At 62.3% G+C, this 56,643-nt stretch carries 52 protein-coding genes (2 of these 52 running past the window's edge); 27 read left to right on the forward strand and 25 right to left on the reverse strand.

Features of this window, described 5'->3' with window-relative positions; genetic code table 11:
* Positions 1-536: the 3' portion of an AraC family transcriptional regulator gene (locus BLO50_RS08135; protein WP_090250820.1), read on the forward strand. 457 nt of this gene lie to the left of the window's left edge; the window shows 536 of its 993 coding nt (coding positions 458-993); its start codon lies beyond the left edge, outside the window; the stop codon is at positions 534-536.
* 21 nt (positions 537-557) lie between these two features.
* Here BLO50_RS08135 and BLO50_RS08140 read toward each other — a convergent pair whose 3' ends face one another.
* Genes BLO50_RS08140 through BLO50_RS08155 form a run of 4 tightly spaced genes read right to left on the reverse strand, consistent with a single transcriptional unit; the run spans position 558 to position 4,759 of the window.
* A complete protein-coding gene (locus BLO50_RS08140; protein ID WP_090250823.1) occupies positions 558-2,594 on the reverse strand; it encodes an LTA synthase family protein in 2,037 nt (678 codons plus the stop codon).
* Positions 2,591-3,202: a hypothetical protein gene (locus BLO50_RS08145; protein ID WP_090250825.1), complete on the reverse strand. Its 612-nt coding sequence runs from the start codon at positions 3,200-3,202 to the stop codon at positions 2,591-2,593. Before BLO50_RS08145 ends, BLO50_RS08140 begins: the two co-directional genes overlap by 4 nt.
* Positions 3,195-4,442: a sialidase family protein gene (locus BLO50_RS08150; RefSeq protein WP_167354448.1), complete on the reverse strand. Its 1,248-nt coding sequence runs from the start codon at positions 4,440-4,442 to the stop codon at positions 3,195-3,197. The genes BLO50_RS08145 and BLO50_RS08150 overlap by 8 nt, the downstream gene beginning before the upstream one ends.
* 23 nt (positions 4,443-4,465) lie before the next feature.
* A complete protein-coding gene (locus tag BLO50_RS08155) occupies positions 4,466-4,759 on the reverse strand; it encodes a PepSY domain-containing protein (RefSeq protein ID WP_090250831.1) in 294 nt (97 codons plus the stop codon).
* 235 nt (positions 4,760-4,994) lie between these two features.
* Here BLO50_RS08155 and BLO50_RS08160 point away from each other — a divergent pair, with 235 nt between their 5' ends.
* Together BLO50_RS08160 and BLO50_RS08165 are read left to right on the forward strand one after the other, a co-directional pair.
* Positions 4,995-6,035, forward strand: coding sequence for a histone deacetylase family protein (locus tag BLO50_RS08160; protein ID WP_090250834.1), 1,041 nt, complete (start codon positions 4,995-4,997; stop codon positions 6,033-6,035).
* Positions 6,036-6,073: 38 nt separating this feature from the next.
* Positions 6,074-7,198: a polyamine ABC transporter substrate-binding protein gene (locus tag BLO50_RS08165; RefSeq protein ID WP_090250835.1), complete on the forward strand. Its 1,125-nt coding sequence runs from the start codon at positions 6,074-6,076 to the stop codon at positions 7,196-7,198.
* Positions 7,199-7,307: 109 nt separating this feature from the next.
* On the opposite strand, the gene BLO50_RS08170 is transcribed toward BLO50_RS08165, so the two are convergent.
* From BLO50_RS08170 to BLO50_RS08180, 3 genes are all read right to left on the reverse strand, one after another.
* The gene (locus BLO50_RS08170) at positions 7,308-8,378 is read right to left on the reverse strand and encodes an HD domain-containing phosphohydrolase (RefSeq protein ID WP_090250838.1); all 1,071 of its coding nucleotides are present in this window, start codon (positions 8,376-8,378) and stop codon (positions 7,308-7,310) included.
* Positions 8,368-11,244: an ATP-binding protein gene (locus tag BLO50_RS08175; protein WP_090250839.1), complete on the reverse strand. Its 2,877-nt coding sequence runs from the start codon at positions 11,242-11,244 to the stop codon at positions 8,368-8,370. Before BLO50_RS08175 ends, BLO50_RS08170 begins: the two co-directional genes overlap by 11 nt.
* Positions 11,245-11,336: 92 nt before the next feature.
* Positions 11,337-12,260: a LysR substrate-binding domain-containing protein gene (locus BLO50_RS08180; protein WP_090250842.1), complete on the reverse strand. Its 924-nt coding sequence runs from the start codon at positions 12,258-12,260 to the stop codon at positions 11,337-11,339.
* A 169-nt stretch (positions 12,261-12,429) separates the two neighbouring features.
* Between BLO50_RS08180 and aspA the strand changes: the two genes are divergently transcribed.
* The gene (gene aspA, locus BLO50_RS08185) at positions 12,430-13,854 is read left to right on the forward strand and encodes an aspartate ammonia-lyase (protein WP_090251350.1); all 1,425 of its coding nucleotides are present in this window, start codon (positions 12,430-12,432) and stop codon (positions 13,852-13,854) included.
* Between the two features lie 106 nt (positions 13,855-13,960).
* Here aspA and BLO50_RS08190 read toward each other — a convergent pair whose 3' ends face one another.
* Together BLO50_RS08190 and pdxR are read right to left on the reverse strand one after the other, a co-directional pair.
* Complete coding sequence (locus tag BLO50_RS08190) at positions 13,961-15,121, reverse strand: hypothetical protein (RefSeq protein WP_090250844.1); 1,161 nt, start codon at positions 15,119-15,121, stop codon at positions 13,961-13,963.
* 66 nt (positions 15,122-15,187) lie between these two features.
* Positions 15,188-16,678: a MocR-like pyridoxine biosynthesis transcription factor PdxR gene (gene pdxR / locus BLO50_RS08195; RefSeq protein ID WP_186343787.1), complete on the reverse strand. Its 1,491-nt coding sequence runs from the start codon at positions 16,676-16,678 to the stop codon at positions 15,188-15,190.
* A gap of 249 nt (positions 16,679-16,927) precedes the next feature.
* Here pdxR and BLO50_RS08200 point away from each other — a divergent pair, with 249 nt between their 5' ends.
* The 3 genes from BLO50_RS08200 to BLO50_RS08210 are packed head-to-tail and all read left to right on the forward strand — an operon-like array spanning position 16,928 to position 18,710.
* Positions 16,928-17,578, forward strand: coding sequence for an FMN-binding negative transcriptional regulator (locus BLO50_RS08200; protein WP_090250847.1), 651 nt, complete (start codon positions 16,928-16,930; stop codon positions 17,576-17,578).
* Positions 17,575-18,018, forward strand: a complete 444-nt coding sequence (locus tag BLO50_RS08205) for a GNAT family N-acetyltransferase (protein WP_090250849.1) — start codon at positions 17,575-17,577, stop codon at positions 18,016-18,018. Before BLO50_RS08200 ends, BLO50_RS08205 begins: the two co-directional genes overlap by 4 nt.
* A 14-nt stretch (positions 18,019-18,032) precedes the next feature.
* Complete coding sequence (locus BLO50_RS08210) at positions 18,033-18,710, forward strand: GNAT family N-acetyltransferase (RefSeq protein ID WP_090250852.1); 678 nt, start codon at positions 18,033-18,035, stop codon at positions 18,708-18,710.
* A 12-nt stretch (positions 18,711-18,722) separates the two neighbouring features.
* Here the strand turns inward: BLO50_RS08210 and BLO50_RS08215 are convergent, their stop codons facing one another.
* Entirely contained in the window at positions 18,723-19,541 is an 819-nt protein-coding gene (locus BLO50_RS08215) for a helix-turn-helix domain-containing protein (RefSeq protein WP_090250855.1), read from the reverse strand.
* A 163-nt stretch (positions 19,542-19,704) separates the two neighbouring features.
* Between BLO50_RS08215 and BLO50_RS08220 the strand changes: the two genes are divergently transcribed.
* The 4 genes from BLO50_RS08220 (at position 19,705) to BLO50_RS08235 (ending at position 24,261) form a co-directional block, all read left to right on the forward strand.
* Positions 19,705-21,147, forward strand: a complete 1,443-nt coding sequence (locus BLO50_RS08220) for an alanine/glycine:cation symporter family protein (protein ID WP_090250857.1) — start codon at positions 19,705-19,707, stop codon at positions 21,145-21,147.
* An 88-nt stretch (positions 21,148-21,235) separates the two neighbouring features.
* Entirely contained in the window at positions 21,236-22,222 is a 987-nt protein-coding gene (locus BLO50_RS08225) for an asparaginase (protein ID WP_090250860.1), read from the forward strand.
* Between the two features lie 58 nt (positions 22,223-22,280).
* The gene (locus BLO50_RS08230) at positions 22,281-22,736 is read left to right on the forward strand and encodes a GNAT family N-acetyltransferase (protein ID WP_090250862.1); all 456 of its coding nucleotides are present in this window, start codon (positions 22,281-22,283) and stop codon (positions 22,734-22,736) included.
* Between the two features lie 169 nt (positions 22,737-22,905).
* On the forward strand, positions 22,906-24,261 hold the full coding sequence (locus tag BLO50_RS08235) for an 8-oxoguanine deaminase (protein WP_090250866.1): 1,356 nt from the start codon (positions 22,906-22,908) through the stop codon (positions 24,259-24,261).
* A gap of 55 nt (positions 24,262-24,316) precedes the next feature.
* Here the strand turns inward: BLO50_RS08235 and glsB are convergent, their stop codons facing one another.
* The 5 genes from glsB to BLO50_RS08260 all read right to left on the reverse strand — a co-directional run bounded on the left by glsB (position 24,317) and on the right by BLO50_RS08260 (position 30,096).
* Positions 24,317-25,225: a glutaminase B gene (gene glsB, locus BLO50_RS08240; RefSeq protein ID WP_090250868.1), complete on the reverse strand. Its 909-nt coding sequence runs from the start codon at positions 25,223-25,225 to the stop codon at positions 24,317-24,319.
* Positions 25,226-25,303: 78 nt separating this feature from the next.
* Positions 25,304-25,606 (reverse strand): P-II family nitrogen regulator, encoded by a 303-nt coding sequence (locus tag BLO50_RS08245; protein ID WP_090250871.1) that lies wholly within the window; start codon positions 25,604-25,606, stop codon positions 25,304-25,306.
* On the reverse strand, positions 25,607-26,548 hold the full coding sequence (locus tag BLO50_RS08250; RefSeq protein WP_090250873.1) for a sodium-dependent bicarbonate transport family permease: 942 nt from the start codon (positions 26,546-26,548) through the stop codon (positions 25,607-25,609).
* Between the two features lie 304 nt (positions 26,549-26,852).
* Positions 26,853-28,661, reverse strand: coding sequence for a sodium-extruding oxaloacetate decarboxylase subunit alpha (gene oadA / locus BLO50_RS08255; protein ID WP_090250876.1), 1,809 nt, complete (start codon positions 28,659-28,661; stop codon positions 26,853-26,855).
* A 16-nt stretch (positions 28,662-28,677) separates the two neighbouring features.
* Positions 28,678-30,096 carry an acetyl-CoA carboxylase biotin carboxylase subunit gene (locus tag BLO50_RS08260; RefSeq protein WP_090250877.1) on the reverse strand — a complete coding sequence of 473 codons (1,419 nt, stop codon included), beginning with the start codon at positions 30,094-30,096 and terminating at the stop codon, positions 28,678-28,680.
* Between the two features lie 189 nt (positions 30,097-30,285).
* On the opposite strand from BLO50_RS08260, the gene BLO50_RS08265 reads away from it, so the two are divergent.
* Positions 30,286-31,248 (forward strand): LysR family transcriptional regulator, encoded by a 963-nt coding sequence (locus BLO50_RS08265; RefSeq protein ID WP_090250880.1) that lies wholly within the window; start codon positions 30,286-30,288, stop codon positions 31,246-31,248.
* On the opposite strand, the gene BLO50_RS08270 is transcribed toward BLO50_RS08265, so the two are convergent.
* Complete coding sequence (locus BLO50_RS08270; protein WP_090250883.1) at positions 31,190-31,414, reverse strand: PA3496 family putative envelope integrity protein; 225 nt, start codon at positions 31,412-31,414, stop codon at positions 31,190-31,192. The genes BLO50_RS08265 and BLO50_RS08270 overlap by 59 nt on opposite strands.
* Positions 31,415-31,503: 89 nt before the next feature.
* A complete protein-coding gene (gene hexR, locus BLO50_RS08275) occupies positions 31,504-32,370 on the reverse strand; it encodes a transcriptional regulator HexR (RefSeq protein WP_090250886.1) in 867 nt (288 codons plus the stop codon).
* A gap of 111 nt (positions 32,371-32,481) precedes the next feature.
* On the opposite strand from hexR, the gene zwf reads away from it, so the two are divergent.
* Positions 32,482-33,969: a glucose-6-phosphate dehydrogenase gene (gene zwf / locus BLO50_RS08280; RefSeq protein ID WP_167354441.1), complete on the forward strand. Its 1,488-nt coding sequence runs from the start codon at positions 32,482-32,484 to the stop codon at positions 33,967-33,969.
* A gap of 8 nt (positions 33,970-33,977) precedes the next feature.
* On the opposite strand, the gene BLO50_RS08285 is transcribed toward zwf, so the two are convergent.
* Both BLO50_RS08285 and BLO50_RS08290 read right to left on the reverse strand, forming a co-directional pair.
* Positions 33,978-34,652: a hypothetical protein gene (locus BLO50_RS08285; RefSeq protein WP_090250891.1), complete on the reverse strand. Its 675-nt coding sequence runs from the start codon at positions 34,650-34,652 to the stop codon at positions 33,978-33,980.
* A gap of 163 nt (positions 34,653-34,815) precedes the next feature.
* Positions 34,816-36,072 carry an MFS transporter gene (locus tag BLO50_RS08290; RefSeq protein WP_169852812.1) on the reverse strand — a complete coding sequence of 419 codons (1,257 nt, stop codon included), beginning with the start codon at positions 36,070-36,072 and terminating at the stop codon, positions 34,816-34,818.
* Between the two features lie 166 nt (positions 36,073-36,238).
* On the opposite strand from BLO50_RS08290, the gene BLO50_RS08295 reads away from it, so the two are divergent.
* From BLO50_RS08295 to BLO50_RS08305, 3 genes are read left to right on the forward strand one after another with little or no spacing between them, the layout of a single operon-like run.
* The gene (locus BLO50_RS08295) at positions 36,239-36,745 is read left to right on the forward strand and encodes a hypothetical protein (RefSeq protein WP_244152851.1); all 507 of its coding nucleotides are present in this window, start codon (positions 36,239-36,241) and stop codon (positions 36,743-36,745) included.
* A gap of 11 nt (positions 36,746-36,756) precedes the next feature.
* On the forward strand, positions 36,757-37,287 hold the full coding sequence (locus BLO50_RS08300) for a DUF5384 family protein (RefSeq protein WP_090251360.1): 531 nt from the start codon (positions 36,757-36,759) through the stop codon (positions 37,285-37,287).
* 56 nt (positions 37,288-37,343) lie between these two features.
* Positions 37,344-37,670 carry a hypothetical protein gene (locus BLO50_RS08305; RefSeq protein ID WP_090250893.1) on the forward strand — a complete coding sequence of 109 codons (327 nt, stop codon included), beginning with the start codon at positions 37,344-37,346 and terminating at the stop codon, positions 37,668-37,670.
* Between the two features lie 58 nt (positions 37,671-37,728).
* Here BLO50_RS08305 and BLO50_RS08310 read toward each other — a convergent pair whose 3' ends face one another.
* A complete protein-coding gene (locus tag BLO50_RS08310; RefSeq protein ID WP_090250896.1) occupies positions 37,729-40,611 on the reverse strand; it encodes an EAL domain-containing protein in 2,883 nt (960 codons plus the stop codon).
* Positions 40,612-40,833: 222 nt separating this feature from the next.
* On the opposite strand from BLO50_RS08310, the gene uvrD reads away from it, so the two are divergent.
* From uvrD to BLO50_RS08335, 5 genes are all read left to right on the forward strand, one after another.
* Positions 40,834-43,038 (forward strand): DNA helicase II, encoded by a 2,205-nt coding sequence (gene uvrD / locus BLO50_RS08315; protein ID WP_090250899.1) that lies wholly within the window; start codon positions 40,834-40,836, stop codon positions 43,036-43,038.
* A 32-nt stretch (positions 43,039-43,070) separates the two neighbouring features.
* Positions 43,071-44,159 carry a TRAP transporter substrate-binding protein gene (locus BLO50_RS08320; RefSeq protein ID WP_090250901.1) on the forward strand — a complete coding sequence of 363 codons (1,089 nt, stop codon included), beginning with the start codon at positions 43,071-43,073 and terminating at the stop codon, positions 44,157-44,159.
* Positions 44,160-44,262: 103 nt separating this feature from the next.
* Positions 44,263-44,841 (forward strand): TetR family transcriptional regulator, encoded by a 579-nt coding sequence (locus BLO50_RS08325; protein WP_090250904.1) that lies wholly within the window; start codon positions 44,263-44,265, stop codon positions 44,839-44,841.
* Between the two features lie 104 nt (positions 44,842-44,945).
* Complete coding sequence (locus BLO50_RS08330) at positions 44,946-45,791, forward strand: Tim44 domain-containing protein (protein WP_090250906.1); 846 nt, start codon at positions 44,946-44,948, stop codon at positions 45,789-45,791.
* A gap of 137 nt (positions 45,792-45,928) precedes the next feature.
* The gene (locus BLO50_RS08335) at positions 45,929-46,297 is read left to right on the forward strand and encodes a VOC family protein (RefSeq protein WP_090250911.1); all 369 of its coding nucleotides are present in this window, start codon (positions 45,929-45,931) and stop codon (positions 46,295-46,297) included.
* A 3-nt stretch (positions 46,298-46,300) separates the two neighbouring features.
* Here BLO50_RS08335 and BLO50_RS08340 read toward each other — a convergent pair whose 3' ends face one another.
* A complete protein-coding gene (locus BLO50_RS08340) occupies positions 46,301-46,894 on the reverse strand; it encodes a hypothetical protein (protein WP_090250913.1) in 594 nt (197 codons plus the stop codon).
* Between the two features lie 131 nt (positions 46,895-47,025).
* On the opposite strand from BLO50_RS08340, the gene BLO50_RS08345 reads away from it, so the two are divergent.
* Positions 47,026-47,436 (forward strand): SMI1/KNR4 family protein, encoded by a 411-nt coding sequence (locus BLO50_RS08345; protein WP_090250916.1) that lies wholly within the window; start codon positions 47,026-47,028, stop codon positions 47,434-47,436.
* Between the two features lie 63 nt (positions 47,437-47,499).
* Here BLO50_RS08345 and BLO50_RS08350 read toward each other — a convergent pair whose 3' ends face one another.
* The 4 genes from BLO50_RS08350 to BLO50_RS08365 all read right to left on the reverse strand — a co-directional run bounded on the left by BLO50_RS08350 (position 47,500) and on the right by BLO50_RS08365 (position 51,421).
* Positions 47,500-48,192: a sensor histidine kinase gene (locus BLO50_RS08350; protein ID WP_090250918.1), complete on the reverse strand. Its 693-nt coding sequence runs from the start codon at positions 48,190-48,192 to the stop codon at positions 47,500-47,502.
* The gene (locus BLO50_RS08355) at positions 48,189-49,793 is read right to left on the reverse strand and encodes a tetratricopeptide repeat-containing response regulator (RefSeq protein WP_090250921.1); all 1,605 of its coding nucleotides are present in this window, start codon (positions 49,791-49,793) and stop codon (positions 48,189-48,191) included. Before BLO50_RS08355 ends, BLO50_RS08350 begins: the two co-directional genes overlap by 4 nt.
* An 80-nt stretch (positions 49,794-49,873) precedes the next feature.
* Entirely contained in the window at positions 49,874-50,527 is a 654-nt protein-coding gene (locus tag BLO50_RS08360) for a GntR family transcriptional regulator (RefSeq protein WP_090250924.1), read from the reverse strand.
* A gap of 123 nt (positions 50,528-50,650) precedes the next feature.
* Positions 50,651-51,421, reverse strand: coding sequence for an SDR family NAD(P)-dependent oxidoreductase (locus BLO50_RS08365; RefSeq protein ID WP_090250927.1), 771 nt, complete (start codon positions 51,419-51,421; stop codon positions 50,651-50,653).
* A gap of 122 nt (positions 51,422-51,543) precedes the next feature.
* On the opposite strand from BLO50_RS08365, the gene BLO50_RS08370 reads away from it, so the two are divergent.
* From BLO50_RS08370 to BLO50_RS08390, 5 genes are all read left to right on the forward strand, one after another.
* Positions 51,544-52,935 (forward strand): aspartate aminotransferase family protein, encoded by a 1,392-nt coding sequence (locus tag BLO50_RS08370; protein WP_090250929.1) that lies wholly within the window; start codon positions 51,544-51,546, stop codon positions 52,933-52,935.
* A 90-nt stretch (positions 52,936-53,025) separates the two neighbouring features.
* Positions 53,026-54,393 (forward strand): glutamine synthetase family protein, encoded by a 1,368-nt coding sequence (locus BLO50_RS08375; RefSeq protein ID WP_090250932.1) that lies wholly within the window; start codon positions 53,026-53,028, stop codon positions 54,391-54,393.
* 55 nt (positions 54,394-54,448) lie between these two features.
* A complete protein-coding gene (locus BLO50_RS08380) occupies positions 54,449-55,180 on the forward strand; it encodes a substrate-binding periplasmic protein (RefSeq protein ID WP_090250934.1) in 732 nt (243 codons plus the stop codon).
* Positions 55,181-55,243: 63 nt separating this feature from the next.
* On the forward strand, positions 55,244-55,729 hold the full coding sequence (locus BLO50_RS08385) for an acyl-CoA thioesterase (RefSeq protein ID WP_090250937.1): 486 nt from the start codon (positions 55,244-55,246) through the stop codon (positions 55,727-55,729).
* Between the two features lie 64 nt (positions 55,730-55,793).
* Positions 55,794-56,643, forward strand: the 5' portion of a protein-coding gene (locus tag BLO50_RS08390) for a sensor domain-containing diguanylate cyclase (RefSeq protein ID WP_090250940.1). It continues 689 nt past the right edge of the window; 850 of the gene's 1,539 nt are visible here — the first part of the coding sequence; its start codon is at positions 55,794-55,796; its stop codon lies off the right edge, out of view.

Genomic DNA, 56,643 nt, shown 5'->3' on the forward strand with positions numbered 1-56,643 from the left:
TGCTCGGCCAGCCTCTGCCGCTCAGCGCCGCGCAGTTCCGCTACGGCGAACCCGATTACAGCGCGCGCTACCCACACAGCTTCGCCTGTCCGCTGCAGTTTGATGCCGCGCGCAACGCCTTCGCCTTCCCCGCCAGCTGGCTGCAACAGCCACTGCCGCTGGCCGATGCGGTGACCCACCGCGAAATGCTTGAGCGCTGTCGCAAGCAAAACAGCGAGTTCAACACCCGCCAGGCCTGGCTCGCGCGTATCCGCCAGTTATTGACCGAGCAGCTCACCGCGCCACCCGGTCTGGAACAGCTGGCGCAGCAGATGCACTGCTCGCCGCGCACCCTGCGTCGGCACCTGCAGGAACTGGGCACGCACTATCAGGAACTGCTTGATGAGCTGCGTTTTGAGCGGGCAAAAACTCTGCTTGGCCAAGAGGAATGGCCGATCTGCCGCATCGCCGAATACCTCGGCTTTAGCGAAACAGCCAGCTTCCGCCATGCCTTCCAGCGCTGGAGCGGCGTACCGCCAAGCCGTTTCCGCGCTTAGGTTCGTAGGCTTGTGGGATGCTCATTCCTCGGGCCGAACATTGCGGTACATCTGCAAGCGTGAGGCTTCATGCAGGCCGCGGCTGAGCGCCAACAGGCGCTGGAACTCTTGCGGGTGATCCGCGGCCACGTTATCGCGCGGGGTGGGCGAGTGCAGGCTGTGCAGGGTCGGCGAGCTGCCGTCATGCTGCATCTGCAAGAGGAAGTCGCGGGTCACCGCGCCGATCACCGGGAAGCTGCCTTCCTGCAGCACCAGGGGCACCACCCGCTCGCCTTCTGGCGCCGGCTGCTGGATATCACGCCCCAGGCTGCCGTTGCTGAACGGCACGCCAAGCATGCCCGCCACGGTAGGCAGCAGATCGGCCAGCCCCACCGCGTCATCAAACTCGCGTGGCGCCAGCCACTGCGGCGCATGGATCAGCAGTGGCACGTTGTTGCTCTCCAGCCCCAACTGCTCGAAGGCCGGCGCCATGTGCGGGATCTGGCTGATACGCGTGTTGTGGTCACCAAAGAACACGAAAATGGTGTTGTCGTAAAAGCCCTGTTCCTTGGCCAGCTCCATCAGGCGGCCGATGTTGAAGTCCAGCAAGCGCACGGCATTGAACTGCTCCACGCTGCGCGAACCGGCCTGCTGCACCTGCTCCAGCGGTAGATCGAGCGCCTCGAAGCCATCGTTGTTCTTGGGGATGGTGAAGGGCCGGTGGTTGCCGGAGGTCTGCAGGTAAGCGAAGAACGGTTGATCCTTGGGCACCGCGCCGAGGATGCGGCTGCTCTCCTTGAAGAAATCCAGATCCGAGATGCCCCACACGTCGACTTGAGGTGACTGCCAATCACGCTCCTCATAGAGCCGCACGCCGTCGATGCTCTGGCGAATCAGCGCATTGATGTTGGCCCAGCCGGCGTTGCCGCCGATCATGTAGAACTTCTCATAGCCGTCTAGCGCGTTGATCAGCGTGCGCTGGCGAGCAATCAACGGGTTGCGCGTGGCAGTCTCCTGGCGCGACACGTCGGGAATGCCGGTGATGCTCGCCCACACCGTCTTGGCAGTGCCGGTCACCGGCACATAGAAGTGCCGGAAGAACCAGCTTTCCTTGGCCAGGCGATCCAGATTCGGTGTCGGGTTCAACGGGTTGCCGTAAGCCCCGACGGCACTGGTGCCGAGCGATTCGAGCATAACGAAGACCACGTTAGGCGGGCGCTCGGCCTGGATGCGGTGCGCCTGTACCGATTGCTGACGGAAGAAGTTCAACCCCTGCGCGTCGCGGTCGCTGACACCCAGGTAATCAGCCACCACCGCGTAATGCTCACGGGTGGCCGCCTCATCGAAGGCGCTGGGTTCAAGCGTGAGGGTGTCGAACAGAAACAACGCCGGATTAAGGCCCAGCGCCGCCACTTGGCTGTTGCCGCTGAAGAAGGCATCGCTCCAGCGCAGCGGCACCGGGTTCTCCAGGTTCAACGCCGTGGCGCGGCCCAGCAGGCCAAAAAACACCAGCACGCCCACCACCGCCGCGCCGCCAAGGGCCGGCAACACGCCTACACGTTGCGCTGGCGGCCGATTCAGGGTGGCACGCTCCAAGCGCAGCAGCGCCCAAGCCCATAGCGCCGCACCGGCCAGCCAGGCCAGGGTGATCCACAGCACCGGATAGGTTTGCCAGAGCATGCCGGCGGAGATCTGCGCATCACCAGCAAAGCGCAGCACGGTGGCGTTGAGGCGTACGCCCAGGTAGGCGTAGTGGCCGAAGTCGAGGATATACAGCAGACCCAGCGCCGCCACGGCCAGCACTAGGTAGGCACGCAGCAACCAGCGCACGGCGCGAAAGCGCGCCAGGCGCAGCTTGGGCAGAGCCAGCAGGATGCCTGCCGGCAGCATCAGCAGCAGGGCCAGGCGCAGGTCGAAGCGCAGACCGATGCCAAGGGTGGGCAGTACGTCCGACTCGCTGATGCTTTCGACGGCGGAGAAGCCCAGCAGGAACAGCACGCGCAAGCTGGCGAAGAGTATGAACAGCAGCGCGGTCAGGCCTGCCAGATAATGCAGGCGACGGGATTTCAGCCAGCTCATGCGGCGTTCCTTGTGTCAGTTGCACGCGTACCCTGACGCCGTACCAGCAACCCGCGCAGGCCGGAACTCAGCAGTACGCCAAGGCTGTAGAGGGCCAGGTAGGGGTCAATCAGGTAGTCCCAGTAGTTTTCCGAGGCGTTCAGGTGCAGGGTGAAGGCCAAGGTCGCCAGCACCAGCGCCAACGCGCCGAGCCAGCTGCGCTGGATGATCAGCACCAGGCTCAGCAAGCCCAGCACCAGCAGCATGGGCCGCGGCTCAAAGCCCAGCTGGTACGGATCGCTGTAGCTCAAGCCCAGGGCTGCCGGGTAGAGCAGTACAGCCAGGCCGGCGAACAGCGCCAGGCTGGCCAGGCGATCACGGGGGCAGGCACCCGGCAAGCCAAAACGACACAGCATCGCCCAGCTCAGCAGCACCAGGCTGCTGATCGACAGATCACCGATATAGGTGCGTAACTGCAGCGCCAGGCTGATGCCCTGTACCGGCAGCAGGCTCAGCAGCAGACTGCCCGCCAGCAGAATGCCGCGCTGCGCCGCATTGCGCGCTAATCGAACGAAGATCAGGAAAACCAGCAGAGTGAACGCCAGGTGCGGCAACCAGAAGTCAGTCATATGGGCGGCGCTCCGTCAGCCAGGCTTCATTGAAGGCCAGGTGCTTGATAAACATGTCGTTCCACGAATAGACCAAGTGATACGTGCCATCGGTGTCACGGGTGAAATAGGGGTATTCGTAATCGAAGTCGCACCCCGTTGTGCTGCACATCCGGGCACTGACCTGCTCAAGAAAGCGCGCCTCCTGCTCGGGGCGGCCGCCGCTGGCGCGGAACTTCTCGCGGATCACCGTCGGGAAGTCCGCCGGCGCAATGGGTTCCCCCCAAGGGTTGGGGCTTTCATCCAGCTCACCGAGGGTGCGCCAGTTCGACAGCTGGCTGTCGGTGGCGTAGAGGGTCAGGCGGAAGCGACCATCCTCCAGATCATTCATCGCCACCAACAGGCTGCCATCGGGACGACCGACGGCGGCCAGCGATGAGTTGGGGTTGCTCGGTTCCAGCGGTTGCGGCGTACTCCAGGTGCGCCCGCTGTCCGTGGTGTGGCTGGCCAGCACACGGTGATGCTGCTCGCCGGCATAGCGCAGTAACGCCACGGCACGCTGCTCATCCAGCGCCACCACGGTTGGCTGCAGCGAGTAGCGGCCCTTGCCGATGCGGTACTTGCCCAGCACCTCACCGCGTGCGCTCAGGTGCAGGTACTCGGGGAATTTGCCGAGAAATTCGTGATACACCGGCAGGCCAATGCTGCCATCGGCATGAAACACCGGCGCGGCGCGCACCAGGGTGCTGATGTTGAGAAACGGGCTGGTCACCAACTGGCGCGGTGCCGACCAGGTCTTGCCCAGGTCGTCGGACACCATGGCATTGACCGCACTGCCGGCCCAGCCGCCAAGCGAAACCGAGACATAAAACAGCCACAGGCGCTTGTCCGGTGCCAGGCTGATCACCGGGTTGCCCAGCTTACGGATGTGCTTACCGACCGCGCGCTGGGTGGATTCGCGAGTGGCCAGCACGCGCTCGGCACTCCACTGGCCGCTGCGGGCGTCAAAGCGTGCGGCGCGAATTTGCACATCCGCCGCGCCTTCGCGACTGCCCGCAAACCAGGCGGCCATCAGGTCACCGCCAGGCAGCCCGGTAATGGAGGCGGAGTGCACAAAGTCGTCCATGTCCGACGAGGCGAATTTCGCGCTGAATTCCGGCGCACTGGGCGTCGGCGTCGGCAGCGCGGCGAAGGCGGCAGGCGGCTGTGCCGGTGCGCGTTGCCACGCCCCGGCGAACACTGCCAGTACCGCCGTGAGCATGAGGGGGATGAGCAGTTTTGGCGTCATGGCTTGGCCACATGCGCGGTGGCGACTTCAGCCACGGGCGTGGCATCGACCGGGTTGTAATAGATTTCGACTTTCTCGCCGTTCACGTCGAAACCGTAAATCTCGTAACAGTTACCCGGAGTGATGCGGAATTTGGTGATCTGTACGCCCTGGTTTTTCATCTGCTGACGAAAGTGCGATTCGGGCATCCAGTCCGCGCGGTCGGCGCGTGGACATTCCACATCCGCCAGCACAGGCGTGGCCAGCCAGGCACACAGCAGCGGCAGTACCTGACGAGTCTGATTGAGCATGCTCTGCCCCCTTATCGGCAATGAAGGGGCAACGCCCCCGGCGGGGCGCACCATGCGTTTTCCAAGCTTAAGAAAGGCTTAAGGTTCATGGCTTGTTACAGTTTGCGCGGCTCGCTCAGCCGTGGCGGCCATGAAATTTGGCCACATCGATCCCCTTTTGGCCGTTGTCAGCGTTCTCCATCCGGCCATGCAGGCGAACAATGCAGGCACAACAACAAGCCTGGAGCCGTGCCACATGCTCACTTTTTACAGCGACGACCATCACCTGCACCACGGCAGCTGCGAGCTGATCGACGGCCAACTGATGCCCTGTTTCGAAAAGCCGCAACGCGCCGACCACATCCTGCAACGCGTCAAGGACCGTCAGCTCGGTGAGGTGCGCCCGCCCCAGGACTTCGGCCTGGCGCCGATTGAGCGCATCCACAGCGCCGCCTACCTGAACTTCTTCAAAGGTGCCTGGGATCGCTGGCAAGCGCAGAACGGCACTGGCGATTTGCTCCCCTTCACCTGGCCGGCACGCACCCTGCGCCAAGTCATCCCCCGCGATTTGCATGGTCAGCTTGGCTATTACAGCTTCGACGGCGGCGCGCCGATTACCGCTGGCACCTGGCAGGCGGCTTACAGCGCGGCCCAAGTGGCCTTGAGCGCCCAGGCTGAAATCGCCGCCGGCGCCCACAGTGCGTTTGCCTTGTGCCGGCCACCGGGCCATCACGCCGCAGGCGAGTTGATGGGCGGTTACTGCTACCTGAACAACGCCGCCATCGCTGCCCAGGCCTTTCTCGACCACGGCAAGCAGCGCGTGGCGATCCTCGATGTCGATTACCACCACGGCAACGGCACCCAGGACATCTTCTACACCCGCAACGATGTGCTGTTCGCCTCGATCCACGGCGACCCGGCCGACGAGTTCCCCTTCTTCCTCGGCTATGCCGATGAACGCGGCGAAGGGGCTGGCGAGGGCTGCAACTTCAACTACCCATTGGCCATGGGCAGCCCCTGGGCGGTGTGGAGCGCCGCACTGGAAGAAGCCTGCCAGCGCATCGCCGAATTTGATGCCGAGGTGATCGTGGTGTCGCTGGGTGTGGACACCTTCAAGGACGATCCGATTTCCCAGTTCAAGCTCGACAGCCCGGATTACCTGGCCATGGGCAAACGCATAGCCGCCCTCGGCAAGCCGACCCTGTTCGTTATGGAAGGCGGTTATGCCGTGGAGGCCATCGGCGTCAACGCGGTCAACGTGCTGGAAGGGTTCGAAGCAGCTCACGTACAGGCCTAGCCAACACAACATCAATAATGATTCAGGGGTGAGACACGATGAACACGATCAAACACCTGCTCGCTGTCGCCGTCTGCGGCGCAACCCTGCTGGCCACGGCGGCACAGGCACAAACCCCGGAGCAATCGCCGGGCAAGCAGCGCGAGCTGCGCGTGTACAACTGGGCCGACTACATGTTGCCCTCAGTGCCCAAGGATTTTGCTGCCAACAGCGGCATCAAGCTGACCTGGGATATTTTCGACACCAACGAAGGCCTGGAAGCCAAGCTGCTCACTGGCAACTCGGGTTACGACCTGGTGGTGCCAACCAACACCTTCCTGGAAAACGAAATCAAAGCCGGGGTGTTCCAGAAGCTGGACAAGAGCAAGCTGCCCAATTGGCAGCACCTCGACCCAGGCCTGCTGAAGTTGATGACCGCCAACGACCCCGGCAATCAGTTCGCCGTGCCTTACATGTACGGCACCGTGCTGATCGGCTTCAACCCGGCCAAAGTCAAAGAAGCCCTCGGCGCTGACGCCCCGGTGGACAGCTGGGACCTGATCTTCAAAGAAGAGAACATCAGCAAACTCAAGCAGTGCGGCGTGGCCATGCTCGATTCGCCTGGTGAAATTCTGCCGATCGCCCTGCACTACCTGGGCCTGGACCCCAACAGCACCAAGCCTGAGGACTATGAGAAAGCCAGCGCGTTAATGCTGAAAATCCGCCCTCACGTGGCTTATTTCAACTCTGCCAAGTACATGACCGATATCGCCAACGGCGACATCTGCGTGGCCATCGGCTATTCGGGCAGCTTCTACCAGTTCGCCAACCGCGCCAAAGAAGCAGGCAACGGCGTGGTGGTTGATTGGCGCTTGCCGAAAGAAGGTGCACCACTGTGGTACGACTCCTTCGCCATTCCGAAAAGCGCACTGAACGTCGCCGAAGCCCATGAGTTCCTCAACCACCTGCTCGACCCCACGGTGATTGCCCCCATCAGCGACTTCCTTGGCTACCCTAACCCGAACAAGGACGGCATGCCGCTGGTCGGCGCGGCAATCCGCGACAACCCTGGCCTGACCCCTACCGCCGAGGCGCAGAAAACCCTCTATGTGCTGCAGCCCCTGCCGCAGAAGACTGAACGCATCCGCACCCGCGTGTGGAACACCATCAAGTCGGGCACCTGATGGCCACCCAGCGCCGATAAGGCGTTCGGTTCAACGAGCGCTGGTAGATAAAAAACGCCCCGCCGAATGGCGGGGCGTTTTTCCTGCAATGCGCTTAACGCAGCCCGACTCAGCAGGACACTGGCCCATCCGCCAGGCGACGGTGCACCCCTTCAATATGCTCGAACAGTGATTCCATCAGCTGCACCAGCGCTGGATCGAAATGCTGTCCGGCTTGCTCACGAATCAACGCCTGAGCCTTTTCCGCCGACCAGGCGGGCTTGTAAGGGCGCGTTGAGCGCAGCGCGTCATACACATCGCACAACGCCACGATGCGTGCCGACAGCGGAATGGCCTCGCCCGCCAGGCCCTGGGGGTAACCGCTGCCATCCCACTTCTCATGGTGGTGCAGGGCAATCTCTGCGGCCAGAACGAGCAACGGCGAGGCCGCACTGTCCTGCAAAATGTCGTGGCCGATTTGCGCATGGGTGTTCATCACCAGGCGCTCGTCATCCGTCAATTTGCCGGGCTTGCTGAGGATGCTGTCGGGAATGCCGATCTTGCCGACATCATGCATCGGTGCCGCCTGGCGCAGCAGCTCGACCCAGGGCAAATCCATGCCGTAGGCCCGCGCCAACAAGGCGGCAGACTCGCCAATGCGCATGATGTGGTTGCCGGTTTCGTTGTCCTTGTAGTCCGCGGCACGCGTCAGGCTGCGAATCACCGCCTGGTAGCTTTCGCGCAGCTGCGCGTTGCGCCGCTCCACCCGCGCCTCCAGCTGGTCGCGCTCATGCTGCAGGGCCTGACTGGCCAGGCTCAGCTGCAGGTTGTTGCGCACCCGCAGGAGCAGTTCGGGCAGGTCCAGAGGCTTGCAGATGTAGTCGTTGGCGCCCAGCTCCAGGCCACGGCGCCTATCCTCGACGCCACTCAGGGCGGTGACGATGATTACCGGCGCGGCGTTGCGGTCACGCCCGGCCAGTTGCTGGAGAATCTCGAAACCATTGGGCGCCGGCATGTCCAGATCGAGCAGGAGCAGGTCCCAGTGATTGTGCTGCAGCCACTCCAGGCCTTCGCCCGAGTTGCTGAAGGCATGCACCTGCCGCAGACCGAAGGCCTTGAGGCTGGACTCCAGCAGGCGCAGGTTGGGCGCCATATCGTCTATCACCACCACCGTGGCAAACCGCAGTGCATCAGACAGCATCTTTATTCACCTCCTGCAGCAGGGCGCTGACCAGCCCGCGCAGCTCATCCAGGTCCAGTGGTTTGGCCAGGAAGCCCTGGCAATCCAGACTGAGCAATTTGGCCGTATCGGCAGCCGCACTGAGCACCACCACCGGCAGATCATGGGTTTGTGGCGCCGCCCGCAACTGGCGGAGCACCTGCTCGCCGTTCAGGCCCGGCAGGTGGTAATCGAGCAGCAGCAGGGCCGGCGGTGAGGCCAGCAGGCGCTCGACGGCCACCCGCCCATCGCTGACCACTTCGATGTCGGCCAGGTCTTCCAGGGCCTTGCGCACCACGAACTGGCTGGCCGGGTTGTCCTCGACATAGAACACCCGCGGCCGCGCGCCCGCCGCCGCAGGGGTCGGAGCCGCCACAGCGCCGGCCAGGGGCAGTTCGATCCAGAAGCTGCTGCCAATGCCGGGTTCGCTGTGCAGGCCCATGCGCCCATTCATCAGCGTGGCGAACTGCTGACACAGCGCCAGCCCCAGACCGGTGCCCTGAATGGCCGTGTTCTGCCGGCCCACCCGCTCGAACGGCTCGAACACCTGATCCTGTAGCTCCGGGCTGATACCCAGGCCGGTGTCCTCGACCAGCAGCCGCACATGCCCGGCCGCGACCTGGTAGCTCAGGGTGATCTGCCCCGCCGGCTGGTTGTACTTGATGGCATTGGACAGCAGGTTGAGCATCACCTGGCGCAGGCGGAGCGGATCGGCGATGACCTGCAGGGCGGCATCGGGCAGGTCCAGGTTGAGGGTCAGACCCTGCTTGTCCACCTCGACCCGGACCAGCTCGGCGCACTCGTTGAGCAGGTTGTGTACCGTTACCGGCCCCAGCTCCACCCTGGCCTTGTCGGCCTGCACGCTGGACCACTCGAGGATGTCGCCGACCAGCTGATTGAGGTGCTCGCTGGCGGTGAGAATCTCGTCCAGATAATCCAGGCCTTCCGCGCCGCTGGCCGGCCGCTCCATGCGCATCAGCTGGGCAAAACCCTGGATGGCATTGAGCGGGGTGCGCAGCTCGTGGCTCATGCTGGAAATAAAGCGCGATTTGGCCTGGTTGGCCGCCTGCGCTTCCTCGGTGGCGTGGCGCAGGGCTTGCTCGCCATTTTTCAGGGCATCGATATCCACATGGGTGCCGGCCAGTACAAGGGCCCGACCCGTTTGTGGGTCATGCTCAACGACCCGACCACGGCCCATCAGCCAGGCATACCGGCCTTCGGCATCGGCAAAGCGGAACTCGGCCTCATAATGCTGGCTCGTGCCTTCACGCACCTGCTGTACGGCGTCGCGAACACGGCGGGCATCGTCCGGGTGTACGCGCTGCAGGAAGGCGTCCTCACTGAACACTTCCTGAGAAAACCCGAAACGCTTGCAGAAGCGCCCGCGTACATGCACCAGGCCTGTATCAAAGTGGCGCTCCCAGAGGCTCTCGGTGGCCCCTTCCAACACCACTTCAAGGCGCTGCTGAGCGGCCTGGTTGCGCACCTCACTCTGCTCCAGGGTGCTGCCCATCTGCGCCGCCTGGCCGGCCATATCATCCAGCTCGCGAATATCGGCGCTTACCCGCGTTGGCCGCCACTGGCCCTGGCCAATCGCGGCCATCATCGTCGAGATCCCGGCAATCGGCTTGAGCAGGTACTGGCTGAGGCGGCGCGAGCGCATCCACATGAACGCGAAGAACAGCAGGTAGAACAGCACCAGCCCGGCAATCAGCAGGTAGCCGATCTGCTGGTAGTGACGGGCGAGAAAGTTGGTCTGGCTGAACACCTGCGCCTCGTCCACCACCGCCAGCAGCTTCCAGCCGGTACGTTCAATCGTCGCCCAGGCCAGCAGGTGCGGACGCCCGCCAAGCATGACCGACTGCACGCCCTGCGACCGCTGCGCCATGGCGGCGGCCAGGCTGCGGGTCTGTTCGCGCTTGCTCAGGTTGAAGTCTTCCGGCTTGAAGATCTCACGGCGGATCGCCTCCGCGTAGGAATGCTCGGTCAGCTCATCCAGGCCGAAGTCATCCTCACCGGTCTTGGGCAAGGCCATGATGTTCAGGTCCTGGCTGACCAGCATGGCGTAGCCGTCCCAGGGCACCTGTAACTGATCGATCTGGCTGAGAATGCCACCAACGGTGATGTCCACCCCGCTGACCCCTTCGAGAAAATCGCCGCGGTACACCGGGGCAATCGCCGACATCATCCAGCCCTGGCCGGCCGGGTCGAGGTAGACGTCGGTCCACACCACCTTGCGCTGCGGGTTATGCGCGGCATCGGCCTGGTAGTAGAAGTTGTAGTCGGGGATGACCATGTCATGCGGGTACTGGTCCGGCGTCAGGAACCAGGGGTAAATGTGGTTGAGGCTGTCCCAGCTGTTGAAGTACAGACTGGCCACCAGCGGGCTGCTCTGCTTGAGCTCGGCCATCAGCGGTTCCAGCGTCACCAGTTGGGCCGCCTTACCCAGGTCCTGGCGGGCGAGCGGCGTGACCGCCGAGTAGAAGAACGCCGCCCCACCGTTATCCGCCGCACTGTAACGCACGCCGCTGGGGGTGACGGCCAGCTCCGGCGGGGCGCCGGCCGGTTGCTGCAAGGCACGCTGGGTCAGGTTGCGGTAGGTGTTGGTCAGGGCTTCGATCTGCGTCAGTTGCCCATCGACGATGCGCGTTTCCAGGCGCGCCGAGGCCTGCAGATCCTCCAGGGCCGTCTGTCGCAGGTAATCCACCTGGGCATCGCGGATCGCGCTGTTGCTCAGCAGGTAGATGGCGATCAATACCGTTTCTACCAGCACCAGCGGGATCAGGGCACTTTGCACAAAGGCCCGCCAGATCCACTGACTCAGACTGAGGGATGTTTTCGCCGACACGCTGGCTGACTCCGGTAAACACTCATAGGGCAGCAAACGTAGTTGCTGCCGAGTAATGTCAGAATGCCACCATAGCAATCCTTAAGACTGTATTAGCCCTTAGTCGTGCTATCAGGGCCACCCAGGCCACCTTCCAGCTTGCGCCAGAGCAGACGCACCGCCGCCTTGCGCACCAGGGCGCAGCGGTACAGGCGAATCTCCAGCGGCGCTTGCCACTGTTCATCACCGCACACCACCAGCTCGCCGCGGGCCAGTTCGGCGGTCACGCTCAAACGCGGCACCCAGGCCACGCCCATACCTTGCAAGGCCATGCTTTTCAGGCTGTCGGCCATCGCCGTTTCGTACACCGTGGTCGAGCGCAGCGCGCGTTGGCGCAGCAGCAGGTTGACCGAACGACCGAGAAACGCCCCGGCGCTGTAGGCCAGCAGCGGCAAGCTCTGGCCGCTGTTGAGGTCGAACAGCGGCGCACCGTCTTCGCCCACCGCGCACACCGGGAGCATTTCCGTGCGGCCCAGGTGCAGCGAGGGGAAGATTTCCGGGTCCATCTGCAACGCAGCGTCCGGGTCGTAGTAGGCGAGAATCAGGTCGCAAGCGCCTTCACGCAGCGCATGCACCGCCTCACCGACGTTGGTCGCCACCAGACGGGTGGTCAACGGCAGTCCTTCACGGCGTAGGCGGGCAATCCACTCGGGGAAAAAGCCCAGGGTCAGCGAATGCGCGGCGGCAATTTGCATCACCTCACCCTGCTGGCCTTCGAGGTTATGCAGATGACGCACCACCTCACCGAGCTGCTCGACCATGCTCCGTGCGGTGACCAGAAACAGCTGGCCGGACTCGGTCAGCTCAATGGGCGTGCAGGCGCGGTTGACCAAGGTCAGCCCGAGCATGTTCTCCAGGCTGCGAATCCGCCGACTGAACGCCGGCTGAGTGACAAAGCGCTTTTGCGCCGCCTGGGAGAAGCTGCGGGTGGCGGCCAGGGTGACAAAGTCTTCCAGCCATTTGCTTTCGAGGTTCATGGATCAGCCCTTGTGCATGCGAATACGTCGGTCGACGCTGAGCGGTCACACCAACGTTATGCCGATTATGCATGACCCAGTGCTTAACAGCATTGGCAAGTACCAAGCTGCAGCCCCTAATCTACGGGCCATCGCGGCATATGCCGTATTTCCTGAGATGACCTTGATCATGTCCCCTGCTGCATCCACTCGCCTCGAAAAAGACCTGCTCGGCACCCTCGACGTTCCTGCTGATGCCTATTACGGCATCCAGACCCTGCGCGCCGTGCAGAACTTCCGCCTGTCCGGCGTGACGCTGTCGCACTATCCGAAACTGGTGGTCGCCCTGGCCATGGTCAAACAGGCCGCTGCCGACGCCAACCGCGAGCTGGGACACCTGTCCGCCGCCAAGCACACGGCGATCAGCACCGCGTGCGCACGCATCATTCAGGGCGAGTTTCACGACCAGTTCGTGGTCGACATGATTCAAGGCGGCGCTGGCACCTCGACCAACATGAATGCCAACGAAGTCATTGCCAACATTGCCCTCGAAGCCATGGGTTTCGAGAAAGGTGACTACAAGCAGCTGCACCCGAACAACGACGTGAACATGGCGCAGTCGACCAACGACGCCTACCCGACCGCCATCCGCCTCGGCCTGCTGCTCGGCCACGACAGCCTGCTGACCGCGCTGGACAAGCTAATCCAGTCGCTGTCGAAAAAGCACCTGGAATTCAGCCATGTGCTGAAAATGGGCCGCACCCAGCTACAGGATGCCGTACCGATGACTCTCGGTCAGGAGTTCCGCGCCTTCGCCACCACCCTCGGCGAAGACCTGCAGCACCTCAAGCTGCTCGCCCCGACCCTGCTCACCGAAGTCAACCTGGGCGGCACCGCGATTGGCACCGGCATCAACGCCGACCCGCAATACCAGCTGCTGGCGGTCAAACGCCTGGCGATTATCAGCGGCCAGCCGCTGACCCCGGCCGCCGACCTGATCGAAGCCACGTCGGACATGGGCGCCTTTGTACTGTTCTCCGGCATGCTCAAACGCACCGCGGTGAAGCTGTCGAAAATCTGCAACGACCTGCGCCTGCTCTCCAGCGGGCCGCGCACCGGCATCAATGAAATCAACCTGCCCGCGCGCCAACCAGGCAGCTCGATCATGCCGGGCAAGGTCAACCCGGTGATCCCGGAAGCGGTCAACCAGGTGGCCTTCGAAGTGATCGGCAACGACCTGGCGCTGACCATGGCAGCCGAAGGCGGCCAGCTGCAGCTGAACGTGATGGAGCCGCTGATCGCCTACAAGATCTTTGACTCGATCCGCCTGCTGACCCGCGCCATGGATATGCTGCGCGAGCTGTGCATCGACGGCATCACCGCCAACGAAGCGCGCTGCCGCGAACTGATGGAAAACTCCATCGGCCTGATCACCGCGCTGAACCCTTACATCGGCTACGAGAACGCCACGCGCATCGCCAAAGTAGCGCTGGAAAGCGGCCGTGGCGTGCTGGAGCTGGTGCGCGAGGAGAAGCTGCTGGGCGACGCCGAGCTGGCCGACATCCTGCGCCCGGAAAACATGATCGCCCCGCGCCTGGTGCCCCTCAGCCAGTAAGCGAACTTCTGCGTTACAGGAGGCCACCCCCGCCTCCACTCCTCAAGGGATGGCCACGGCCATCCCTTTTTTGCCTGGTTCCACCATGACTAGGCGAAGCTCGCTCCTACGAGCGCACCCGAATCGGCCTCTGCAACAAAAGACCCAACACAAACATTATCCCCAGCACTAACAGCACCAAGAAGATGAGGCGGTTATGCCACGTGAGTGCTTCGAGATAGGCCTGCTCAGTCCAGTCGTAAGGCATGGGTGGAAAACGTTTCAGCTCGGCAATCTGTTGCTTAGCCTTTTCCTGTAGGGCAGCCAGCGGTTGGCGACCACGCTCAATAGCCTCCAGCGCATCCTCACAGATCCAGATCACCTGGGTTCGCCTGGCCATGGGATTCTGTCGATAGATACACTTAGCTGGCTCACCGACATCGACCATGGGGTAGGTGATGCGGTAGACCTTATCGCCATGCATCCCCAACTCCAGCTCCGCACCGCGATCAATACTCAGTGAATGGCTGGTTGAATAGGCCAAAGGCCAAACCCGTGCTTGGTCATCCTGGAGAAAGCGCTGCGGCTGACAACGCGTGACCCGGCTCCAGCCAGCCATACAATCAAGCCGCTCGCCAATGGCGAAGAACCGGACAGGCAGATCAACCAATGCATGCTCCTCAGGCAAAGGCTGAGGTCGCCAGCTCCACAGCATGCTCGCTAAAACCGTCAGCACCAGCACATGAGCCAACAGTTGCTGGTTGAACGTAATCAAGCGCTGTCGTCGCCAGAGCAGATAAAAAGATACAGCGATCACCAGCACATCCAGCGCCAGCCAGAGCATCTGGATTGCCAGCCAGCGGTAGCGCCAGTCGTAGAGCGCCGCTTCGCTCAGCAAAGTGGCAGTTGCTTCGAGACCAGGCGTCGTGGCATTCGCGGCAAGGCGCTGCAGGGCATAAACACGCTCCTGGAAAAGGCCAAGACGTAAACGATCACCAGGCTGCAGCAAGGCATAGCGATGATCCTGACGATCAAGCAGTGGCTCGAGCATCAGCTGCCAGCTACGCGCATCATCAGCCTCGAGGGACATCACCCAACGGCAGGCCGTTCCGCCGCGCCGCTGTGCACGACAGACCTCTGCGGAGTTCAGTCCGGCCAGCGTGATTTCCACGAACTGCAACTGGCCGCGCGCGGGAAAGGCCACCATAAGCGGCTGCGTGCGACCAAGCAGATCGACGAATGCCAACACACCAAGCGCCATAATGAGCGTGAGAAACAGCCAACGCATGTGATCGTCCTTGATGCGTCAAAGAAAACCCGGATGGTAACCTCGACCATCCCTTTTTTCCTGGCGTTAATGCGCACTCCAGACCCGGCGCAAAGCAGCCAAAGCCTCATTAATCTGCGCTTCAGGCACCGCGGCAAAGCCCAGCACCAGCCCGGCGCGTTGATCGTCCGGCGTGCGGCTGTCGGGCAGCCAGTAACTGCTAAGCGCGCTGATCTCCACACCAACCCCCTCGGCGGCGCTGATCAGCTCACGCTCGCGGGTCAGGCTGTCGACCCGTACGCACAGGTGCAACCCCGCCTCCACCGCCGGCAAAGGTGCGCAGCCCGGAATGTTCTGCGGCCAACCAGCAAGCAGCGCATCGCGCCGGCTGCGGGCGGCCGTGCGCATGCGGCGGATATGCCGCTGGAAGTGCCCGGCGGCGATAAATTCGGCCATCACCGCCTGGGTGCCGATTTCCGAATGGCGCATATCCAGGGCGCGACGCTGGGCGAAGGCTTCGGCCAGCGCCGGCGGCAAGACCAGATAACCCAGACGCAGCGCCGGAAAGGCGATTTTGCAGAAGGTGCCGACGTAAAGCACCCGGCCCTGGCGGTCGAGCGCCGCCAGCGGTGCCAACGGCGTGCCGCTGTAGCGGTACTCGCCGTCGTAATCGTCCTCGATAATCAGGCCGTTATTACGCTCGGCCCACTCCAGCAGTTGCAGGCGCCGCGCCAGCGACAGGGTGACGCCGGTCGGGTACTGGTGCGAGGGCGTCAGGTAAACCAGCCGGCATCCTTCGACCTCCTCCAGCGCAGCGGTATCCAGGCCTTCGCCATCCACCGCCACGCCACACAGCTGCGCCCCGGCGATCGCCAGTGCATGGCCAGCGGCACGGTAACCGGGGTTTTCCACGGCCACCCGTGCGCCCGGCGTGACCAGCAACTGCGCGCACAAGCTGATGGCCTGCTGCGCGCCGTTGGTGACGATGATCTGCGCCGGATCGCAGTGCAGGCCGCGACTGTTGCGCAGGTAGGCGGCGATCAGCTCGCGCAGCTGCAAATCGCCAGCCGGGTCGCCATAGCCCAGACGCGCCGGCGAGGGCTTGCGCCAGAAGCGCGCGGACAAACGCGCCCAGGTCTCGAAGGGAAACAGATCAAAAGCTGGCACGCCGACGCGAAACGCCCGTGGCGGGCCGCTCAATGGCGGATTCAGATGGTGCGTCTGCAACAGCTGCAGCGCCGCGCTTTGCGGGTTGACGGACGGCTGCGCCGAGGTGGCGGCTTTTAGAGCCGGCCGCGTCGCCCCGCTCAACTCGGCCACATAAGTACCGGCACCGATGCGCCCCTCGATATAGCCCTCGGCATACAGCTGATCGAAGGCGCGGGTCACGGTGTTGCGCGAGATACCCAGCAGGTTCGCCAGATCACGACTGGCCGGCAAGCGCGTGCGGCGTTGTAGGCGGCCATCGAGGATGCGTTCACGCAGCGCCTGATACAGCTGACGCGCCAGGCCGCGCTGTGGGTCGAGGTGAATGCCGGACAGATCGACCGGCAGCGGCGCAGCGGACGGAATGGCCATGCCGATTGGCTCCATAGAAGTCGCAGAAAGTGGATCTTACAACAGACCAATATTCTGCCTAGCATGGCTCCATCGCGTTCGCAGGCTGTTGAAAAACTACCTGCGTTGCCATTGCGGCGTTAAAAACAGGCCGAGACACGGCGTCTCAAAATGCTCATTTACAGCTCGTAAACTCCGCTTTTTCGCCTGTTTTTGCCTTGCACTGGCTGCCTCGCCAACGTTTTTCAACGACCTGCTAGGAGCCCGCCCATGTACACGCCCGCAGCCTTCCGCCAGGACGACCTCGCCACGCTGCACCAGCAGATGCGCGCCACGCGCCTGCCTACGCTGGTCAGCCACGGTACTCAGGGCCTGCTCGCCAGCCATCTGCCGTTGCTGCTGGATGCCGATGAGGGCCCCTACGGCACGCTGTACGGCCACTTCGCCCGGGCCAACCCGCAGTGGCGTGACCTCGCTGAAGGCAGCCCGGCGCTGGTGATCTTCCAGGGCGCGGAGGCCTATATCAGCCCGTCCTGGTACGCAGCCAAGGCCGAGCACGGCAAGGTGGTGCCGACCTGGAACTACATCAGCGTGCAGGCCCATGGCCGCGCCGAAGTATTCGATGACGCTGAGCGTCTGCTGCAGCTGGTCAGCCGCCTCAGCGCGCTGCACGAAGCCGAGCGTCCGCAGCCCTGGGCGGTCAGCGATGCACCGCGCGACTACATCGACAGCATGCTGCGCGCCATCGTCGGCTTCGCCCTGCCCATTGAGCGCCTGGAAGGCAAATGGAAGCTCGGGCAGAACCGCAGCCAGGCCGACCAAACCGGCGTGCGCGAGGGCCTGCACGCCAGCCATGACCCACGCGACCGCGAACTGGCCGCACAGATCAATAGCCAACACTTAGCCAAGGAAGCGCCATGAGCATTGAAATCCGACCCGTCAGCACTGCCGATCACGCCGCCTGGTTGCCGCTGTGGCAGGGCTACCTGCACTTCTACCAGAGCGAGTTGCCCGCCGAGGTCAGCGCCATGACCTGGCAGCGTTTTCTCGAGCCGAGCGAGCCCACCCATGCCGCCCTCGCCTGGCGCGACGGCCAGGCCGTGGGGCTGGTGCAGTGGATCTTCCACCGGACTAATTGGTCGCTGGAGAACAGCTGCTACCTGCAGGATCTGTTTGTCGGCGCCGATCAGCGCGGCGGCGGCATCGGGCGGCGGCTGATTGAGCACGTCTATGCCCAGTCCCAGGCGGCCGGCTCCAGCCGCGTGCATTGGCTGACCCAGGAAACCAACTACCCAGGCCGCCAGCTCTACGACCGCATCGCCGAGCGCTCGGGCTTTATCCAATACCGCAAACAGTTCTGAACAGGAGCCGCAGCATGCCCCAGCAACCGCTAATCGGCTGGCAGCCCGCGCCTACCCCAGCCCATCAACCCGTGGGCGGCCAGTATGTGCGCCTCGAACCGCTCGACCCGGCGCGCCATGGCGACGACCTGTGGCAGGCGTTGCAAGGCCCGGACAGCGACCCGGCACTCTGGGATTACCTGCCCTACGGCCCATTCAGCGAACGCGCGGCGTTCGATGCCTGGCTGAGCGGTCATGCGGCCAGTCGCGATCCGTTGTTCTTTAGCGTGATCGACCTGAGCCAGCAGCGTGCAGTCGGCCTGCTCAGCTATCTGCGCATTGCGCCCAAGGATGGCTGTATCGAGATCGGCCATATCGCCTTCGGCCGCGCCATGCAGCGCAGCCCGGCGTCGACCGAGGCGGTGTATCTGCTGGCCAAGCTGGCCTTGGGCGAGCTTGGTTACCGCCGCCTGGAATGGAAATGCAACGCTGACAATGCCCGCTCGATGCGCGCGGCTGAGCGCTCGGGCTTCCGCTACGAAGGGCTGTTTCGCCAGCATATGGTGGTCAAGGGGCGTAACCGCGACACCGCCTGGTTCTCCATCCTCGACAGCGAATGGCCGGCCTGCAACGCGGCCTTCGAACGCTGGCTGGCGGCGGACAATTTCGATGACGTGGGACGGCAGCAGCAGCGTCTGCAAGACCTGCGGTAATAGCGCAGCGGTTTATTCGATCTCGAACAGCCCGTTCTTTAGCGGTGCATCGGCCAGCCGCTGGCGCACGTCGTCGTCGATGCGCGGATCATCCGGGCGGTACAGGCGCACCTGGCGGTAGGCGCTGATGCGGTTGATCTCCGTGCCGAGGTATTCCCACACCACACGGGTGCAGGCCGGGCTACGGCGGTCGCCGCTGGAGACGCCGGTTTTCAGGCCGTTCAAGCGAGTGATGCGGCTCTTGTAGCTGGGAATCAGAATGGTCTGACTCATTTCGTTGAGGGTCAGCGATTCGTAGTCCATCAGAAACAGCCGGTCCTGCAGCTGAAACGCAGCACCTAGGTAGCGGCAGCGCACCCAGTCTTCGCCCTGCACGTCGGCGCTGGCGGATCGCTCCTGACGCTCCTGGCGCTCGAACAGAAAGTCGCCGTCTTCCTCCCACAGATGCACCAGCGATAACAGCACGGTGCCCGGCACCGACATGCAGTTGGAGTATTCGAAGTAGTAGCCGCAGTAACGCGACAGGTTGCCCGCATGCGCGCGCAGGGGCTTGAGCAGCTCCACCAATGCGTCGGTACGCGCGCCGGAAACCTGGCCCGGCGTACGCGCACCAATCAGGTCGGCAAACTGCTCGGACGGCAGGCTCAGCTCGTAGGCTTCGACACCGAAGAAATCGCAGATCCGCTTGAGGTTGTAAGCCGTCGGTCGGCTTTGCCCGCTCAGGTATTTGTTGAACTGGGCGCGATTGATCGCGAGCTTGCGGCAAACCTCGGCGATTGACCGGTAATGGCTGCACAACAGCTTTAGATTGGACCCTAGATGGTCGGACATGGCGGTTTTCCTGGTGATGCGAGCGACGCGATTCTAGCATCAACTCGCATCAGTTCGCCGCGACCCGCGAAATTGCACGACAAAGGCCCTTGCACAACCATGCCGGGGCCGCACGGTGGCGCGGTGTCAACCTATCTAAAACAACAAGAGAGGCAACCTCATCATGCTCGATCTGCTCAATGACCTGCTCTGGAGCAAGGTCCTCATCGTCGCCCTGGTCGGGCTCGGTCTGTACTTCTCGATTCGCTCGCGTTTCGTCCAATTCCGTTACTTCGGCGACATGTTCCGCATCTTCGCCGAAGCCTTTGAGCGCCAGCCAGGCCAGCTCAGCTCGTTTCAAGCACTGATGCTTTCGGTCGCTGGCCGCGTAGGGGCCGGCAACATCGCTGGCGTCGCAGTGGCGATCATGCTCGGCGGCCCTGGCGCCGTATTCTGGATGTGGCTGGTGGCGCTGCTCGGCATGGCTACTAGCTACTTCGAATGCTCCCTGGCGCAGCTGTACAAGCGCCGCGAGGCTGATGGCACCTACCGTGGTGGCCCGGCGTTCTACATCCTGCACGGCCTGGGTCAGCGCTGGATGGCGGTGGTGTTCTCAATCCTGCTGCTGGTGACCTTCGGCTTCGGCTTTAACGCCGTACAGTCCTACACCGTCGCCACTTCGCTGCATGACACCTTTGGTCTACCGACCTATGTCAGCGGTCTGGTACTGGTAGCGGTCATCGGCCTGATCATCTTCGGCGGCATCAAGCGCATCGCCAGCATGGCTGACGTGCTGGTACCGATCATGGCGTTCTCCTACATCGGCATGGCGCTGGTGGTACTGGGCATGAACATCACCGAAGTACCAGAAACCCTGGCCCTGATCGTGCGTAGCGCCTTCGGCCTGGAGCCAGCTTTCGCCGGCGGTATCGGTGCGGCCATCATCATGGGCGTGAAACGCGGCCTGTTCTCCAACGAAGCGGGCCTGGGCAGTGCGCCAAACGTAGCAGCCGTCGCCGAGGTCAAGCACCCGGCCGCTCAGGGCATCGTGCAGTCGCTCAGCGTGTTTATCGACACCATTCTGGTATGCACCAGCACCGCGCTGATCATCCTGCTGTCGGGCGTGTATCAGCCGGGTAGCGAGATGGCGGGCGTCGTTCTGACCCAAACTGCTCTGGCCGCCGAAGTTGGCGAATGGGGCCGCGTATTCGTCAGCATGGCGCTGCTGCTCTTCGTCTTCACCACCCTGGTGTACAACTACTACCTGGGTGAGAACGCCCTGAGCTTCTTCAGCAAGAAGCGCTGGTTGCTGCAGCTGTACCGCGTGATGGTGATTGCACTGGTGCTGTGGGGCTCGATGCAGGACCTGTCGACCGTATTCGGCTTCGCCGACGTAACCATGGGTCTGCTGGCATTGGTCAACCTGACCGCCATGTTCCTGCTGTTCAAGACTGGCCTGCGCCTGATGCGCGACTATGACGACCAGCGCAAAGCCGGTGTAGAGTCCCCAGTATTCGATGCGAAAAACTTCGCTGACCTGGACCTCGATCCAGCTGCATGGCCTAACGCGGCGCAAAACGCCCCGGCCAGCCATGCGGAAATTGGCAACAGCGTGCATCAGCGCTAAGTCATTGCTAACGCTGCATACGCTGTAATAAACAGGGGGCTTGGCCCCCTGTTTTCTTATAAGAACAATGAAAGTACGGAGACCCCTGATGGGTTGTAGCAATCTTCTGGTGCTCTACACCGGTGGCACCATCGGCATGCAAATGAGCGCCACGGGCCTGGCCCCAGCGTCCGGTTTCGATGAGCGCCTGCGCCGCCAGCAAGCGCTGGAGTCTCAGCCGCTGCCGCAATGGACCTTCCGCGAGCTGCTGCCGCCAATCGACAGCGCCAATATGAACCAGCACAACTGGCTGGCGATGGTCGCGGCGATTCGCGCCGGCATCGAGCAGGACGGCTGCGACGGCGTACTGCTGCTGCACGGCACCGACACCCTGGCCTACAGCGCTGCCGCCTTGAGCTTTCTGCTGCTGGGTTTGCCCGTACCAGTGATTCTCAGCGGTTCGATGCTGCCGGCCGGTGCCGAGGGCAGCGATGCCTGGGGCAACCTGTTCGGCGCCATGCGTGCGCTGCAGGCCGGCGTCACGCCGGGCGTGCACCTGTATTTCAACGGTGAGCTGCTGCATGGCGCGCGGGTGAGCAAGCTGCGCAGCGATGCCTTCGATGCCTTCCACGTGCTGCCACGCCAGCGCCAGAGCGCACGTGCGGAAAGCATTCCAGCGAATATCGACTACCGCCAACCGCGCCAGCCGGTGAATCTGGCCGTACTACCGTTCTACCCCGGCATCCAGGCAAACCACGTGCGCGCCCTGCTGGACAGCGGCGTGCAAGGCCTGCTGCTGGAGTGCTACGGCAGCGGGACAGGCCCGTCAGACAACGCTGAACTGCTCGATGTGCTCAAGGCCGCCCATGCACGTGGCGTAGTACTGGCCGCGATCAGCCAGTGCCCGCACGGCCATGTCGAATTCGGCGTGTATGCCGCCGGCAGCCAACTGGCCAGCGCCGGGCTGATTTCCGCCGGCGGCATGACCCGTGAAGCGGCGCTGGGCAAGCTGTTCGCCCTGCTCGGTGCCGGTCTGAGCCAGGCCGAGGTGGAACACTGGTTCGCCCTGGATGTCTGTGGTGAACGCGCCTATTGAAGGCTGGGCTCTTGCAGCTAGGCTGTAAGGGCTTTACTAAACCAACGAGGTTGCCAGCATGCCCATCCGCATTCCCGTCGAAATCCGCCCGATAACCGACGCCGACCATGCCGTATGGCTACCGCTGTGGCAGGGCTATCAACGGTTCTATATGACCGAAATCGCCGCCGCGACCAGCGAGATTACCTGGCAGCGCTTTCTCGACCCGGCCGAGCCGATGCATGCCGCGTTGGCCTGGCATGATGGCCAGGCGATTGGCCTGGTGCACTGGATCTACCACCGCTCGACCTGGACACCCGGCGACTACTGCTACCTGCAGGACCTGTTTATCAGCAAGGATGTACGCAGCAGTGGTGCCGGCCGTAAGCTGATCGAGCACGTCTACCGCGAAGCCCAGGCACAGGGCTGCTCGCGTACCTACTGGATGACCCACGAGAGCAACAGCAAGGCCATGCTGCTGTATGAACGTATCGCTGAACGCTCTGGTTTCATCCAATACCGCAAAGTGTTCTAAGCATTGACTTCGTGGTCAGAAATTCTGCCATGCGCTCTTGCCGCAGGCAGATTACAGCGTTATCTTTTGCGCCACGCCCGGCCACCTGCGCCGGCCGCGCACCTGGATCAGCAGACAGGGTAAACACTGAGCTGGCTAACCTGAACCCAACTTCAGAGGAGCCAACTCAATGGCTGCTACACGTATCTGGATCAAAAACCCCCTCGCCATCTTCACTGCCAACAACCTCGACGCTGCCGGCGGCCTGGTGATTGAAGACGGTGTGATCAGTGAACTGCTCAAGGCTGGCCAGCAGCCGAGCCAACCCTGCAATCGCACCTTCGATGCCCGCGAACATGTGGTGCTGCCGGGGCTGATCAACACCCACCACCACTTCTATCAAACCCTCACCCGCGCCTGGGGCCCGGTGGTCAATCAGCCGTTGTTTCCCTGGCTGAAGACCCTGTACCCGGTATGGGCACGCCTGACCCCCGAGAAGCTCGCCCTGGCCAGTAAAGTGGCCCTGGCCGAACTACTGCTGTCCGGCTGCAGCACCGCGGCAGATCACCACTACCTGTTCCCAGGCGGCCTGGAAAACGCCATCGACGTGCAGGTCGAAGCCGTGCGCGAACTGGGCATGCGCGCCATGCTCACCCGCGGCTCGATGAGCCTGGGCGAAGCCGACGGCGGCCTGCCACCGCAGCAGACCGTGCAACAGGGTGAAGTGATCCTGGCCGACAGCCAACGGCTGATCCATGACTACCACCAGCGCGGCGACGGTGCGCAGATCCAGATCGCCCTGGCGCCCTGCTCGCCGTTCTCAGTGACTCAGGAAATCATGCGCCAGAGCGCCGAACTGGCCGAGGAACTGGACGTGCGCCTGCACACCCACCTGGCGGAAACCCTCGACGAAGAAGACTTCTGCCTGCAGCGCTTCGGCCTGCGCACCGTTGACTATCTGGATAGCGTCGGCTGGCTCAGCTCGCGCACCTGGCTGGCACACGGCATTCACTTCAACCCGGATGAAATCGCCCGCCTGGGCCAGGCCGGCACCGGTATCTGCCACTGCCCAAGCTCGAATATGCGCCTGGCCTCCGGCATCTGTCCGACCCTCGACCTGGAAGCCGCCGGCGCACCCATCGGCATCGGCGTGGATGGCTCGGCCTCCAACGATGCCTCGAACATGATCCTCGAAGCGCGCCAGGCCCTGTATATCCAGCGTCTGCGCTACGGTGCCGAGAAGATCACCCCGGAACTGGTGCTGGGTTGGGCAAGCAAGGGTTCGGCCAAGCTACTGGGGCGCAGCGATATTGGCGAACTGGCGGTGGGCAAGCAGGCCGACCTGGCCTTCTTCAAACTCGACGAGCTGCGCTTCTCCGGCAGCCACGACCCAATCTCCGCCCTGCTGCTGTGCGGCGCCGACAAGGCCGACCGGATGATGATTGGCGGCCAGTGGCGCGTGATCGACGGCCAGATCGAAGGCCTCGACGTGGCCAAGCTGATCGCCGATCACCGCCAGGCGGCCAAGGAGTTGATTGCTGGGTGATGCATCCACCCTGAAGGAGCTGCTGGGCGGTACCCCGCCGCTCCTACGGCGGCAGTTAAAACACCGACCAGCCGATCCGCTCGCTCAGCAGCTCCAGGGCCTTGATCCCGGCCAGGGAGTTGCCGGCGGCGTTCAGCTCCGGTGACCACACGCACACGCTGAAACGCCCCGGCACTACAGCGACAATGCCGCCGCCAACACCACTCTTGCCCGGTAGGCCGACACGGTAGGCAAAGTTACCAGCTTCGTCGTACAGGCCGCTGGTGGCCATGATCGCGTTGACCTGTTTGCTCTGCCGCGCACTCAAAATCGACTGACTGCTGTGCTTGCAGAAGCCGTCGTTAGCCAAAAAGCAGAACGCCCGCGCCAAGTCGACGCAGCTCATGCGCAGCGCGCAGTAACTGAAATAGCTGCGCAACACCGCTTCCACATCGTTGTGAAAATTGCCGAAGGACTGCATCAGGTAAGCCGCCGCTGCATTGCGTGCGCGGTGCTGGTATTCCGACTCGGCCACCCGCTGGTCCACCGCCACCTCCGGGTTACCCGCCAGACGGCGCACAAAGTCACGCATCGACAACACTGGCGCAGCAAAGCGCGACTGATTGATGTCGCAGATCACCAGCGCACCGGCATTGATAAACGGATTGCGCGGCTTGCCTCGCTCGAATTCCAACTGCACCAGCGAATTGAAGGGCTGGCCGGAGGGCTCATGACCCAAGCGCTGCCAGATATCCTCACCGGAATGCTCGATCGCCTGCACCAGGCTGAACACCTTGGAAATGCTCTGCACGGAGAACGGCGTGTGCGCATCACCGGCGCAGTACAACTCGCCATCGTTGCTGTACACCGCAATGCCCAGCTGGTTGGCCGGCACATCGGCCAGCGCCGGGATGTAATCGGCCACTTTCCCTTGCCCGATCAGCGGGCGGACTTGATCAAGAATTTCATTCAACAGCGCTTGCATGTTCAGGCTCGCCACAAGGTCCGAGCGCGCCTCGGACGATGGCAGGTAGACGCTTGCCTGGCGGCGCTGATCACACGCCTAAAACTTTTCCGCGCGCAGCACTTCAACCTGTGCCAGGTAGCAGACCATGGCGTAGTTGGCGTAGTAGCGCGCCTGCAGGTGGCCGGCGATGCGTTCAGCGATATCGCGGGTGCAGATGATTTCCACGCGGATATTGCCTTCGGTGTCCCAGCCGGCACTGCGCACGCCGCGGCCACCCCGGCCGCGGGCATCGGAGATGGTCCAGCCCGGCGCGCCAAGCTGTTCCAGGTCAACCACCAGTTTTTTCTCCAGCGCCGCTTCGCAGATCACGGTAAGCAGGGTGCGGATATGCGCGTCCATCTAGAGCCCCCAGGCCATCAGTTGTTCGGCCAGCATCAGGTATAACGGGATGCCGACGATGATATTGAAGGGAAAGGTAATGCCCAGCGACGCCGTCAGCGACAGCGACGGGTTGGCCTCGGGCAAGGCCAGGCGCAAGGCCGCCGGCACGGCGATATAGGACGCAGACGCCGCCAGCGTAGCCAGCACCGCTGTACCGCCGAGGCTGAGGCCCATAAAACGACCGAGTAGCGCGCCGATCAACGCACCGAACAACGGCATCAGCAAGGCAAAACCCAGCAGGCGCAGACCGAACTGCTTGAGCGAGCCGAGCTGACCGGAGGCAATCAGCCCCATCTCCAACAGGAACAGCGCCAGCACCGGTTTGAACATGCTGGTGTAGAACGGCTCCAGCGGCTTGATTGCCTCTTTGCCGGCAATCGCACCGATGATCAGGCCACCGAGCAGCAGCATGATGCTCTTGCCGAGAAAGATTTCCCGACCCAACTCACCCCAATCGGTATCGCGGGCAATCCCCTTGGCCAACAGGATGCCGACCAGAATCGCCGGGATTTCCAGAATGGCGACAAACAGTGGCATGTAGCTTTCGAACTCGATGCCCTTGGCCAGCATGTAGGCCACTACCACAGCAAAGGTCCCGGCGCTGACCGAACCATAGTGCGCCGCCACTGCGGCGGCATTGACCCGGTCGAAGCCCAGACCGCGCAGCACGGCAAAGGCCAGCAGCGGCAGCGCCACACCCAGCCCCAGCACCCAGGCGGCCTGCCCGAGCAACTGCCAGCTGGCCTGCTCGGCCAACTCCACACCGCCGTGCAGACCAATGGCCAGCAGCAGAATGATGGAGAGGGTTTCATACAGCGCAGGTGGCAATTTCAGCTCGCTTTTCAGCAAACCCGCCAACAGGCCGAACACAAAGAACAGCACCACCGGATCCAGACTCACCGCGCATTGCTCCCGTATTGAACTGCTATTAAGACGCCTGTCGCGTCACACCTGCTCGAATAAAAGGTCATGCCCCCACCACGCGTTGTGCTGATACCCGCAGTTTTGCCCAGTCTCCTGCTGAGAACAGCAGAACCCTGCACAGCGGGGCATAACCGAAAAAAAGGAGCCTTACGGCTCCAGGGACTCAGGCACTGGGCCTAAGAACCCATGCAGGCGCGACGAATAAGCCGCGCCTGCGGTGTAAAAAGAAGCCCCAAAAAAGCCATTCAAATGCCTGTTCAAACAGCCGGGGCTTCCGAGGTTAACCTTCGATTTCCACCAGTACGTCGCCCGGATTGACCCGATCGCCCTTGGCCACATGCACCGCCGTCACGGTACCGGCAATCGGCGCCTGCACTTCGGTTTCCATCTTCATCGCTTCGCTGATCAGTACCGCCTGACCGGCCTTGACCGTGTCACCGACCTTGACCAGTACATCGACGATATTGCCTGGCATGCTGGTGCTGACATCGCCCGGCGCACTGGCCTGCTTACGCTTGCCAGAACTGCCCGCGACAAAATCATTCAGCGGTTCAAACACCACTTCTTCCGGCATGCCGTCGATCGACAGGTAGAAGTGACGCTTGCCGTCGCTCTTCACGCCAACGCCGGTGATGTCGACGCGGTAGCTTTCGCCGTGTACATCCACCACGAATTCGGTCGGTACACCTTCACCACCCGCTGGGGCCACACCGCCGGCTTCCGGGATCGGCAGCAGCACTTCCGGCGTCAGGGTGCCGGCAGCACGGTCTTCAAGGAACTTGCGCCCGATATCCGGGAACATGGCATAGGTCAGCACGTCTTCTTCGGACTTAGCCAGGCTGCCGATTTCCTCACGCAGTTTGGCCATCTCCGGCTTGATCAGGTCGGCCGGACGCACTTCGATGACTTCTTCGCTGCCAATCGCCTGCTTGCGCAGCTGTTCGTTGACCTTGCCCGGCGCCAGGCCGTATCGACCTTGCAGGTAGAGCTTCACCTCGTTGGTGATGGTTTTATAACGCTCACCGGCGAGGACGTTGAACACCGCCTGGGTGCCGACAATCTGCGAGGTCGGCGTCACCAGCGGCGGGAAGCCGAGGTCTTCACGCACCCGCGGGATTTCCGCAAACACCTCGTTGATGCGGTTTAACGCGCCCTGCTCTTTCAGCTGGTTAGCCAGGTTAGACATCATCCCGCCCGGCACCTGGTTGACCTGCACGCGGGTATCCACGGCGGTGAACTCGCTCTCGAACTGGTGGTACTTCTTGCGCACGGCATGGAAGTACAGGCCGATCTCCTGAATCAACGCCAGGTCCAGCCCGGTGTCGTAGGGGCTGCCCTTGAGCGCGGCGACCATCGACTCGGTACCCGGATGGCTGGTGCCCCAGGCGAAGCTGGAGATGGCGGTGTCGATATGGTCAGCACCGGCTTCAATCGCCTTGAGCTGGCACATCGAACCCATGCCGGCGGTGTCGTGGCTGTGGATAAACACTGGCAGGTCGACGTCCGCCTTCAGCGCCCGCACCAGATCAGCAGTGGCGTACGGGGTGAGCAGACCGGCCATATCCTTGATCGCGATGGAGTCGATGCCCATGGCCTGCATGGCCTTGGCCTGTTTCACAAACGCCTCAACGGTGTGCACGGGGCTGGTGGTGTACGCGATGGTGCCTTGTGCGTGCTTACCGGCGGCCTTCACCGCTTCAATGGACACGCGCAGGTTACGCACGTCATTCATCGCATCAAAGATGCGGAACACGTCGATACCATTGACGGCGGCTTTGGCCACAAAGGCGCGCACCACGTCATCACTGTAGTGGCGATAACCGAGCAGGTTCTGTCCACGCAGGAGCATCTGCAAGCGGGTGTTCGGCAGACCGGCCTTGAGTTTGCGCAGGCGCTCCCAGGGATCTTCCTTGAGGAAGCGCACGCAGGAATCGAAGGTCGCGCCGCCCCAGACCTCCAGCGACCAGTAACCGACCTGATCAAGCTTGGCGCAGATCGGCAGCATGTCATCCAGGCGCATGCGGGTGGCGATGATCGACTGGTGGGCATCGCGCAGGATGGTATCGGTGATGGTGATCTTCTTGTTCATGGTCTGATTCCTTCCCCTACAGGCCGGCGTGGGCAGCGATGGCGGTGGCAATGGCGATGGCCAGGTGCGACGGGTTGCGCTTGATCGAGTATTCGGTCAGCTCCGGGTGCGACTCGACAAAACTGGTGTTGAACTGGCCGCTGCGAAATTCCGGGTTACGCAGGATTTCCTGGTAATAGGCGGCGGTGGTCTTAACCCCTTGCACGCGCATGTCATCCAGGGCGCGCAAGCCACGTGCCAGGGCTTCTTCCCAGGTCAGCGCCCAGACGATCAGCTTCAGGCACATGGAGTCGTAGTGCGGCGGAATGGTGTAGCCGGTATAGATCGCCGTGTCGGTGCGTACCCCAGGACCGCCGGGGGCGTAGTAACGGGTGATCTTGCCGAACGAGGGCAAAAAGTTGTTCTTCGGGTCTTCGGCATTGATACGGAACTGCAGGGCGAAACCCCGGTGGATGATGTCTTCCTGCTTGATCGACAACTCCAACCCCGAGGCGATGCGGATCTGCTCACGGACGATGTCGATGCCGGTGATTTCTTCGGTGATGGTGTGCTCCACCTGAACCCGCGTGTTCATCTCCATGAAGTACAGCTCGCCGTCCTCGGCCAGCAGGAACTCCACGGTACCGGCGTTCTCGTAACCCACCGCTTTGGCGGCGCGTACCGACAGGTCGCCGATGTAGGCGCGCTGCTCAGGGGTCAGCTGGGGGCTGGGGGCGATCTCAATCAGCTTCTGGTTACGCCGCTGGATTGAGCAATCGCGCTCGAACAGGTGCACGGTGTTGCCAAAACTGTCGGCAAGTACCTGCGCCTCAATGTGCTTGGGGTTGACGATGCACTTTTCCAGAAACACTTCGGCACGGCCGAAGGCTTTGGTCGCCTCGGAGATCACCCGTGGGTAGGCCTGCTCCAGCTCGTCGCGGCTGTTACAGCGGCGGATACCGCGCCCGCCGCCGCCATTGGTGGCCTTGAGCATCACCGGGTAACCGATGCGGTCGCCTTCGCGCAGTGCCTCGGCGATATCCGCCACGTTGCCTTCGGTACCGGGGGTGCAGGGTACGCCGGCGGCGATCATGCTGCGCCGCGCTTCGGTCTTGTCGCCCATGCGCCGGATCACTTCCGCGCTCGGGCCGATAAACTTAATGCCCCGCTCGACGCAGATATCCGCCAGCTCGGCGTTTTCCGAGAGAAAGCCATAGCCGGGATGCAGTGCATCACAGCCGGTTTCCACCGCCAGGTTGACCAGCTTGCGCGGGTTCAAATAGCCGGCCAGCGGTTCCTCGCCAATGCTGTGGGCTTCGTCAGCGCGCTTGACGTGTAAGGCGTGGCGGTCAGCATCGGAGTAAACCGCCACCGAGCGAATACCCATTTCGGCACACGCTCGTACGATGCGTACGGCAATCTCACCGCGGTTGGCTATCAGGATTTTCTTGATCACGAGCCAGCGTCCTCGATCACGTGAGCAGGCGAACGGCAAAACCGGTCGACGTGTGACCGCAACAGCAGCAGCGGTCAGGTGCTCACGCTACGCCGGCTTGGTGATTAACCAAAATCAATTATTATTGGGTTAGGCATTAGCTAAAGCTTATAGTTAAGCCTGGCCACTACCCTCACACAGGTGAAATTTGTGCGTAAGTCCTTGCTGCGTATGACTTTTCGTCAGATTCAGGTGTTTCGCTCAGTGTGCAGCCATCTGTCCTACAGCCGCGCCGCAGAGGAAATGGCCCTGACCCAACCCGCCGTAAGCCTGCAGATTCGCCAGTTGGAAGAGCTGATCGGCCAGCCGCTGTTTGATTACATCGGCAAGAAGCTGTACCTGACCGAAGCCGCCGAAGCCCTGCAACGCGCCAGCGCGGATATTTTCGGCCGCCTGGAAAGCCTCGACATGCAGCTCTCTGACCTCCAGGGCTCACTGCAAGGGCAGTTGAGCCTGGCGATCGAATCCAGCGCCAAGTACTTCATTCCGCACCTGTTCGCCGCTTTTCGCCAGCAATACCCGGAAGTCAACTTACAGCTGGTGGTCACCAATCACACCCAGGCCCTCAAACGCCTGAACGCCAACCGTGATGACCTGTTGATCATGTCGCGGGTGCCAACGGACATGAACCTGGAGTTTCTGCCCTTTCTGACGAACCCGATCATCGCCGTGGCGCCCGCCGATCACCCGTTGTGTAGCCAGGGCCCACTGAGCCTGCAGGACCTCACCGCGTTTCCGCTGCTGATCCGCGAAGCGGGCTCCGGCACTCGCCAGGCCTGTGAGGAGTATTGCCACCAGAAGCGCGCGCACTTCGCGCAAACCTTGGAAGTCGGCTCCATGGAAGGTCAGTGCGAAGGCGTCATCGCCGGCCTTGGCCTGGCCCTGCTGCCACGTCACGCGGTGCGCCGCGAGTTGGAATGCGGCGTCCTGCGTGAGCTGCCGGTGAGCGAGCTGCCGCTGCTGCGCAGCTGGTGCCTGGTGCACCCGCGCAGCAAATACCTGTCACCGGTAGCCCAGGCATTTTTCGCCTTCGTGCGCGATCAACGCAGCCTGATCAACACGCTGGCTGAGCGGTTTGCTGCACCAATGCCTGCTTGCCCGCCAGGTAATTAGCTGCAATCAACTCCGGAAAGTCGACCAACTCATGCTGCAGCTGACGCTGCTCGGCATAGCTTTCAATGGCGCGACGGTATTCCATGCGGCGCTGGTCGATCAGCTTGCGCCGAGCTTTTGCATCGCTGCTTTCGTGAGACTGCGGTTTATCCAGATAGCCAGACATAGGGTGCAACTCCCAAGCTGAGTAAGGGAGTACCAGCATCGACCCTGGATATGACGCTTTGATGGCCACGCGATAACGTGGCGATGACATCAGTCTTCGACGGTTTTATGTGACTTCGGCGACAGGCGCAGGCTGCGCAGACTGCGTTTGACACTCTTCAGGTGATTCACCAGGCCAGGGCCACGGGCCATGGCCACGCCCATGGCGAGCACGTCAATCACCACCAGGTGGGCGATGCGCGAAGTCAGCGGGGTGTAGATTTCAGTGTCTTCCTGCACGTCGATGGCCAGGTTGACCGTGGCCAGATCCGCCAGCGGTGTCTGACTCGGGCACAGGGTGATCAACGTCGCGCCGGTTTCACGCACCAGGTTGGCGGTGATCAGCAAATCCTTGGAGCGCCCGGACTGCGAGATGCAGATGGCCACATCAGTGGGTTTCAAGGTCACCGCGCTCATCGCCTGCATGTGCGGGTCGGAATAGGCTGCGGCCGTGAGCAGCAGGCGGAAGAACTTGTGCTGGGCATCCGCCGCCACCGCGCCGGACGCGCCAAAACCATAGAACTCCACACGCTGAGCATTGGCAATCGCGGCAATGGCCTGCTGCAAGGCCTGGGTGTCGAGCTTTTCGCGCACTTCGATCAGGGTATGCAGAGTGGTGTCGAAGATTTTCAGGCTGAAGTCGGCCACCGAGTCGTCTTCATGGATGGCGAACTGGCCGAAGCTGGCACCCGCAGCCAAGCTTTGCGCCAATTTGAGCTTGAGGTCCTGAAAACCGGTGCAGCCAATCGCCCGACAGAACCGTACGATCGTAGGCTCGCTGATGCCGACGCTATGGGCCAGCTCAGCCATGGAGCTGTGCATGACCGAAGCCGGATCAAGCAGAACATGGTCGGCGACCTTGAGTTCCGATTTGCGGAGTAGATGACGCGACTGGGCAATGTGCTGCAACAGGTTCACAGGTTTAGGCTCGGCTTTTGGCTAACGAATCCATCTAGCACGCCGCATCGGAGTCATGACTCGGTTATGATCGGCGAAAGACAGGTTGTAGTGGTCTTGTAGTTATACTACATGGCCGCCGCCGCCGCACGGTTAAACCGAGTCGGAGTTCCCACCTTGAGCATTCCCTGCGACATGCTGGTGTTTGGCGGCACCGGCGACCTGGCCCTGCATAAACTGCTGCCAGCGCTCTATCACCTGCATCGCGCCGGTCGCCTGCATGGCGACACGCGTATTCTGGCCCTGGCGCGCAGCGCGCTCAGCCGCTCAGCGTTTCAGGCCCTGGCCGAGCGCCATTGCCGCGCTCAAGTAGCGCGCAACGACTTCGACAACGACACCTGGGCCAGCTTCGCCGCACGGCTTGATTACTTTGCCATGGATGCCAGCCAGAGCGCCGATTTCGGCCGCCTGGGCAAACGCCTGGGGAACGATCCAGAGCGGGTGCGCATTTACTACCTGGCCACCGCGCCGGATTTGTTTGAAGACATCGCCTCGCACCTGAAAATCGCCAGCCTGGCTGGGCCCAAGGCGCGCATCGTGCTGGAAAAGCCGATTGGCCATTCGCTGGAGTCAGCTAAGGCCATCAACGCGGCCATTGGCGCCGTGTTCGATGAGTCGCGGGTGTTCCGCATCGACCACTACCTGGGCAAAGAGACGGTGCAGAACCTGATGGCACTGCGCTTTGCCAACGCCCTGTTCGAGCCGATCTGGCGCGCCGGGCATATTGATCACGTGCAGATCAGCGTGTGCGAAACCCTCGGCGTGGAAAATCGCGGCGCTTACTACGAAAAAGCCGGCGCCATGCGCGACATGATCCAGAACCACCTGCTGCAGCTGCTGTGCCTGGTGGCCATGGAAGCGCCGGTGCGTTTCGACGCCGAGGCGGTGCGTAACGAGAAGGTGAAAATCCTCGAAGCCCTGAAACCCATCACCGGCCTCGACGTGCAGGATAAAACCGTGCGCGGCCAGTACACCGCCGGCAAGATCGGCGGCCAGGAAGTGCCCGCCTACTACTTCGAAAAGAATGTCGACAACGACAGCGACACCGAAACCTTTGTCGCCGTGCAGGCCGAAATCGACAACTGGCGCTGGGCCGGCGTGCCGTTCTACCTGCGCACGGGCAAACGTTTGGCGCGTAAAACCTCGGAAATACTCATCCAGTTCAAGCCAGTACCACATCAACTGTTCGGCGGCGGCGAAGCCAACCGCCTGTTGATTCGCCTGCAACCGGAAGAACGCATCAGCCTGCAACTGATGGGCAAGAGCCCCGGTAAGGGCATGCACCTGCAGCCGGTTGAACTTGACCTCAACCTGGCGGATGCCTTCCATAAACAGCGCCGCTGGGATGCCTACGAGCGCCTGTTGCTCGACGTCATCGAAGGCGACTCAACGCTGTTTATGCGCCGCGACGAAGTGGAAGCCGCCTGGAGCTGGGTCGACCCGATCATCAAAGGCTGGCACCAGCACTACCAGAGCCCACGCCCCTACCCGGCCGGCAGCGACGGCCCGGAACAGGCCGGCAACCTGCTCGAGCGTCACGAACGGCAGTGGATGGAATAGTCCAGTGGCTAGGCCAGTTGCTCTTCAAACACTTGCAGCACCGCCTCCGGCAGCTGCTGACGCAAGCCCTCGCCGCTGATCAACAGCAGCAGCGGCAGCAGTTTACGCAGGGTCGCTGGCTGCAACCCCGCGCACACATCGGCTTGCCGCGCCAAGGACAAACCGCCCAGTACCTGCGCTGCTACCGGCAGGTTGCGGTCCACCACCGCAGCCTCGGTGAGCTTGCACAGGTAGCCGGTAGAGAAGCTGCGCAGGCTCTCGCTGATCAGCGGCATATCGACGATGTGCCGAGCAATCTGCAGCACATGGTCAACATCGTTGATGCCGTAAATCAGCACCTTGATCTGCTTTGCCGACAAGCACTCGGCATACAGCGCCGCCGTGGCAAACGCACCATCAGCGCAGAGCTGGCGCGCCACCTCAAGGTGCAGGCTATCGGGCAGGCTGAGGTAGGTGTCGAGGATCAGTCGCGGGTCCAAGTGGGTGGTCACCGCCGCCGCAAACTCAATGGGCATAACCATAATCAGCTCACGCAACTGCCCCGGCGGCATATGCGGCGCCAGCAACGCGGCTTTCTCGGCTCCCAATTGCTGCACCAGCCCCAGTTTGACGCTTAACGGGGCCATGGCCTGGGACGCCAACAACAGACGCAGGCCGACACTCAGGCTCGCGGGTTTGCGCATACGCACCTCGATTCAATCCGGACAGGCGTGCAGGATTACTCGCGTGAGGCACAAAGGCAGCCATCTTTGATCCGGTTGCACAGCGGGCAGGCACGCTGTCGACCTATTCAGGTGGGAATAGAGGAAACACCGCGATGGCGCGGCCCGGAAACCGATCGGTGAACTATGCGGCGCTGGCCGCCGGCCGTGCACTACGCCAGAAGTACAGCAGCACGATGGGCAACGCCAGCAGCCCCAGCACACCGGCGCTGATAAACAACGTGGCAAAACCCAGCTGCTCGGCCAGCCAGCCACTGGTGGCGCCCACCAGCCCGGCCAACAGCAGTTGCACACTGGCCTGCAGGGTAAAGTCCGCGCCCTCATGCTCGGGCCGGCACTGGCGCATCATCACCGCGAACAGCGCCACCGTGGACATGCCATCGGCGGTCTGCTCGAACAACGCCACCAGATAGACCAAGCCGGTGCTGCCGCCGGCATTTACCAGCACAGCCATGGCGGCGATCCCACAAGCCTGCAACAGGCCGAACAGCAGCAGCGCCCGTAACGCGCCGATGCGCGCATACAGCAGGCCGCCGAGAAACGCCCCGGCGATGCCGGCCAGGCTGCTGATCAGGGTCAGCTGGCCCAGCTCAGCATTGCTCCAGCCCTGATCCACCAGCATCGGCTTGATCATCGGCGAACCCAGCGCATCGCCCAGCTTGAAACTCAGCAGCACCGCCAGCCAGAACAGCATGCCGGGCTGCAGCAGCAAGCCACGGTAATGCCGCAGCAACAGCCCAGGCCCAGCCGGCTCCACCTGCGCCGATTGAAACGGCAGCTCGCGTCGCTCGTTATAACGCCAGATCGGCAGCGTCATCAGCACCAGCAGCAGCGCCACCAACGCCACACTCAGGTTCCAGCCCAGCGCATCCATCGCCAGCAGCAGACCACTGCCGCTGACCAGCATGCCGACCTTGTAGCCACCCACCTGCAGGCTGTTGCCTAGCCCGCGCCAGCGCTCTGGCAGCAGGCGTACGGCCAGCCCATCAGTGGCAATGTCCTGAGTCGAGGCTGCCAGATTGACCAGCAGTAACAAGCCAATCAGCAAGAAAAAATGACTGTCGAACAGCCGCTCGGGACTCATCAGCGCCAGCGTCGCAATCACCGTAATGACGCCAAGCTGCAACGGCAGAATCCAACCGCGGTGATGACCCAAGCGCGGCGAAGCCAGCCGATCCACCCACGGCGCCCAGAACACCTTGAGCAACCAGGGCAAGGCCAACAACTTGAGCAGGCCGATCAGCGCCAGGTCCACGCCATGCTGGCGCAGCAACACCGGCAGCGAATGCGCCAGTAACCCCGAGGGCAAGCCCTGGGCGCAATACAGCGAGGCCAGCAGGATCAGCGTGCTACGTGGTGGTGGAGAAAGCAGTCGACTCATGGCGATAGAGGGGTTGTCCGGATAGTCATAGCGGAATACTTGGCGGGTGCGACAGGATCAACCTTTACCCTCTACAAGTCGTTTGATTAGAATGCTGGCCGACTGCCATGCTTAGTCGGGAATAGCCTGGTAAATGGATTTCTTATAATCATCAAGGAATAAAGGAATGATGATCAAACGCTGTCTGGCACTCTCTATCGCCGCGGTACTGGCTGGCTGCCAAGCTACTGGTGAACAGTACCAAGCCGATGTCTTCGACGCGAGCCAGGTCAATACTCAACAAGAAGCTAAAACCGTCAAGATCCTTACGGTTTCGCCCACCAAAATCAAAGTCAGCAACGAGAAAAACCAAAAAGCCGCGATGATGGTGGGTGGTTTGCTGGGCGCTGTTGGCGGCGCGGCACTGGGTGCGCAGAATCACCGTGATACCGCGATTGTTGGCGGTGTGGCCGGTGGCGCTGCGGGGGCGATGGCCGGCTCGCTGGTTAATGACACCACGCTGGTGCCTGGAGTGCTGATCGGTTACACCGAAAACGGCAAGATCTTCACCTCCGCACAAGTAGGCCGCCCTTGTGAATTCAAGATCGGTGAAATCTCCCTGATGGTCATGATGCTGTCCAACGAGACGCGCATCCAGCCTAATGCCGCCTGTCCAGAACCAACCAAAGGCTGAGGGGCATGCAGATGAAGCATATCGTTCTGGGCTCAGCCCTGGCGTTGCTGGCGCTGCCAGCCCTGGCCAATCAGTTCGACCAGCTGTACCAAATCGAACAGGAAACCAAGCAGGCGCAGGCCAATGCTGAAGCGGAGCGCATCCGCCAGGCCGCCGCCGAGCAAGCACGTGCAGAGGCACGCGACGAAGCCAATCGCCGCCAGCGCGCTGCCGCCCAGCAAGCAGCCGCACAAAAGGCCGCAGCGCAACGCCAGGTTCAGGAAACGGAAAACAAGCGTATTCGCACCCGCGAAGAAAGCTTTGAAGACGAACTGCGTGCCATGGAACTGGAAGAGCGCAAGCTAGAACTGCAGGCTAAACGCGCACGCGCGGCACGGGCCAATGACTATATCGATGCTGAGCTGCGCGAGAGCGCAGCCAGAACCGATGTCATCCAGTCGGATGCGGATGCCTCACGCAACGTGACCTCGGGCACCAAGGCCTTGCTGGAAGACACGGGTAAAGCCGAAGTCAATCGCTCCAACCGCCTGTTCGGCGAATAGCCAAACACCTGCCCACACTTAGCGCTGTGGGCAGGCACTCATCAAGAGAGTTAATCATGCTGCGTTTAGTAACGCTGGTAGTCGCCAGTTTGCTGCTGGCTGCCTGCAAAGAAGAAAAAGCCCCCGAGTTCCCGACTGTTGATCTGCATGGCCGCTTGGTAGTCGATCAGGAAATGACCGACAGTCGGCAAGCACAAGGTATTCAAGGTGAATACTTCAAACGTGTGCTGACCGTGAATGGTCAAGACATGGCGTTTGCCGACTTTATCAAGCAGTACTGTGCAGACAGCAACACCCGCAATGAAACCTGCCTAAAAGCCTTCCGCATCAAGAAAATCGACGACGTCAGCGGAGCCACCCGCTTTCTCCCCAACGGCCTCTGACCGCCAAGGGCGCCTGCTTGCAGGCGCACCTTTCTGTTCCCTCTACCCCATCTAATTGCTAGAGCTTCTCGACCTGCTCGCGCAGCAGCTGGGCGAACTGCTCGACCGGCACAGGCTTGCTGATCAGGTAACCCTGGATCTCATCGCAGCGCTGGCTCTTGAGGAAATCCATCTGCGCCTGGGTTTCCACGCCCTCGGCGACCACCTTGAGCTCCAGGCTGTGGGCCATGGCGATGATCGCGCGGGTAATAGCGGCGTCTTCGCTGCCGGGGGTCAGATCGCGGATAAAGGTCTGGTCGATCTTCACGTAATCCACCGGGAAACGCTTGAGGTAGCTGAGCGAGGAATAGCCGGTGCCGAAGTCGTCTATAGCCAGTTTGACCCCCAGCTCGCGCAATTGCTGGAAGGTGCTGATCACGCTCTCAACGTTGTCCAGCAACTGGCTTTCGGTCAACTCCAGCTCAAGGTACTGCGCCTCAAGGCCGGTTTCATCGAGCACCTGGCGCACCAGGCTGAGCAGGTTGCCCTGGCGCAGCTGATGCACCGAGAGGTTTACCGACACGCGAATATGCGCCAAGCCCTGCAGTTGCCAGGTACGCGCCTGCAGGCAGGCCTGGCGCAGGACGAACTCACCAATCGCGCCGATCAGCCCGGTTTCTTCGGCCAGCCCGATAAAGTCGCTCGGCGGCACCAGGCCCAGCTCCGGATGCCGCCAGCGCACCAGCGCCTCGGCCGCATTGAGGCTGTCGGACGCCAGGCACAGCTTGGGCTGGTAGAACACTTCCAACTGGCCTTCGTCGATGCCTTTGCGCAGCTGGTTTTCCAGTTGCAGGCGCTCCAGGGTGCAGGCCTGCAGGTTATCGGTGAAGAACTGGAAGGTGTTGCCACCTAGGTGCTTGGCGTGCTGCATGGCCATATTGGCCTGGCTGACCAGAGCGGAAATCTCCCGCGCGTTATCCGGCAGCAAGCTGATGCCCAGGGAGGCGCTGACCACCAGTTCATGTCCGCCCACGGTCATCGGCACGCGCAGCTTGCTCAGTAGGCGGCTGGCCAACCGTGCCAGGCTGGAGAGGCTGCCGTAGGCGTCGATGAGGATGGCGAATTCGTCACCAGACAGACGCGCCAGGGTATCGGCCTCGGGCACGGCCTGGGTCAGGCGCCGGCTGACCTGGCGCAGCAGCTGGTCGGCGACTTCATGGCCGAGGCTGTCGTTGAGCAATTTGAAACGGTCCAGGTCGACGTGCAGCAAGGCAATGCTGCGCCCGCTCTGTCGCGCACGCTGGCTGGCGTCGTGCAGGCGCTCCTTGAACAGGCTGCGGTTGGCCAGGCCGGTCAGTTCGTCGTAGTGCGACAGGTAGCGCAGCCTCTCTTCGGCTTCCCGACGCGACGACAGGTCGGCGAAGAAGCCGACGATATGGCTGACACTGCCCCGCGCATCGCGCACTACATTGAGTTGCAGCCATTGCGGATACAGCTCGCCGTTCTTACGCGTTTCGATCAGCTCACCGCACCAGGTACCGCTGTTTTCCAGCTCCAGGCGGATCATCTGATACTGCCGACGGCTGTCGCTGCTGCTGATCAGGCTGATTACGCTTTTGCCGACCACTTCGTCCTGGCGATAACCGGTCACGTCGCTGAAGGCCTGGTTGACCGACAGCAGGCGGTAGTCCGGGTCGAGAATCACGATGCCTTCGCTGGCGGCCTCGAACACTGTGGCGGCCAGCTGTTGCTGCTGCTCCTGCACCTTGCGCGCACTGATATCGCGACGGGTGCCGAGCATGCGCAGCACGCGGCCTTCGGCGTCGCGCTCGACGGCGCGGCCACGGTCTTCGATCCACACCCAATGACCGGCGGCGTGCTTGATGCGGTATTCCACCTGATAGTCGTCACTGCGTCCTTTCATATGCTCGACCAGTGCACGACGCAGCACTGGCAGGTCATCCGGGTGCAGGCGCGGCTTGAGGTCGCGCAGCATCACCTGCACTTCATGGGGCTCCAGGCCGAAAATTTCCTTGAGGCGCGAGTGGTGTACCTCATCGCTCTGCAGGTCCCAGTCCCACAGGCCCAGCTCACTGGCCTCAATCGCCAGGGTCAGGCGCGCGCGGCTCTTGCTCAGGGCGTAGGTGGTTTCATCCAGTTCAAGCGTGCGTTCAGCCACGCGCATTTCCAGCTCATCATGGGCCAGGCGTAACTCGTGCTCGGCACGCCGACGCTGTTCCACTTCATGGGCAAGCTCACCATTGAGGCCTTCAGCCTGCTGCTTGGCGTGCTCCAGGTTGCTGATCAGTGCCTGATTGTGAAACCGCTGCAGCAAGCTGCGCTGCACCAGCCGATTGACCTGCCAGGCCACCACCAGCAGGGCCAGCAGCAGAATACTGCCGAGCACACCCCAGCCCTGTTGCAACGGATGCTCGCTGAGCAGCAGATAGCCCACCGAAGGCAGCAGGCAGGGCAAGGCAAAACTGAGGAAGGCGGTAAAACTGATGGCATAGGCCACGCTGGCCGAAAGAATCGCCGCGGCAATCAGGCCGTACACCAGGGCTTGCAGGTAAAACACATCCGCCGGCACCAGGGCGATAGCCGCAAACGCCAACGTCAGTCCCGAAGCGCCCGCGCCAAACAGGAACAACAGACGCCAGGAGCGTTCAGCCTGACGGCTGGGCAATGCAGTATTGAAGGCCCGGACCTGCACCAAACGCAGCACGGCGAGGATCACCAGCCAGACTGCCCAGCTGACCAGCAGCACCGGTGGCAGCGCGCCCCATAACAGGAAGGCACACACCACGCCGCTGAGCAGCATGAACAAGGTTGGCACCTGCGAGCCCTGATAGAGCATGCGGGTGCGTTCGGCGGCGATATCTGTCGCGAACAACTGAGCCACTTCCCGCCCGGAAGTCGGCTTGAGGCTATTGGCGGCAGCAAATGAAGTCGATGCGGTCATAGGCGATTTTCTTATAGTGGTTGCCTAAACGTCGGCGCAGCATACGCGAGCTAGACGCTTCGCCCAAGCCGGATGTGCGCCAATTCACAGTACAAATACCCAACTTTCGATGGTCACAGCCATAGCCCATCTACGCTCGTTGAGCTGACTCACCAGTCGTCCAATAAAACCGCTACAACAGCCTGGTTTGCCCTGCCTGACGCAGCCCCCTAGAATGCCGCGATGCAAAATGACCCCGAACTCCTGATTGCCTCTCTTAATGATGCCCAACGCCAGGCTGTTGCCGCGCGTGTGGGCCGCCAACTGGTGCTGGCCGGTGCTGGCTCCGGTAAAACCCGCGTGCTGGTGCATCGCATCGCCTGGTTGATCCAGATCGAGAATGCCTCGCCGCACAGCATTCTGTCGGTCACCTTTACCAACAAGGCTGCCGCCGAAATGCGTCATCGCATTGAGCACATGCTCGGTGTCAGCCCGGCGGGCATGTGGGTCGGCACCTTCCACGGCCTGGCCCACCGCCTGCTGCGCGCGCACTGGCAGGAAGCCGGCCTAGCGGAAAACTTCCAGATTCTCGATTCCGACGACCAGCAGCGCATCGTTAAGCGGGTGATCCGCGACCTCGGCCTGGATGAACAGCGCTGGCCGCCTAAACAGGCGCAGTGGTTTATCAACGGGCAGAAGGACGAAGGCCTGCGGCCAAAGAACATCCAGCCCGGCGGCGACCTGTTTCTCGCCACCATGCTGAAGATCTACGAAGGCTACGAAGCGGCCTGCGCGCGCGCCGGGGTCATCGACTTCTCCGAGCTGCTGCTACGCGCCCTCGACTTGTGGCGGGATAAGCCGGGCTTGTTGGAGCATTACCAGCGGCGCTTCCGGCATATCCTGGTGGACGAATTCCAGGACACCAACGCCGTCCAGTACGCCTGGCTGCGCCTGCTCGCCAAGGGCGGCGACAGCATGATGGTGGTGGGCGACGATGACCAGTCGATCTATGGCTGGCGCGGCGCGAAGATCGAAAACATCCAGCAGTTCTCTGATGACTTCAGCGACGCCGAAGTGATCCGCCTGGAGCAGAACTACCGCTCCACCGCCGGCATCCTCAAGGCCGCCAACGCCCTGATCGCCAATAACCAGGGCCGCCTGGGCAAGGAACTGTGGACCGAAGACGGCGATGGCGAGCCGATCAACCTGTATTCCGCGTTCAACGAACACGATGAAGCCCGCTATGTGGTGGAATCGATTGAGGATGCCCTGCGCAAGGACGGCCTCAAGCGCAGCGAAATCGCCATTCTCTACCGCTCCAACGCCCAGTCACGGGTGCTTGAAGAAGCGCTGCTGCGCGAGAAAATTCCCTACCGCATCTATGGTGGCCAGCGCTTCTTCGAACGCGCGGAAATCAAGAACGCCATGGCCTACCTGCGCCTGCTCGACGGCCGCGGCAACGATGCGGCGCTGGAGCGGGTGATCAACGTGCCGGCCCGCGGTATCGGCGAGAAGAGCGTCGAGACCATCCGCGAATACGCCCGCGCCCATGATGTGTCGATGTGGGAAGCCATCCGCCTGATGGTAGCCGCCAAAGCCCTACCGGCCCGTGCGTCGGGTGCCCTGGCCGGGTTTATCGAACTGGTCGAAAACCTCGCCGCCAAAGTGTTGAGCATGCCGCTGCACCTGATGACCCAGACCGTCATTGAGCAGAGCGGACTGATTGCCTACCACAAGGCCGAAAAAGGCGAAAAAGCCCAGGCACGCATCGAGAACTTGGAAGAACTGGTGAGTGCCGCGCGCACTTTCGACAACACCGAGGATGACGAGCTGACGCCGCTGCAGGCGTTCCTCAGCCACGCCTCGCTGGAAGCCGGCGACACCCAGGCGGCAGAAAACGAAGACAGCGTGCAGCTGATGACCCTGCACAGCGCCAAAGGTCTGGAATTCCCCCAGGTGTTTCTGGTGGGCATGGAAGAAGGCCTGTTCCCACATAAGATGAGCCTGGAAGAGCCCGGCCGCCTGGAAGAAGAGCGTCGTCTGGCCTATGTCGGCATCACCCGCGCCATGAGCAAGCTGGTGATTACCTACGCCGAAACGCGCCGTCTGTACGGCAGTGAGACCTACAACAAGGTGTCGCGCTTCGTCCGCGAGATTCCGCCGCAGCTGATTCAGGAAGTGCGCCTGTCCAACAGCGTCAGCCGGCCGTTCGGCGCGGTCAGCCGCAATGTGGGCAGCAACAGCATGAACGGCGACAGCATGTTCGCCGGCAGCGCGGTGCCGGACACCGGCTTCAACCTCGGCCAGCGCGTGCAGCACTCACTGTTTGGTGAAGGCACCATCCTCAACTTCGAAGGCTCCGGCGCGCAGGCGCGGGTGCAGGTGAATTTCGAGAGCGAAGGCAGCAAGTGGCTGATGCTCAGCTACGCCAAGCTGCAGGCGCTGTAATCGACAGTCTATTCAAACAACAAGGAGCCCCCATGATCCGCCGCCCTCTGCTGCTTGCCAGCGCCCTGCTCGCCGCTTTCGGGCTCGCCGGCTGCAAGGAAGAACCTGCCGCGCCACAAGCTACCGCCGAGCCGGTACAGACTTTCCACTGGAAGATGGTCACCGCATGGCCGAAGAACTACCCCGGCCTGGGCACTGCCGCTGAGCGCCTGGCCGAGCGGGTCAAGGTCATGAGCAACAGCCGCCTGACCATCAAGGTGTATGCCGGGGGCGAACTGGTGCCGCCGCTGGAGGTGTTCGATGCGGTATCGCGCGGCACCGCCGAGCTGGGTCACGGCGCGGCCTATTACTGGAAGGGCAAGGTGCCGGCGGCGCAGTTCTTCACCGCCGTGCCGTTCGGCCTGTCCACCAGCGAAATGAACGCCTGGCTGAGCAAGGGCGGCGGCCAGGTATTGTGGGACGAGGCCTATGCCCCCTATGGCGTAAAACCGATGGTAGTGGGCAACACCGGCATGCAGATGGGCGGCTGGTACAACAAGGAAATCAACTCGCTGGATGACCTCAAGGGCCTGAAGATCCGCATGCCGGGCCTGGGCGGCGAAGTGCTGAGCAAACTCGGCGCCACCACCGTTAACCTGCCAGGCGGCGAGGTATTCACCGCTCTGCAAACTAACGCCATCGATGCCACCGACTGGGTCAGTCCCTACAACGACCTGGCCTTCGGCCTGCACAAGGCGGCCAAGTTCTACTACTACCCGGGCTGGCAGGAACCCCAGGCGGTACTCGAGCTGCTGGTCAACCAGAAGGCCCTCGACAGCCTCCCGGCCGATCTGCAGGCGATCCTCACGGAAGCGGCCCGCGCCGCCAGCCAAGACATGCTCGACGATTACGTCTACCACAACGCCATGGCCCTGGATGAGCTGAAACAGCAAGGCACCCTGCTCAAGCGCTTCCCCGACGACGTGCTGGCCGCCATGCAGCGCGAATCCGCCGTGGTGCTCGGCGAGCTGGCCGCGCAGAGCGAGCTGAATGGGCGCATCTGGGCTTCGATGCAGGCCTTCCAGGCCCAAGTCAGCCAGATGCACCAGCTGTCGGAGAAAGAGTTGTACAACTGGCGCTAAGTACCCGCCACACGCACAAACAAACGGAACCTTCGGGTTCCGTTTGTCGTTTCAGACCAGCCCGACGGCGCTCGCCGCCCATACTGCTTGGCGAGGTGAGCCGATGAAACGCGCAACTGTCTCCGCGTCACAGATACTCGATAGCGCCCTGCAACTGGCAGATGTTTGCGGCTGGGAACGCCTGCATCTGTTCGATGTGGCGGCCGACCTGGGTGTGGGGCTGGATGCCATCGCTGTGCATTACCGCGAGAAGGATCAGCTGGTGGAAGCCTGGTTCGACCGTGCCGACCAGGCCCTGCTGGCGCGCGGCAACGGCGCAGACTTGCTGACGTTAGAGCCTGCCAAACGCCTGGAAGAACTGCTGATCGCCTGGCTCGACAGCCTGGCAGCGCACCGCGCAGTGAGCGGGCAGATGCTGCTGTACAAACTCGAACCGGGGCATATCCACCTGCAGCTTGGTGGCCTGCTGCGCATCAGCCGCACCGTGCAGTGGTGGCGTGAAGCGGCGCGGCGGGAAACCCTGCACCTGTGCCGCATCGCCGAGGAAAGCCTACTGACCGGCGTTTACCTGCGCTGCTTTATCCACTGGCTGCGCCACCCCGAGGAAGACCCCGCCGACTTCCGCGCCCTGCTGCGCCGGCAGTTACGCTGCGGGCCGCTACTGGTGCTGCTGCGCCGCTGACTCAGGCGCACGGGCAAAAGCTCGAAACATTCTAGGCCTAGCCAGCGTCGCTCACGCCGGGCAAGATGCCGCGCGTAGATCCAATCACCAAGAGACAGCTAACCATGCAGCGTTTCCTTAGCATCGCCCTGGCCATGTTCCTCAGCCTGGGACTGACCACCATGAGTTTCGACGCCGAAGCCAAACGTATGGGCAGCGGCAAATCCTTCGGTTCCGCGCCAAGCCACCAGGCTCGCCAAGCGCCAGCCCAGCAAAGTGCAGCACCTGCAGCGGCCGGCCGTCAGCCTGCAGCAGCCAGCGGTGCATCGAAGTGGCTGGGCCCATTGGCCGGTCTGGCCGCAGGTGGTCTGTTGGCCTCGATGTTTATGGGTGACGGCTTCGAAGGCCTGCAGATCATGGACATGCTGATCTTCGGCCTGATCGCCTTCCTGCTGTTCCGCTTCCTCGCCGCTCGTCGTCAGCAAGCCAGCCCGGCGACTGCCAACGGCGCACCGATGCAGCGTGAAATGCCAGCGGCTCCAGCCTCGATCTTCGGCGGCAGCAGTGCAGCGGCTGCGATCAAACCGGTGATCAATGCCCCGGCCTGGTTCAACGAGCAGAGCTTTATCAGCGCCGGTCGTGAGCACTTCCTCAGCTTGCAACAGCACTGGGATGCCAACGAGATGGACAAGATCGCCGAGTTCGTCACCCCACAGCTGCTGGAGTTCCTCAGCCGCGAGCGTGCAGACCTGGGCGATGGCTTCCAGTCCACCTACGTCGACAACCTCGATGTACAGCTGGATGGCGTCGATGATCTGAGCGACAAGACCGTAGCCACCCTGACCTTCACCGGCGTGGCCAAGACCTCGCGCTTTGACCAGGGCGAAGTATTCAGCGAAAGCTGGCGTCTGGAGCGGGCCGTTGGTGACAACCAGCCGTGGCTGGTGGCCGGTATCCGCCAGAACGGCTGATCCCTCGCTATGCTGCGAAAACCCGGGCAAGTCCCGGGTTTTCTTTGTCTATCATTCAGCAACTGTATGGACTGGCGCGCGGCCTACTCAAAGTGCAATCTGATCCGCGCCAAGCACACCACCCTGAGGATTAAGCAATGATCGGATACACCACTGTGGGCACCACCGACATGGAGAAAGCCAAGTCGTTCTACACCCCTTTGCTGGCAGAGATGGGTGCCAAAATCGTCATGGATTTGGGCCGCATCGCGTTCTATGGCATCGCCAAGGGGCAGCCGATGTTTGCCATCTGTATTCCCCATGACAAGCAAGCACCGACGCCAGGTAATGGCCAGATGATCGCCCTGCCAGGCGGATCACGCGAGGGCGTGGACAAACTGTACGCCAAAGCCATCGCGTTAGGCGCAAGCGACGAAGGGGCGCCGGGCGAACGCATACCGGGCTTCTATGGCGGCTATTTCCGTGACCTGGACGGCAATAAACTGGCCTTCTTCCACATGGGCTAACCGCTAGCCCGGATCGACGCTGGTACCCGGCGGCTTGGCCGCCGGGGCTGGCTGCTGGGCCTTTTCACTCCATGCCTGGATTTCTTCACGGCGCTGACGGCTGTTCAGTTCCGCGCGATCAATCATTTCGTTGTAATCAGCCAGCCAGCTGCGCGAACCCGGCAGCATGTTGGCCAAATCACGCATACCGGCCTTCAGCCCCTGCATCACTTGCTGATAATCACGCTCCTGAGCCTGCAATACCTTGCTCACTTCAGCGATGGTGTATGGGTTCTCCGCACGCTCAAATAACCCGGTCAGTTGTGAGGCTTGTTGACTGGCCAACAGCTCTTCCTGATTGCTCAATGCGGTCTGCTGCACGGCCAGTTGCTGCTCAAGCTGCAGGAGCTTTTTTTCCAGCGCCTGAATACGCGGCCCATCACCGGCACTGAACACGCTGTGAATATTCAGCCCGACCGAAACCAGCATCAGACTACCCAGCACCCCGGCCAACGCCAGGATAAACAGGCGGTTGCGCTTGCCAGCGGTGGTCAGCAGTTGGAGCCGCTCCTCCTCGCTGAGCGCACCATCTTCGGAGTCTTGCGTTTCACTTTTCATGACTCGACCAATTAATGACGTTCAAAAATTGACGCACTGTCCACATGAACAATAGCACTGTGCCAGCTTTTTGCTTAGACCCGTCTAAGGTATAAGACGCTCCCGTATTACCTGCAAAAGAGGCCAACCCCGTGGAAGAAGTCATCGAACAGTTGCGCGAACTCAACGAGCCGGTGCCCGTCCCGCTGGAGTTGCCGGAAGAAGAAACCCTGGTGGAGATTCAGGAGCAGATCCTTATCCATCTGCCCTTCGCCCTGCGCGAATACCTGCTGCAGGTCAGCGATGTAGTCTACGGCCGCCTGGAACCGGTAACCGCCAGCGACCCGCAATCGCATACCTACCTACCGGAAGTCGCCGCCACCGCCTGGTCCCTGGGCGTACCGCGCGAATTCGTGCCGCTGTGCGAAGACCACGGCAACTACTACGTGGTCGAAGAAGACGGCACCGTGCTGCTGTGGGAAGCGGAAACCGGCGAAATCAACGAAGACGAAACCTGGGAATCGGTCTGGCACTGGGTACGTGACGTCTGGCTGGAAAGCTAAGCGTTTTTTACGGCCTTACGTGCGGCCCTGCGGCGTTATACACACCGCAGGGCCGCAGTCGTTTCAGGGCAGATAAATCCGAAACACCCCACCACCCAGCGGCGCGCCGTTGGCCAGCTCGATATGCCCATGCACGCCGTGGCGTTCGTGCAGCTCGGCGATGCGGCCGGCGAAGTACAAGCCCAGGCCGGTGCTGCCGGTGCTGTGCTTGAGGCCGAGGACGTAGTTGGATTGCTGGCTGAGCATCTCCTGCGGGTAGCCCTGGCCGTCGTCACAGATCGCCAGCACCAGCTTGCCGCCTTCCTCCCAGGCCCGAATCAGCAAGGCGCTGTGGGCGTAGCGGATGGAGTTGGTGATGATGTTGGCAACCACCGAGCCGAGCAGTTCTTCATCGAAGAAGCCCATCAGATCGAAGCTTTCCACCTCGCAGCGTGCGCTGATCTGCCGGCTTTGCAGCACCTCGAAGTGCCGCGCCAGCTGGGCCTGGAGAAAATCCTCGACCTCGTGATAACCAGGGCGCATGGGTAGCTGGTTAACGCCGAGCTTATACAGGCCGAGCAGTTGCACCAGCATGCCGTTGAGACGGGCAAACTCGTACTCGATCACGCCCTGCTCGCTGGCCTGCTGCTGCTCAGGCGGCAGCTGCGACTGCCACTGCGCATGGGCGCGGGTGAGCATAGCCAGGGAGTTTTTCATGTCGTGTACGGTGGAGGCGATCACCGTGGAGAAGTCCAGTCCTCCGGGGGAATCACTCATTGGCCGGACGCTCGCCGCTGCAGCTGCAGGTAACGCGCATGCCGGGCATCCGTCTCGGGCATCTGGCTGACCACGGCCAGGCAGCGCCGACACTCCTCGAGTAAAGCGGCAGACGCTTCGCCGCTGGCCGATTGCAACAGCGATTGTGCGGTATTGAGGGCGATGCTGATGTTCTTCGGTTGCAGGGCAAAGGCCTGACGGAACAACCGGAGCGCCTCGTCGAACTGCTTCTGCTGGTAGCAGCGCACACCTTGGCGATTGAGCTCCACGGCCTCTTTACCGCTAGAGAGAATCTCGGCGTTGTCAGTCTGCCGGGCCACGCCTTGCATCACCTGCGGGTCGTCGCCGTATACCTCGACACAGCTTTTCAGCAAGGCATCACTGGCTGCCGTCTGGCCCAGCGCGCGCAACTGGCTGGCGACGCTGAGGGCAGTATCGGCGGCAAACAGCTGCGGCAGCTTTTCCATCGCAGCAGCGGCATCGGCAGCCAGTTGCGCAGCACGCTTGGGCTCGCCGGATTTATTCAGGCTGCTGGCCAGGGCCAGGCGTGAGCGCACCTGCACATTGGGGTCATGGGCATAGATTTTATCCAGCTCACCGAGAGCCTGACTGACCTCGATCTGCAAGCGCTTATCGAGCGAGCCGTCACCGGCCTGGGCGGTGATCGCCTGGGCCAGACCAAGGTAGTTTTCCGGGCTCTTGAATTTGGAGGTGCGACCTTGCTCCATGGCTTGTCGATAGGCCTTCCCGGCGCTGTCGAAGTCCTGGTTATCCAGCGCCAGTTTGCCCAGCTGCATCTGCCGGCGAATCGCCAGCGGAGCCAATTTGACCGCATCTTCAAGGGCTTGCTGAGCGCGCTGGCTCTCGCCCTGCGCCAGCAGCACGGCGGCCAGGCCGTCGTACAGTGCCGGCATCATCGGGAATAGCTGCAAACCCTTCTCGTAGAGGCTCTGCGCACGACTCAACTCGCCGCGCTTGTGCATCAGGCCGGCCAGCGCCACCTGCGCCCAGGGCAACGGTCGCTCGGCCAATACGCCATTGAGCAGCTGCTCCAGCTCATCCAGACGCCCCAGCTCGCGCAGCGCCGTGGCTTGGTAGCGCTGGCACAAGGGCAGGTAGCGCTTGTCCTGCTGGCTGAGGGTTTTGCAGGCCTCCAGTACGGCGGCCGGGTCCTGTTTGTCGAGGCCTTGAAGAATGCCTTTGAGCGCAGTTTTGCGCTCCACCAGTTTGTCCAGGCGCTGATCGAGGCTGGCGCGGTTGAACGGCTTGGTCAGGTAGGCATCCGGCTCATGCTCAAGGGCGCTGAGGACCATGGCCTGGCTGCTTTCGGCGGTAACCATGACAAAGATGCACTGATGACTGATCAGCTTCCCGGCGATCAACTCTTCCAGCACCTGCTGGCCATTCTTGCCACCGCCCAGGTTGTAGTCATGCAGGATGATGTCGTAGCGCTTGTTGCGGCACATGCTCAGGGCTTCTTCACCGCGGTCAGCGGTGTCCACATCACGCGCGCCCATGTCACGCAGCATGGACTTAAGCGAACTGCGAAAGTCTGTGAAATCATCGACGATCAGGATGCGTTTACTGCCGTATTCCAGCATTGAGGAGCCCTTGTGCTGTCGTCTCAGAGTCGAATCAGTGTAGTTGTCGGTGCACCCGCTGCCAGCAAGGCAGCGTCCACTCAACGCTGGCCGGATTCCAGATCAAGCAAATTGAGAAGAAAGCGCGCGAAGTAACTCAGATCCTGTTCCATGGCCTGGCGCGCGGCCTTGGCATCACCGGCTTCGATGGCGGTAAAGGCCTCTTCGTGAAAGTCGTTAAGGCGCAACGACAGGTCCGCACCCGTGAACAGCTGGTTGAAAAACGGCCCAACCTGCAGCCACAACGACTCAATGCTGCGTAACAGTACCGGGTTGCCACAGGCGCTATAGAGGTGCAGGTGAAACTGGCTGTTGGCATTCAGATAAGCCTGCACCTGGCGCTGTTCGATGGCTTGATCCATGCGCGCCACACAGTCACGCAGCTCAGCCAGGTCGGCCGGCGTCAGGCGCGGGGTGGCCAGCTCTACAGCCAGGCCTTCAAGCCCCAGACGCACCTGGAAAATGTTCTGATAACGCTCGCGGGTCATCGGTGGCACGCGTACCGAGCGCTGTGGCTCGCCTTCCAGCGCACCCTCAGCGACCAGACGCTGCAAGGCGGCGCGTACCGGCATCGGACTGGTGCCCCACTCGGCCGCCAGATCACGAATTTTCAAGCGTTCACCGGGCTGAAAGCGCCCAGCCAGCAGGCCTTCACGAATACGTTGGTAGAGTTGATCTTGCAGGTTATCGGCCATGGTTCAGCAGCATCCTTGTGCCGGCGGTGCAGGGAGTTGGGCAAGTGTCAGCGAGCAGTTACGCATGGGTATTCCTTCTAACGAAGAGCGCCGCAATTGAGCGGCGGCAAGAATTCTACTGGTTCACGGCGCCTTGTTCTCGACCAGGCAGTTACCGCCATCCACCACCAGCACTTCACCGGTGATATAGCTGGCCTCCGGCGAGGCAAGGAAGGCTACCGCCGCCGCCACTTCGTCAGGCCGACCGGCGCGACCCAGCGGGGTGTACTCGGCGGCATGGCGTTCTTCGTCGGTGCTGGAGCCGGTGGCAATCCAACCCGGCGCCACGCTGTTGACCGTAATGCCCTGCTTGGCCACTTCCAGCGCCAACCCCATGGACAGGCCGAGCATGCCAGCCTTGGCCGCGCTGTAGGCCGCCTCACCAGGGTTGCTGCCACGGGTGCCGGTGGTCGAGCTGATATTGACGATGCGCCCGTAGCCGCGCGCCCGCATACCCGGCAGCACCGCGCGCGTGAGCAAAAAAGCAGTGCCGAGGTTGCGCGCGATGGAGAGGTTCCAGGTCGCCAGATCCATGTCCGCCAACTCGGCAAACGGCTCGGGGCTGCCCTGCATGGCCATGCCGGCATTGTTCACCAGAATGTCGATCTGCCCCCACTGCGCGTGGGCCCAGTCGAGTAATTCAGCGACCTGCTGCTCATCAGTGAGGTCAGCGGCGCGACCCCGTGCTTGAATACCTTCTGCACATAGTTCAGCGACCCGTTGCTCGACCCGCGCACTGCTGGCAGTCAGCAGTACCCGCGCTCCGGCACGACCCAGACGACGGGCAATCGCCAGGCCGATACCGGATTCACTGCCCGCGCCGCTGATTAACGCAACGTGCTGTTGAAAGACCATTTCATGGAATCCTGTGATCACAAATATGGCGATAATCTAGCAATAAAGCCCAATCAAACCAATGCTTGAGTTTTCTGTGATCACAAAATAGCATGTGCAGATATTCGAACGAGGTGTTCAACATGACTGCCAGTGGTATCCACCCATCCGCCGTAGAAACCTTCGCCCAACGTGAGCGTGAGCGCTTTATCGCGCGCAATCCAAAATCCGTGGCCCTGGCCGAGCGTGCGCGCCACTCGCTGTACGGCGGCGTGCCGATGCACTGGATGGCCGACTGGTCGACACCGGTGCCGCTGTTTGTCGAGCGGGCCAAGGCCGCACGCTTCTATGACGTCGACGGCCACGAATACATCGACTTCTGCCTGGGCGACACCGGCACCATGTTCGGCCACTCCCCGGACCCGATCGCCAAGGCCATCGCCGAACAAGGCAACAACGGCCTGACCACCATGCTGCCGGGCGAAGACGCGGTGGTCTGCGGCGAGTTGCTGGCCGCACGCTTCGGCCTGCCGTTCTGGCAGGTCACCGCCACCGCCACGGACTCCAACCGCTACGTGCTGCGCTGGGCCCGCGCGATCACCCAGCGCAAGACATTACTGGTGTTCGACGGCTGCTACCACGGCACGGTGGATGACGTAATGGTGCGCTGTATCGACGGCGAAACCGTGCCGCGCAGCGGTTTGGTCGGCCAAGCCTATGACCTGACCGAGTACAGCCGCTCGATCCCGTTCAACGACGTGGCTGCGCTGGAAGCGGCGCTGGCTAAAGGCGACGTCTGTGCCCTGCTGTGCGAGCCGGCGATGACCAACATCGGCATGGTCCTGCCCGAGCCGGGCTTTATGCAGACGTGCCGCGAGCTGACCCGCAAATACGGCGCGCTGCTGATCATCGACGAAACCCACACCATCTCCACCGATATGGGTGGCTGCACGAAGCTGTGGAACCTCGACCCGGACTTCTTTGTGGTCGGCAAACCGATTGCCGGCGGTGTGCCGTGTGGCATCTTCGGCTGTAGCGCCGCGATGGCCGAAGCCATGACCGCCGCGCGCAAGCGTGCCAGCGAAGGCAGCCATGGCCATGGTCACAGCGGCATGGGTACCACCCTGTCGGCCAACGCCCTGGCCATGCACTGCATGCGCGCCAACCTGGAACAAGTGATGACCCCGGCCGCCTACGCGCACATGCTGCCGCTGGCCAAGCGCCTGGCCGATGGCTTCCGTTCGCTGATCAGCAAGCACGACCTGCAATGGTCGGTGACCGAACTGGGCGCGCGCAGTGAGTTCCAGTTCTGCCCGGTGTCGCCGAAGACCGGCGCCGAAGCCGAAGCAGCGTTCCACGACGAGCTGCAGATGGCCCTGCACCTTTACCTGATCAACCGCGGCATCCTGATCACCCCGTTCCACAACATGACCCTGTGCTGCCCAAGCACCACGGCCGAGGATGTGGACAAGCTGATCAGTATGCTCGACCAGGCCCTGACCGAACTGCTGGCCATCCCCGGCGCCCGCGAGTAACTCATTGATCAGCCTGTGGGAGGGGCTTCAGCCGCGACAATCGCCGCTAAAGCGCCTCCCACGAATTGACGACTCACTGTGAGAATCACCATGCAATTCGCCAATCCCCAGGAAGCCCGCGATTTCCTTACCGCCCACCCCGACGTGCGCCTGATAGAACTCATGTTGATCGATGCCAACGGCATCCCACGCGGCAAGCTGCTGCACCGCGACGAACTTCTAGCCATTTATGAGAACGGCCGACCGCTGCCCAGCTCGATCCTGGCGCTGACCATCCAGGGCGAGGACGTTGAAGAAAGCGGCCTGGTCTGGGAAGTCGCCGATGCCGACTGCTGGACCTACCCGCTGCCCGGCAGCCTGACCCTGCAACCCTGGCGCAGCACACCGACCGGTCAGTTGCAGGTGAGCATGCATCCGACCCAGGGCCTGCCAGCCGCACCGGCCGACCCACGGCATGTGCTGGTGCGCGCCATCGACCGGCTCAAGGCCGACGGCTACCACCCGGTAATGGCGGTGGAGCTGGAGTTCTACCTGCTGGACAAGGCCCGCGACGCCAATGGCCGTCCGCAGCCGGCGCTGCAAGCCAACGGCGTGCGCCCGCAGGCACCACAGGTGTATGGCGTGCTGGAGCTGGAGCAGCAGCAAGCCTTCCTCGACGACCTCTACGCCGCCTGCGAAGTGCAGGGCCTGCCAGTGCGCACGGCGATTTCCGAATACGCGCCAGGCCAGCTGGAGCTGACCCTGGAGCACCGCTTCGACGCGTTGCAAGCGGTGGATGAAGGCGTGCGCTACAAGCGCCTGGTCAAGGGCGTGGCCAACAAGCACGGGCTGCAGGCCTGCTTTATGGCCAAGCCGTTCGGCGACCTGGCCGGCAGCGGGATGCACATGCATGTCAGCCTGGCCGACGCCGACGGCAATAACCTGATGGCTTCCGAAGACCCACACGGCACGCCGCTACTCAAGCACGCCATCGGCGGCATGATGGCCACGCTTAACGACGCCCTGGCGATCTTCTGCCCCAACGCCAACTCCTTCCGCCGCTTCCAGGCCAACAGCTACGCGCCGCTGGCCAAGAGCTGGGGAGTGAACAACCGCACCGTGTCGTTCCGCGTGCCCGGTGGCCCGGCCAAGAGCCGGCATGTGGAGCACCGTATCTGCGGCGCCGATGCCAACCCATACCTGGCGGCGGCGGCAATTCTTTCCGGCATCCATCACGGCATCAAAAACCAGATCGATCCAGGCGAGGAAATCATCGGTAATGGCTATGAGCAGGCCCGTGAAACCCTGCCTACCGACTGGTTGACCGCCCTGCGCGCGCTGGAGAACTCTGCCTGGGCCAAGGACGCACTCGGCGAGGACTTCCTCAAGGTGTTCCTGGCGATCAAATGGAACGAGTTCCGCCAGTTTATGGGCGAAGTCGGCGAGCAGGACTGGCGCTGGTACCTGACCCACGCCTGACGACAACGGCGGCGCAGGCTACGCTGTATTGGATCTGAGCACCCTGGAGTGGCCCATGCGCCTCTGCATTATCCTGGTCTGCTGGCTGTACAGCGTAGTTGCCCTGGCCGAGCCGCTGCGTGTTGGCCTGGAAAACCACGACTACTACCCCTACTACAAGGCTCTAGAGGGGCAGGCCTACGACGGTTATTGCATCGCCCTGCTGCAGGCCTTCGCCAAGCACGAAGGCCTTGAACTGGAGCTGCGCCCGCAACCGGTCAACCGTCTGTACCGTAATATGCTGGGTGAACATAGCCTCGACCTGCTGTTCCCCGATAATCCGGCCTGGCCCCGTAAAGCCCGTGACGGCCAGCCGCTGTATTACAGCCAAGCCGTGGTGGAGATCGTCGACGCCACCGTGGTGCGCCGCGAGCAGCTCGCTCAGGGCCTGAATGCGATCAAACGGGTGGGTATCGTGCGCGGCTTTACCGCCGAGGCCTGGCAACCGCTGCTGGATCAACACAGCATCGAACTGGTGGAAGTGCAGGACATCCAGAGCCTGATCCGCATGCTCGAACGGGGCCGCCTGGATGCCATCTACGCCAACCCGCAGGTGGTGGAACACCATATGCAACTGCTCGGTATCGCACCGCAGCAACTGCAGCGTGACCCTCAATTACCGCAGATCACCACCAGCTTTCACCTGAGCAGTTACCGGTATGCCCAACTGATCAAACGCTTCGACCACTTCCTGATCGAGCAGGCCCCCATGCTCAACCAGCTGCGCCAGCAGTTCGGCTTGCCCTGATCAACCGCGCGGGCCTGCCCCTGCACCTGCTATGGTTGCCACAAACCCAGCACAGAGCCCGCTATGGAACCCGGAAACGCCCAGCTGTCGATGACCGTACTGATGACCCCGGACATGGCCAACTTCTCCGGCAATGTGCACGGCGGCACCCTGCTCAAATACCTCGATGAAGTCGCCTACGCCTGTGCCAGCCGTTTTGCCGGGCGCTATGTGGTCACCTTGTCGGTGGATCAGGTGATCTTTCGCGAGCCCATCCATGTTGGCGAACTGGTGACCTTCCTCGCCTCGGTCAATTACGCCGGGCGTACGTCGATGGAAGTCGGCATCAAGGTGATCACCGAAAACATCCGCGAGCGCTCGGTGCGTCACACCAACAGCTGCTTCTTCACCATGGTGGCGGTGGATGAACAGGGCAAGCCGGTGCCCATTCCCGCCCTGGAGCCGACCACTGCGGACGCCCTGCGGCGCCAACGCCAGGCCCTGCAGCGCCGGCAGATCCGCCACGAGCTGCAACAGCGCTACCAGGCACTGAACGAAGAAAAAAGCTGAACGAGCAGACAACACCACACGCCAGCGGCACAATTACGCCCCGTGCATAACACCGAGTAAGGCCATGGAAAGCCTGTATTTCTCCCCCATGCTGCTGGGCCTGAACCTGATGCTGGCGAGCGCCATTGCCTGCAGCGGGCTCTGGTATTTCTCCCGCCCCTACCGTGGCCCCGGTTTGTGGATGCTGGGCAGCTGGACCCTGATCATCGGCATCCTGCTGTTCATGGGTTTTATGGCCAGTGGCAGCAAACTGCTGAATATTCTTGGCAATGCCCTGCAACTGGCCGGCGAGGCGATCATCCTGCTCGGCGTGTTTCGCTTTCTCGGCCTGCCGCTGCCCTGGTGGACCGTACCCGCCAGCGCCGGATTGATGAGCCTGGCCCTGAGCTGGCACTGGTGGCTCAGCCCCATTAATTCTGAATACCTCGTCGCGCTGTACGCCGCCATTGGCGGCCTGCTGCCCCTGCAAGCCTGCTGGGCGCTATGGCGTGCGCCCAGCGAGGTGGAACTGCGCGGCGTCTGCCAGTTTGTCGCCATCGCCTTGCTGGGTTATGCCCTGGTCACCCTGCTGCGCGGCGTGGTCGGCCTGCACGATGGCCTGCAAGGCATCGTCCATGACGACGTCACGCGCTCGGTAAGCTACCTGCTGCCCTACAACTTCGGCATTCCCCTGTGGCTTATGGCCTTGGTCGGCCTAGTGCTGCTGACCATGCGCCGCATCCTCGCCGACAGCCAGCGTAACGCCCAGCAGGCCGCTGCCAACGCCGAACGTTTCGAACGCCTGATGAGCGTGAGCAACGCCGGGGTGATGGTGCTCGACGGCGAACGCATCATCGACAGCAACCCCAAGCTGGAACAGCTGTTTGCGCAAACCCGTGAGCAACTGCTCGGCCAACCGCTATCGCGGCTTTTCG

The organism is Pseudomonas peli (assembly GCF_900099645.1).
Classification (GTDB): Bacteria; Pseudomonadota; Gammaproteobacteria; order Pseudomonadales; family Pseudomonadaceae; genus Aquipseudomonas; species Aquipseudomonas peli.

Coding starts and splice junctions, on each gene's coding strand:
- BLO50_RS08340 (WP_090250913.1), bottom strand. CDS start 46,894: ATGAAAAGTGAAACGCAAGACTCCGAAGATGGTGCGCTCAGCGAGGAG.
- BLO50_RS08230 (WP_090250862.1), top strand. CDS start 22,281: ATGCCCATCCGCATTCCCGTCGAAATCCGCCCGATAACCGACGCCGAC.
- BLO50_RS08380 (WP_090250934.1), top strand. CDS start 54,449: ATGCGCCTCTGCATTATCCTGGTCTGCTGGCTGTACAGCGTAGTTGCC.
- BLO50_RS08365 (WP_090250927.1), bottom strand. CDS start 51,421: ATGGTCTTTCAACAGCACGTTGCGTTAATCAGCGGCGCGGGCAGTGAA.
- BLO50_RS08305 (WP_090250893.1), top strand. CDS start 37,344: ATGCTGCGTTTAGTAACGCTGGTAGTCGCCAGTTTGCTGCTGGCTGCC.
- BLO50_RS08140 (WP_090250823.1), bottom strand. CDS start 2,594: ATGAGCTGGCTGAAATCCCGTCGCCTGCATTATCTGGCAGGCCTGACC.
- BLO50_RS08285 (WP_090250891.1), bottom strand. CDS start 34,652: ATGCGCAAACCCGCGAGCCTGAGTGTCGGCCTGCGTCTGTTGTTGGCG.
- aspA (WP_090251350.1), top strand. CDS start 12,430: ATGTCCCCTGCTGCATCCACTCGCCTCGAAAAAGACCTGCTCGGCACC.
- BLO50_RS08235 (WP_090250866.1), top strand. CDS start 22,906: ATGGCTGCTACACGTATCTGGATCAAAAACCCCCTCGCCATCTTCACT.
- BLO50_RS08225 (WP_090250860.1), top strand. CDS start 21,236: ATGGGTTGTAGCAATCTTCTGGTGCTCTACACCGGTGGCACCATCGGC.
- BLO50_RS08335 (WP_090250911.1), top strand. CDS start 45,929: ATGATCGGATACACCACTGTGGGCACCACCGACATGGAGAAAGCCAAG.
- BLO50_RS08295 (WP_244152851.1), top strand. CDS start 36,239: ATGATGATCAAACGCTGTCTGGCACTCTCTATCGCCGCGGTACTGGCT.
- BLO50_RS08210 (WP_090250852.1), top strand. CDS start 18,033: ATGCCCCAGCAACCGCTAATCGGCTGGCAGCCCGCGCCTACCCCAGCC.
- BLO50_RS08155 (WP_090250831.1), bottom strand. CDS start 4,759: ATGCTCAATCAGACTCGTCAGGTACTGCCGCTGCTGTGTGCCTGGCTG.
- BLO50_RS08170 (WP_090250838.1), bottom strand. CDS start 8,378: ATGCTGTCTGATGCACTGCGGTTTGCCACGGTGGTGGTGATAGACGAT.
- BLO50_RS08350 (WP_090250918.1), bottom strand. CDS start 48,192: ATGAGTGATTCCCCCGGAGGACTGGACTTCTCCACGGTGATCGCCTCC.
- BLO50_RS08145 (WP_090250825.1), bottom strand. CDS start 3,202: ATGACTGACTTCTGGTTGCCGCACCTGGCGTTCACTCTGCTGGTTTTC.
- oadA (WP_090250876.1), bottom strand. CDS start 28,661: ATGAACAAGAAGATCACCATCACCGATACCATCCTGCGCGATGCCCAC.
- BLO50_RS08375 (WP_090250932.1), top strand. CDS start 53,026: ATGCAATTCGCCAATCCCCAGGAAGCCCGCGATTTCCTTACCGCCCAC.
- BLO50_RS08200 (WP_090250847.1), top strand. CDS start 16,928: ATGTACACGCCCGCAGCCTTCCGCCAGGACGACCTCGCCACGCTGCAC.
- pdxR (WP_186343787.1), bottom strand. CDS start 16,678: ATGGCCATTCCGTCCGCTGCGCCGCTGCCGGTCGATCTGTCCGGCATT.
- BLO50_RS08385 (WP_090250937.1), top strand. CDS start 55,244: ATGGAACCCGGAAACGCCCAGCTGTCGATGACCGTACTGATGACCCCG.
- BLO50_RS08325 (WP_090250904.1), top strand. CDS start 44,263: ATGAAACGCGCAACTGTCTCCGCGTCACAGATACTCGATAGCGCCCTG.
- BLO50_RS08165 (WP_090250835.1), top strand. CDS start 6,074: ATGAACACGATCAAACACCTGCTCGCTGTCGCCGTCTGCGGCGCAACC.
- BLO50_RS08290 (WP_169852812.1), bottom strand. CDS start 36,072: ATGAGTCGACTGCTTTCTCCACCACCACGTAGCACGCTGATCCTGCTG.
- BLO50_RS08300 (WP_090251360.1), top strand. CDS start 36,757: ATGAAGCATATCGTTCTGGGCTCAGCCCTGGCGTTGCTGGCGCTGCCA.
- glsB (WP_090250868.1), bottom strand. CDS start 25,225: ATGCAAGCGCTGTTGAATGAAATTCTTGATCAAGTCCGCCCGCTGATC.
- BLO50_RS08150 (WP_167354448.1), bottom strand. CDS start 4,442: ATGCTCACGGCGGTACTGGCAGTGTTCGCCGGGGCGTGGCAACGCGCA.
- BLO50_RS08245 (WP_090250871.1), bottom strand. CDS start 25,606: ATGGACGCGCATATCCGCACCCTGCTTACCGTGATCTGCGAAGCGGCG.
- BLO50_RS08370 (WP_090250929.1), top strand. CDS start 51,544: ATGACTGCCAGTGGTATCCACCCATCCGCCGTAGAAACCTTCGCCCAA.
- BLO50_RS08360 (WP_090250924.1), bottom strand. CDS start 50,527: ATGGCCGATAACCTGCAAGATCAACTCTACCAACGTATTCGTGAAGGC.
- BLO50_RS08205 (WP_090250849.1), top strand. CDS start 17,575: ATGAGCATTGAAATCCGACCCGTCAGCACTGCCGATCACGCCGCCTGG.
- BLO50_RS08215 (WP_090250855.1), bottom strand. CDS start 19,541: ATGTCCGACCATCTAGGGTCCAATCTAAAGCTGTTGTGCAGCCATTAC.
- uvrD (WP_090250899.1), top strand. CDS start 40,834: ATGCAAAATGACCCCGAACTCCTGATTGCCTCTCTTAATGATGCCCAA.
- BLO50_RS08220 (WP_090250857.1), top strand. CDS start 19,705: ATGCTCGATCTGCTCAATGACCTGCTCTGGAGCAAGGTCCTCATCGTC.
- BLO50_RS08270 (WP_090250883.1), bottom strand. CDS start 31,414: ATGTCTGGCTATCTGGATAAACCGCAGTCTCACGAAAGCAGCGATGCA.
- BLO50_RS08190 (WP_090250844.1), bottom strand. CDS start 15,121: ATGCGTTGGCTGTTTCTCACGCTCATTATGGCGCTTGGTGTGTTGGCA.
- BLO50_RS08355 (WP_090250921.1), bottom strand. CDS start 49,793: ATGCTGGAATACGGCAGTAAACGCATCCTGATCGTCGATGATTTCACA.
- BLO50_RS08160 (WP_090250834.1), top strand. CDS start 4,995: ATGCTCACTTTTTACAGCGACGACCATCACCTGCACCACGGCAGCTGC.
- BLO50_RS08310 (WP_090250896.1), bottom strand. CDS start 40,611: ATGACCGCATCGACTTCATTTGCTGCCGCCAATAGCCTCAAGCCGACT.
- BLO50_RS08330 (WP_090250906.1), top strand. CDS start 44,946: ATGCAGCGTTTCCTTAGCATCGCCCTGGCCATGTTCCTCAGCCTGGGA.
- zwf (WP_167354441.1), top strand. CDS start 32,482: ATGGCCGCCGCCGCCGCACGGTTAAACCGAGTCGGAGTTCCCACCTTG.
- BLO50_RS08180 (WP_090250842.1), bottom strand. CDS start 12,260: ATGAACCTCGAAAGCAAATGGCTGGAAGACTTTGTCACCCTGGCCGCC.
- BLO50_RS08320 (WP_090250901.1), top strand. CDS start 43,071: ATGATCCGCCGCCCTCTGCTGCTTGCCAGCGCCCTGCTCGCCGCTTTC.